42 protein-coding genes and 1 pseudogene (1 of these 43 running past the window's edge) are annotated in these 57,671 nt (G+C 33.2%); 20 read left to right on the top strand and 23 right to left on the bottom strand.

Annotation, left to right across the window (positions count from 1 at the left end; translation table 11 throughout):
- Positions 1–213: 213 nt before the first annotated feature.
- The 5 genes from hisS to rpsF all read right to left on the bottom strand — a co-directional run bounded on the left by hisS (position 214) and on the right by rpsF (position 3,411).
- The gene (gene hisS / locus J8H85_RS08125; RefSeq protein ID WP_209654409.1) at positions 214–1,584 is read right to left on the bottom strand and encodes a histidine--tRNA ligase; all 1,371 of its coding nucleotides are present in this window, start codon (positions 1,582–1,584) and stop codon (positions 214–216) included.
- Between the two features lie 107 nt (positions 1,585–1,691).
- The gene (locus tag J8H85_RS08130) at positions 1,692–2,162 is read right to left on the bottom strand and encodes a DUF6495 family protein (protein ID WP_209654410.1); all 471 of its coding nucleotides are present in this window, start codon (positions 2,160–2,162) and stop codon (positions 1,692–1,694) included.
- Between the two features lie 148 nt (positions 2,163–2,310).
- Positions 2,311–2,760 carry a 50S ribosomal protein L9 gene (gene rplI / locus J8H85_RS08135; protein WP_209654412.1) on the bottom strand — a complete coding sequence of 150 codons (450 nt, stop codon included), beginning with the start codon at positions 2,758–2,760 and terminating at the stop codon, positions 2,311–2,313.
- 13 nt (positions 2,761–2,773) lie between these two features.
- Positions 2,774–3,070 (bottom strand): 30S ribosomal protein S18, encoded by a 297-nt coding sequence (gene rpsR / locus J8H85_RS08140; protein WP_209654415.1) that lies wholly within the window; start codon positions 3,068–3,070, stop codon positions 2,774–2,776.
- A gap of 2 nt (positions 3,071–3,072) precedes the next feature.
- On the bottom strand, positions 3,073–3,411 hold the full coding sequence (gene rpsF / locus J8H85_RS08145) for a 30S ribosomal protein S6 (RefSeq protein ID WP_209654417.1): 339 nt from the start codon (positions 3,409–3,411) through the stop codon (positions 3,073–3,075).
- A 209-nt stretch (positions 3,412–3,620) separates the two neighbouring features.
- Between rpsF and J8H85_RS08150 the strand changes: the two genes are divergently transcribed.
- On the top strand, positions 3,621–4,316 hold the full coding sequence (locus tag J8H85_RS08150; RefSeq protein ID WP_132218826.1) for a LytR/AlgR family response regulator transcription factor: 696 nt from the start codon (positions 3,621–3,623) through the stop codon (positions 4,314–4,316).
- Positions 4,317–4,332: 16 nt separating this feature from the next.
- Here the strand turns inward: J8H85_RS08150 and priA are convergent, their stop codons facing one another.
- The 3 genes from priA to nadC form a co-directional block, all read right to left on the bottom strand.
- Complete coding sequence (gene priA, locus J8H85_RS08155; RefSeq protein WP_209654419.1) at positions 4,333–6,783, bottom strand: replication restart helicase PriA; 2,451 nt, start codon at positions 6,781–6,783, stop codon at positions 4,333–4,335.
- A 165-nt stretch (positions 6,784–6,948) separates the two neighbouring features.
- Entirely contained in the window at positions 6,949–7,902 is a 954-nt protein-coding gene (locus tag J8H85_RS08160; RefSeq protein WP_209654421.1) for a YihY/virulence factor BrkB family protein, read from the bottom strand.
- A gap of 99 nt (positions 7,903–8,001) precedes the next feature.
- Complete coding sequence (gene nadC / locus J8H85_RS08165) at positions 8,002–8,862, bottom strand: carboxylating nicotinate-nucleotide diphosphorylase (protein ID WP_209654423.1); 861 nt, start codon at positions 8,860–8,862, stop codon at positions 8,002–8,004.
- 127 nt (positions 8,863–8,989) lie between these two features.
- Here nadC and rlmH point away from each other — a divergent pair, with 127 nt between their 5' ends.
- The gene (gene rlmH, locus J8H85_RS08170) at positions 8,990–9,463 is read left to right on the top strand and encodes a 23S rRNA (pseudouridine(1915)-N(3))-methyltransferase RlmH (protein WP_209654425.1); all 474 of its coding nucleotides are present in this window, start codon (positions 8,990–8,992) and stop codon (positions 9,461–9,463) included.
- Between the two features lie 32 nt (positions 9,464–9,495).
- On the opposite strand, the gene hpf is transcribed toward rlmH, so the two are convergent.
- Positions 9,496–9,795 (bottom strand): ribosome hibernation-promoting factor, HPF/YfiA family, encoded by a 300-nt coding sequence (hpf, locus tag J8H85_RS08175; RefSeq protein WP_209654427.1) that lies wholly within the window; start codon positions 9,793–9,795, stop codon positions 9,496–9,498.
- A gap of 159 nt (positions 9,796–9,954) precedes the next feature.
- Here hpf and J8H85_RS08180 point away from each other — a divergent pair, with 159 nt between their 5' ends.
- From J8H85_RS08180 to J8H85_RS08250, 15 genes are all read left to right on the top strand, one after another.
- On the top strand, positions 9,955–10,533 hold the full coding sequence (locus J8H85_RS08180) for a non-canonical purine NTP diphosphatase (RefSeq protein WP_209654429.1): 579 nt from the start codon (positions 9,955–9,957) through the stop codon (positions 10,531–10,533).
- 63 nt (positions 10,534–10,596) lie between these two features.
- Positions 10,597–12,816: a RelA/SpoT family protein gene (locus J8H85_RS08185; RefSeq protein ID WP_209654431.1), complete on the top strand. Its 2,220-nt coding sequence runs from the start codon at positions 10,597–10,599 to the stop codon at positions 12,814–12,816.
- A gap of 26 nt (positions 12,817–12,842) precedes the next feature.
- The gene (locus J8H85_RS08190) at positions 12,843–13,295 is read left to right on the top strand and encodes a Fur family transcriptional regulator (RefSeq protein ID WP_209654433.1); all 453 of its coding nucleotides are present in this window, start codon (positions 12,843–12,845) and stop codon (positions 13,293–13,295) included.
- 13 nt (positions 13,296–13,308) lie between these two features.
- Positions 13,309–14,586 carry an adenylosuccinate synthase gene (locus J8H85_RS08195; protein WP_209654435.1) on the top strand — a complete coding sequence of 426 codons (1,278 nt, stop codon included), beginning with the start codon at positions 13,309–13,311 and terminating at the stop codon, positions 14,584–14,586.
- 68 nt (positions 14,587–14,654) lie between these two features.
- Positions 14,655–15,758, top strand: coding sequence for a helix-turn-helix domain-containing protein (locus tag J8H85_RS08200; protein ID WP_209654437.1), 1,104 nt, complete (start codon positions 14,655–14,657; stop codon positions 15,756–15,758).
- 75 nt (positions 15,759–15,833) lie between these two features.
- Positions 15,834–17,201: a hypothetical protein gene (locus J8H85_RS08205; protein ID WP_209654439.1), complete on the top strand. Its 1,368-nt coding sequence runs from the start codon at positions 15,834–15,836 to the stop codon at positions 17,199–17,201.
- A 32-nt stretch (positions 17,202–17,233) separates the two neighbouring features.
- On the top strand, positions 17,234–17,734 hold the full coding sequence (locus J8H85_RS08210; RefSeq protein WP_209654441.1) for a hypothetical protein: 501 nt from the start codon (positions 17,234–17,236) through the stop codon (positions 17,732–17,734).
- A gap of 88 nt (positions 17,735–17,822) precedes the next feature.
- Positions 17,823–18,761 (top strand): M23 family metallopeptidase, encoded by a 939-nt coding sequence (locus J8H85_RS08215; RefSeq protein WP_209654443.1) that lies wholly within the window; start codon positions 17,823–17,825, stop codon positions 18,759–18,761.
- A gap of 112 nt (positions 18,762–18,873) precedes the next feature.
- Complete coding sequence (locus tag J8H85_RS08220; protein ID WP_209654445.1) at positions 18,874–21,030, top strand: OstA-like protein; 2,157 nt, start codon at positions 18,874–18,876, stop codon at positions 21,028–21,030.
- A 3-nt stretch (positions 21,031–21,033) separates the two neighbouring features.
- Positions 21,034–22,215: an aspartate aminotransferase family protein gene (locus tag J8H85_RS08225; RefSeq protein WP_209654446.1), complete on the top strand. Its 1,182-nt coding sequence runs from the start codon at positions 21,034–21,036 to the stop codon at positions 22,213–22,215.
- Positions 22,216–22,374: 159 nt separating this feature from the next.
- Positions 22,375–23,763, top strand: a complete 1,389-nt coding sequence (locus J8H85_RS08230) for a tetratricopeptide repeat protein (protein ID WP_209654448.1) — start codon at positions 22,375–22,377, stop codon at positions 23,761–23,763.
- A gap of 50 nt (positions 23,764–23,813) precedes the next feature.
- Positions 23,814–24,734: a DUF368 domain-containing protein gene (locus J8H85_RS08235; RefSeq protein WP_209654449.1), complete on the top strand. Its 921-nt coding sequence runs from the start codon at positions 23,814–23,816 to the stop codon at positions 24,732–24,734.
- Positions 24,734–25,753 (top strand): DUF368 domain-containing protein, encoded by a 1,020-nt coding sequence (locus tag J8H85_RS08240; protein ID WP_209654451.1) that lies wholly within the window; start codon positions 24,734–24,736, stop codon positions 25,751–25,753. Before J8H85_RS08235 ends, J8H85_RS08240 begins: the two co-directional genes overlap by 1 nt.
- Positions 25,746–26,486, top strand: coding sequence for a shikimate dehydrogenase family protein (locus J8H85_RS08245; RefSeq protein ID WP_209654454.1), 741 nt, complete (start codon positions 25,746–25,748; stop codon positions 26,484–26,486). Before J8H85_RS08240 ends, J8H85_RS08245 begins: the two co-directional genes overlap by 8 nt.
- A gap of 105 nt (positions 26,487–26,591) precedes the next feature.
- Positions 26,592–28,592 (top strand): DUF349 domain-containing protein, encoded by a 2,001-nt coding sequence (locus J8H85_RS08250; RefSeq protein WP_209654456.1) that lies wholly within the window; start codon positions 26,592–26,594, stop codon positions 28,590–28,592.
- Positions 28,593–28,955: 363 nt separating this feature from the next.
- Here J8H85_RS08250 and J8H85_RS08255 read toward each other — a convergent pair whose 3' ends face one another.
- From J8H85_RS08255 to J8H85_RS08270, 4 genes are all read right to left on the bottom strand, one after another.
- Entirely contained in the window at positions 28,956–30,368 is a 1,413-nt protein-coding gene (locus J8H85_RS08255) for a purine-cytosine permease family protein (RefSeq protein ID WP_209654463.1), read from the bottom strand.
- Between the two features lie 30 nt (positions 30,369–30,398).
- Entirely contained in the window at positions 30,399–31,769 is a 1,371-nt protein-coding gene (locus tag J8H85_RS08260; RefSeq protein WP_209654465.1) for an FGGY-family carbohydrate kinase, read from the bottom strand.
- 9 nt (positions 31,770–31,778) lie between these two features.
- The gene (locus J8H85_RS08265; RefSeq protein ID WP_209654467.1) at positions 31,779–33,059 is read right to left on the bottom strand and encodes a sugar isomerase; all 1,281 of its coding nucleotides are present in this window, start codon (positions 33,057–33,059) and stop codon (positions 31,779–31,781) included.
- A 147-nt stretch (positions 33,060–33,206) separates the two neighbouring features.
- On the bottom strand, positions 33,207–35,312 hold the full coding sequence (locus J8H85_RS08270; protein WP_209654469.1) for a bifunctional aldolase/short-chain dehydrogenase: 2,106 nt from the start codon (positions 35,310–35,312) through the stop codon (positions 33,207–33,209).
- 236 nt (positions 35,313–35,548) lie between these two features.
- On the opposite strand from J8H85_RS08270, the gene J8H85_RS08275 reads away from it, so the two are divergent.
- The 3 genes and pseudogenes from J8H85_RS08275 to J8H85_RS19160 all read left to right on the top strand — a co-directional run bounded on the left by J8H85_RS08275 (position 35,549) and on the right by J8H85_RS19160 (position 38,102).
- Positions 35,549–36,592 (top strand): GntR family transcriptional regulator, encoded by a 1,044-nt coding sequence (locus tag J8H85_RS08275; protein ID WP_209654471.1) that lies wholly within the window; start codon positions 35,549–35,551, stop codon positions 36,590–36,592.
- An 872-nt stretch (positions 36,593–37,464) separates the two neighbouring features.
- Positions 37,465–37,683, top strand: a pseudogene (locus J8H85_RS19155) (IS3 family transposase); the annotation flags it as partial.
- Positions 37,684–37,850: 167 nt separating this feature from the next.
- Complete coding sequence (locus tag J8H85_RS19160) at positions 37,851–38,102, top strand: IS3 family transposase (protein WP_209654717.1); 252 nt, start codon at positions 37,851–37,853, stop codon at positions 38,100–38,102.
- A gap of 207 nt (positions 38,103–38,309) precedes the next feature.
- On the opposite strand, the gene J8H85_RS08290 is transcribed toward J8H85_RS19160, so the two are convergent.
- From J8H85_RS08290 to J8H85_RS08335, 10 genes are all read right to left on the bottom strand, one after another.
- The gene (locus J8H85_RS08290; RefSeq protein ID WP_209654473.1) at positions 38,310–40,850 is read right to left on the bottom strand and encodes a galactose-binding domain-containing protein; all 2,541 of its coding nucleotides are present in this window, start codon (positions 40,848–40,850) and stop codon (positions 38,310–38,312) included.
- 482 nt (positions 40,851–41,332) lie between these two features.
- The gene (locus J8H85_RS08295; RefSeq protein WP_209654475.1) at positions 41,333–43,624 is read right to left on the bottom strand and encodes a leucine-rich repeat domain-containing protein; all 2,292 of its coding nucleotides are present in this window, start codon (positions 43,622–43,624) and stop codon (positions 41,333–41,335) included.
- Positions 43,625–43,922: 298 nt separating this feature from the next.
- A complete protein-coding gene (locus J8H85_RS08300; RefSeq protein ID WP_209654477.1) occupies positions 43,923–44,153 on the bottom strand; it encodes a hypothetical protein in 231 nt (76 codons plus the stop codon).
- Positions 44,154–44,304: 151 nt separating this feature from the next.
- The gene (locus tag J8H85_RS08305) at positions 44,305–46,086 is read right to left on the bottom strand and encodes a DUF5060 domain-containing protein (RefSeq protein ID WP_209654479.1); all 1,782 of its coding nucleotides are present in this window, start codon (positions 46,084–46,086) and stop codon (positions 44,305–44,307) included.
- A gap of 586 nt (positions 46,087–46,672) precedes the next feature.
- Positions 46,673–48,679: an SGNH/GDSL hydrolase family protein gene (locus J8H85_RS08310; protein ID WP_209654480.1), complete on the bottom strand. Its 2,007-nt coding sequence runs from the start codon at positions 48,677–48,679 to the stop codon at positions 46,673–46,675.
- Positions 48,680–48,717: 38 nt separating this feature from the next.
- Positions 48,718–51,207, bottom strand: coding sequence for a glycoside hydrolase family 95 protein (locus J8H85_RS08315; protein ID WP_209654485.1), 2,490 nt, complete (start codon positions 51,205–51,207; stop codon positions 48,718–48,720).
- Positions 51,208–53,502, bottom strand: a complete 2,295-nt coding sequence (locus tag J8H85_RS08320) for a glycosyl hydrolase family 95 catalytic domain-containing protein (protein ID WP_209654487.1) — start codon at positions 53,500–53,502, stop codon at positions 51,208–51,210.
- Positions 53,503–53,603: 101 nt separating this feature from the next.
- On the bottom strand, positions 53,604–55,589 hold the full coding sequence (locus J8H85_RS08325) for a glycoside hydrolase family 97 protein (RefSeq protein WP_209654490.1): 1,986 nt from the start codon (positions 55,587–55,589) through the stop codon (positions 53,604–53,606).
- Positions 55,590–55,656: 67 nt separating this feature from the next.
- The gene (locus tag J8H85_RS08330) at positions 55,657–57,042 is read right to left on the bottom strand and encodes an FAD-dependent oxidoreductase (RefSeq protein ID WP_209654492.1); all 1,386 of its coding nucleotides are present in this window, start codon (positions 57,040–57,042) and stop codon (positions 55,657–55,659) included.
- 23 nt (positions 57,043–57,065) lie between these two features.
- A protein-coding gene (locus J8H85_RS08335) for a sodium:solute symporter family transporter (protein ID WP_209654494.1) crosses the window boundary here: on the bottom strand, positions 57,066–57,671 show its final stretch. 945 nt of this gene lie beyond the right edge of the window; 606 of the gene's 1,551 nt are visible here — the last part of the coding sequence; its start codon lies off the right edge, out of view; it ends in the stop codon at positions 57,066–57,068.

Genomic DNA, 57,671 nt, shown 5'->3' on the forward strand with positions numbered 1-57,671 from the left:
GAGTTCTTGATGAAAGGGAAGTAAAGTCTAAATCACATATTGAACATTAAAATTCAGAGCCTGTCTTAGTTCACTTTATTTCCTTTCTCTTTCTTAAATTTATAAAAACAAATCTAAAGGAGCTTGTCGAAACCGATATTGATTATCGGTAAATTGAAATATTTCGACAAGCTCAATATGACATAGAACCACACTTTTCAGGCAGCTTTTTCTTTATTTCAAATGATTTACCAATTCAGAAAGTGATACTTTAAACTGCTCTCCCGAAACCATATTTTTTAAAGTATAGGTGTTTGAAGCAACTTCCTCCTCGCCTACCAAAACCACAAACGGAATGTTACGTTTATTGGCATGATCCATTTGCTTTCGCATTTTAGCGGCATCGGGGTACAATTCAGTATGAATACCTGCCGAACGTAATTCTTTAATGGCTTTTAAACAATACAACGCTTCTCTATCTCCAAAATTAATAAATAAAACTTCTACGTTTTTAGTTACCGTTTCTGGGAACAAACCTAATTCTTCCAACACCAAATAAATACGGTCCAAACCAAAACTGATGCCTACACCACTTGTGTCTGGTTTTCCAAAAATACTGGTAAGGTCGTCATAGCGTCCGCCACCACCAATAGAACCCATTTGCACGGTTTTGGGTGCAGCAACTTCAAAAATAGCACCGGTGTAGTAGTTTAAGCCACGTGCCAACGTAACATCTAATTGTAATGTAGCTGTTTTTAAACCTAACTCTGAAATGGCTTCATTTATAAAAGCCAATTCTTCAATACCTTTTGTACCTTCTGCTGAAGAAGATAAAATGGTTTTTAAACTTTCAATTTGCGATTCAAACGAACCTGACAAGGTAAATAAGGGCTGTAATTTAGAAATCCCTTCTTCTGAAATCCCTTTGGAAAGCATTTCTTCTTTCACCTTCTCCTCACCTATTTTATCAAGCTTATCTAAAGCGACCGTAAAATCGATGAGTTTATCAGAAGCACCAATAACTTCAGCAATACCCGAAAGTATTTTACGATTATTGATTTTAATGGTGACACCTTCCAATTTTAAAGTTGAAAAAACGGTGTCGTATAATTGAATAAATTCTACTTCTTGCCAAAGCGATTTACTACCAACCACATCGGCATCGCATTGGTAAAACTCTCTAAAACGCCCTTTTTGCGGTCTGTCGGCACGCCAAACAGGTTGAATTTGGTAACGCTTAAACGGAAATTCAATCTCGTTTTGGTGTTGTACTACGTAACGTGCGAAGGGTACGGTTAGGTCGTAGCGCAGGGCTTTTTCAGAGATATTTGAAGTTAACTTTAACGAGTCCCTATTTGCATAGGCTTGCTCGTCTACCTTTGCCAAATAATCCCCAGAATTCAAAATCTTAAAAATCAAACGATCCCCTTCGTCACCATATTTTCCCATTAAGGTTTCAGAGTTTTCAAAACTTGGTGTTTCAATAGGTTGAAATCCGAACGTTTCAAAAGCACCACGAATGGTATTAAAAATATAATGGCGTTTTGCTACTTGTTCAGGATTAAAATCTCGGGTTCCTTTTGGGATGCTTGGTTTTTGAGCCATATTCAATTACGAATTACGAATTACGAATTACGAATTGGTTGTTACAACTAAACAATTCAACGTATAAACATTTAAACATTTTTTATTAGCTGCGAATTTACAAAAGACTAATTGATTAATTCATCAAAATACTTAAACAAATCGCCTTTGGTTATTACGGCACCCTGTTCAATCATTTTAAATTTATCTAGGTTTTTATCTTCGGTATAATCTTTATCGGCTTGTAAAAACTCAACACGTTCATCCATTAAATTTTCACGTAACCAATTATAGCCTTCTTTGGTGGTAATATCTACCTCTTTATTTTTTACGTTTACCACAATGGCTTTCATTTTTTTCTTTCCTAAGCGGAATAAATACATGTGTTGCGCCGAAAAATGTTCTAAATATTCTGCTTTGTTTAAAACGCCTTCCCAAATTAAATCGCTAAAAACATCCAACTCGGTTTCTGCCAATTCTGGTTTATTTACTTTTAAATTGGCCCATTCATCAGCTGTAATAGATTGGGTTGCCAAAAAATTTATAAACTCTTGGTGCAGTTCTTCAAATTGCTCTTTTGTAAGTCTTGAATATTTCATGTTTCTTCTTAATCTCCCCAAAAGTGAGGGTTTATTTAAATTAAATATCGTTCTTAAGAAACCTTAAAGGTTTTAAAAACCTGTGAGGTTTAAAAAACAACAAAAAAGCCCCAACTAGGTTGAGGCTTTTATATAAATCTATGTGAAATTACTCAGCAGCTTGTGCGATAACTTCAAAATCTAAATCTACGGTTACAGCTCTGTGTAAACGTACTACAGCAGTATATTTGCCTGTACGTTTTACAGTGGTAACTGAAATGAATTTTTTATCGATAGATTGACCTTCTTTTTCTAAAGCAGCAGCAACATCAATGTTGTTTACAGAACCGAATAATTTATCGCCTGTTCCAACTTTTGCTGGAATTTTAATTTCTAAAGCTTTGATAGCTTCAGCAATTACGTTAGCTTCATCAATTTCTTTCTTCTCTTTATAAGCACGTTGCTTTAAGTTTTCTGCCAATACTTTTTTAGCAGAAGCCGTAGCCATAACAGCATGCCCTTGTGGGATTAAAAAATTTCTACCATAACCGTTCTTAACTGTTACAACATCGTCTTTAAATCCTAAATTTTCAACGTCTTGTTTTAATATAAGTTCCATTGTTATCGGTATTTTATTTTAATAAATCTGCTACATAAGGCATTAAAGCTAAATGACGTGCTCTTTTTACAGCAACAGCCACTTTTCTTTGATACTTTAATGAAGTTCCTGTTAAACGTCTTGGTAAAATTTTACCTTGTTCGTTTATAAACTTTAATAAGAAATCTGGATCTTTGTAATCAACATACTTGATTCCAGATTTTTGAAACATACAGTACTTTTTCTTCTTGTTTGTGTCAATATTAAGAGGAGTTAAATATCTAATTTCTCCGTCTTTTTTTCCTTTAGATTGTTGTTCTATAGATGACATAATTAAGCTTTTTGTTTAAGTTTAACTCTTCTTCTCTCTGCCCATGAAATAGCGTGCTTGTCTAACGCTACTGTTAAATAACGCATAAAACGTTCGTCACGTCTAAACTCTACTTCTAAAGTGTTAATAACGTCACCTGCAACAGTGTACTCGAATAAGTGATAAAAACCACTTTTTTTGTTTTGAATAGGGTAAGCTAATTTTTTAAGCCCCCAATCTTCTTTTGATACCATCTTAGCGCCGTTAGAAACAAGAAAATCTTCGTATTTCTTTACTGTTTCCTTTATCTGGTCTTCAGATAAAACGGGATTTAAGATGAAAACAGTTTCATAATGATTCATAAAAATCGTGTTTATTGTTAAAAATGGGTGCAAAAATAGTTAATAAAAACATATTAAACAACTATATTGATACTATATTTTACCCTATATTTGCTTTTGGAAACAAATGTTAAAATTATGTTAATTTAAACTGTTTAACGATGTTTTTTGGTTTTTAGCCGAATTTTTTGTACTATTGTCGATATCTTAACCGAAATAATATAAATGTTATGACTTTAAACTGTGTAGTAGTAGACGATTCAGCAATACAGCGTCTCTCCATTGTTAAGTTAGTAGAGAATCACCCAGCTCTAAACTTAATAGCAGAGTACAGTAGTGCTTTAGAAACCAAAAATGGTTTAAACACACACCAAGTAGACTTAATCTTTTTAGACATTGAAATGCCAGTGCTAAACGGATTTGAACTTTTAGATGTTTTAAACAACAAACCTCAAATTATTTTTGTAACCGGTAAAACTGAATATGCTTTTAAAGCATTTAATTATGATGCTACCGATTATTTACACAAACCAATTACGAGAGAACGTTTTAATGTAGCCGTAGAGAAAGCTCTAGAGCAACACAAATTGACTCAAGATTTTAACGAAGAAGAAGGTGAACACATCTTTGTTAAAAGTAATTTGAAAAAACGTAAAGTTTACATCAAAGATATTAAGTGGATTGAAGCACTTGGTGATTATGTAAAACTTGTTACAGAAGAAAACAGCTTAGTAGTACTTTCTACTATGAAATCTTTTGAAAAAGAATTACCTGAGAATAAATTTTTAAGAATTCACAAATCCTACATTGTGAATTTAGATAAAATTGACAGGTTTAACAGTAAAAATGTTGAAGTTGGTGCTTACGAGATTCCTTTAAGTAGAAATAAGAAGACCCAATTGGTTGATGCTTTAAATAATATTTAGTTTTAACCAGCTAAATTTAAAAGTTATCGACATTTAAAATTACTTTAACCGACCGAAAATCTTTTACATTCAAGAAGCTATTATTTATTTTAATGATAGCTTCTTTTGTTTTTGATAAAGATTGCTTTTTAGGAATTTTTACCAATATGTTTTTATAAAACTGATTTCTAATTCTAGCAATAGGTGGCGATTCTGGTCCTAAAACATTATCTCCAAACACATTACGAAGCGATTTGGCATACCAAACGGAAGCCGTATCTACCCTACTAAAATCTTTATGCTTTAAAGTTATTTTTATTTGCTTATAAACCGGGGGATATTTGTAATTATAACGATCATTCATTTGTTCGTTATACATATCTATATAATTATTGGTAGAAACTTGCTGTAATATATTATGGTGCGGATTATAGGTTTGAATTAATACTTTCCCGCGTTCTTCAGTACGTCCCGCCCTACCCGATACTTGCAACATGAGCTGAAAACTACGTTCGTGCGCTCTAAAATCGGGGAAGTTCAGCATGTTATCAGCATTCATAATACCAACCAACTTTACATTTCTAAAATCCAAGCCTTTAGTTAACATTTGGGTTCCTACCAAAATATCAATTTCTTGTTGTTCTAATGCCGTAATAATTTTTTCGTAACCATATTTTCCGCGCGTGGTGTCTAAATCCATCCTTGCAACTTTGTAATCTGGAAATAACAATGTAACCTCGGCCTCTATTTGTTCGGTTCCAAAACCTTTATTATCCAATTCCGGACTTCCGCAAGCTTTACAGGTTTTCGGCATCACTTCAACAAACCCACAATAATGACAGCGTAATTGGTCGCGATATTGATGGTAAGTTAAACTCACATCGCAATTAGGGCACTGCGGTGAATGCCCACAGGTATGACATTCTACAATGGGTGAAAACCCGCGTCGGTTTTGAAACAGTATAATTTGATGGCCGTCGCGCAAAGCCTCCGTCATTTCTTCAATAAGTCGGTCGCTAAAATGCCCTTTCATCTGTTTCTTTTTTAGCTTATCTTTAATATCGACCAATTCAATATCGGGCATTAAAACATCATTAAAGCGCTTGGTTATTTCAACAAAGCCGTATTTATTCTGTTTCGCATTAAAAAAACTTTCCAAACTGGGGGTTGCCGAACCTAAAAGCGTTTTCGCTTCGTGTATATGTGCCAAAACAACAGCGGTATCGCGTGCATGGTAACGCGGTGCTGGGTCGAATTGTTTGAAAGACTGTTCGTGCTCTTCGTCTACAATAATCAATCCTAAACTATGGAATGGCAAAAATATAGAAGAACGTGCGCCTAAAACTATTTGCGCTTTCGCGGAATTGTTTAACACATTATTCCAAACCTCAACACGTTCATGCGACGAATATTTAGAATGGAACACTGCCACCTGTTCGCCAAAATAATTTTGTAAACGGGTAATTAGTTGTGCTGTTAATGCTATTTCTGGTAATAAATACAACACTTGTTGCCCTTTATTTAAAACGTCTTCAATAAGTTTTACATATACTTCGGTTTTACCAGAAGATGTTACACCATGAAGCAACACCACAGATTGTTCTTTAAACGATTCCTTAATTTCGGTTAATGCTATGTTTTGATATTCGTTTAAGTTTTTAGAATCTTCATTCTCATCACCCGAATACTGAACTCGATCGGTTTGAATAAAATATTCCTCAAGAATGCCTTTATCTATTAATGATTTTATAATGGCTGGGGAAGCATCGCTTTCCTTTGATAAATCGGCTACTTTTACAGGTTTTTTCGTTGTTGCCGAAATAGAAAATAAGGTTAAAATAACTTGATGCTGTTTGGGTGCCCGACTTAAATCTTCCAACAGTTTTTGAAGCGATGATTCCGATGTAAAGTTTGTGTGCAGCTTTACATATCTAACTAATTTTGGTTTGTATTTTTCATACACTTCTTCTTCTACTGAAATAGCTTCTTTTTCAATCAACCGTTTAATAACGGGAAGCACATTTTTTTTATCGAGAATATTGGAAATATCATGGATTTTCAAAGACGATTGATGTTGCAAGGCTTCATAAACCAAAAACTCATCATCTTTCAATATAGATTCATCTATAATTTTACTGTGTTTGGTAATAACCGTTTCGCTCTCTAAAATAAATGCGTTTGGTAAGGCTGCTCGCATCACATCTCCTAAGGTACACATGTAATAATTCGCAATCCATTGCCATAATTGCAATTGCTTTTCGTTAACAATTGGACCCTCATCTAATATTTGATGAATTTCTTTAGCTTCATAGGTTGTTGGTGGACTATTATGAATTTTAGCCACAATACCCGTGTAAATTTTCGATTTTCCGAAAGGCACAGATACGCGCATACCCGGTTGTAAAAATTCAGATTCAGCTATTGTAATGCTATAAGTAAACAACTTTTGAAGTGGTACGGGTATAATGACGTCTATAAAATTTGGCATAACCAAAGATAATAGGTTTCCTTTAAAAACTATCTTAGAAAATAAAATTCGGGATTAAAATTTTAAAGGAAACCTACTTCAATTTACATTAAGTACTAAGAATAAATGAGTTGGATTCACTTTGGATATATATCCCAAAGTGTATAAAATTAAAAAATATCAGTATTAATTATTCTCTTTAGGATATTTTTTTAAAAATTGAATTGATGCATTTAACTCATAACCCAACAATAAAATATTGGCATTAAGCCATAAATAAATCATGAGAATTAAAAGTGCTCCAATGGAGCCGTATAGCTTGTTATACTGACCAAAGTTTTCAATATAAATACCAAATAAATAAGACAATATTATAATAAGGGACGTTGTAAAACCAGCACCCACAGAAAAGAATTTAGAATATTTTCCTTCTTTAGTTCCAAAATAATACATGGTTGCCGTAGCTATATATACAATGAAAACGAAAAACACATATTTGGCCATATTAAACCAAAATACACTTTGCGCCTCAACATTGTACCCTTTGTTATGCAAAGTATCTAACACCCTTTGCACCACATAAATTTGAAAATAACCCAATACCGCGATGGTAAATATTAGCAAAAAAGCTAAAATTAAAGCCACTCCCAATGCATATAGATATTGCTTAAATACGTTTCTAGATAACTGCTCGTGGTAAGAGTTTTCAAAACCAGAAAACAAGGCATTCACGCCATTTGCCATAAGTGCTATAGATAATATAAATACGGATGATAACAAACCTCCTCGTTGTGAATTATCGATACCATCAAAAATGCTATCAAAGAAAAAATCGGAAGTATTTGGAGGTAAAAATGATTCTAAAAACCGAAGAAATTCAATTTTAAAATCATCTATAGGCACATAAGGGATAACAATTAGAATAAACAGTAAAAAAGGAAACAATGCCATAAAAAAACTAAAGGCAATGGCACTTGCCCTAGTGGTTAAAGCTCCTTTTACAATACCGGTAATATAGAGTTCCAATAAATCGTAGAACGATAAACCTTCTAAACCTGGTAATTTGGCTCTTTTAAAAAAACGCACCAATACATTTAATACAGGAATTTTATCGAGTTTTTCGTCAAGGGGCTTTGTCATTAATGATGTACGTTAAAATTCACAACAAAGTTATTAAAATTAAAAATGTCAGTATAATAAAAGTAAATTATACTGACATTAAAAATATAGCAAGTAAAACTACTTTATAGCTTTTAAGCTTAAATCCATATTATGAACGGAATGCGTTAATGCGCCCGATGAAATATAATTAACACCACACTCGGCATAATGCCTAATGGTAGTTTCATTTATGTTACCAGAAGATTCCGTTAAACATCTATCCCCTATCATTTTTACCGCTTTTTTGGTATCTTCATAATCGAAATTATCGAGTAAAATTCTATAAATACCATCGTTTTGCAAAATTTCTTCAACTTCAATTAAGTTTCTGGCTTCAACCATAATTTTTAAATCTTTTCCAGTGTCTTTTAAATACTGCTTGCTCATTTCTACAGCTTTAGTAATGCCTCCTGCAAAATCAATATGGTTATCTTTTAGCATGATCATATCGTATAAAGCAAACCTGTGGTTTTCACCACCACCAATTTTCACAGCCCATTTTTCTAGTACACGAATACCTGGAGTGGTTTTTCTAGTATCTAAAATTTGGGTTTTGGTGCCTTCTAACAAATCTACAAACATGCGTGTTTTTGTTGCAATAGCACTCATGCGTTGCATAGCATTAAGCACAGTACGCTCCGCTTTTAATATAGATTGCGATGAACCTTCTACATACATAACCACATCGCCATAAGTTACTTCTGTACCATCTTCAATAAGCACTTCTAGCTTCAAGTTTTTATCAACATACGCAAAAACCTTTTTAGCAAAGTTAACACCTCCAATAATACCTTTGTCTTTTACTAAAAGCTTCGCTTTTCCTCGGGCATTCTCAGGAATACATGCTAATGAACTATGATCGCCATCTCCAACATCTTCTCTAATGGCATTAGAAATTATAGATTTGACTTCTTGATCAAATTGCTCTTGTGTTATCATATTAAGGGTTGATTTGGCACAAAAATAAGAAATAGATTTACTTTTTTAAATTTTACAATTATGAATTTTATAAAATTTTCATATTTAAATTCATTATTCATAAATAGTATGTAGTAATTTTGCCATTATGACCATCAAATTAATTGCCATAGGAAAAACGGATAACAACCATTTACAATCGTTAATGGATGACTACACCAAGCGTTTAGGTTTTTATATTAAGTTTTCGATTGATATTATTCCAGATATAAAAAAGGCCAAAAACCTAAGTGAAGAACAACAAAAACAAAAAGAAGGTGAACTTATTTTAAGTAAGTTAACGGCAACAGATGTCTTAATTTTACTGGATGAAAACGGAAAACAACACGATTCGGTAGCATTTTCGGAGTATTTACAAAAACACATGAATTCTGGCATTAAACAATTAGTTTTTGTTATTGGAGGCCCCTATGGGTTTGCACAGGATGTTTATAATAAAGCAAATGGGAAACTATCATTATCTAAAATGACATTTTCCCATCAAATGATTCGCTTATTTTTTATAGAACAACTATATAGAGGATTTACTATATTAAAAAATGAACCCTACCACCATAGATAATTCGCAATTGTTAATTGATAATTGTTAATTGACTAATGTGTTTTAAAAACCTCTTTTCGTTTAGATAATTGGCGCTCTAAATCACTAATTGTCTCTCTTACAGCTACTTCAAAATTGCGTTCGGTAGAAGTAGCAAAAATTCTAGGACCTGGTAAACTTAGTTCTATATTACATATTTTACCTGTTTCATGCTTATTTTCATCTTGTTTAAAGTACACGGTAGCACTTATTAAAAATTCATATTTATTGAATAATTTTTTTAATTTTTCTTCTGTGAAATTTGATAATGTGTCACTTACATCTACTCCTACGTATTGAAAATTTACTGTCATAATAATTACTTTTTATTAATTTAACGTCATGTAAATTACATTATTTTTAATAAAATCCTTCATACTTTAATCACAAAAAAAGTTAAAATATTTCCGTATATAGATTCATTTTGAAATTTTTATAATAGTATTTTTGAAATCAATTTACATCAAATTTATATGCAACTCGTTTTCGCTACCAATAATTTAAATAAGCTTAAAGAAGTACAAGCTTTAATTCCTAATCATATCAAACTACTCAGTTTAAAAGATATTGAATGTTTTGAAGACATTCCTGAAACCCAAAACAGTATTGAAGGTAACGCTGTTCAAAAAGCGACTTATATTAAAGAAAAATACGGATACGATTGTTTTGCAGATGATACAGGTTTAGAAGTTGAGGCTTTAAATGGAGAACCTGGTGTTTTTTCCGCACGTTACGCAGGCGAACAACGCAATGATAATGATAATATGAACAAACTATTAGCGTCATTAAAAAGCAGTCCCAACAGAAACGCCCAATTTAAAACCGTAATTGCCTTACAACTTAACAACAAACAACACATCTTTACAGGTATTTGCAAAGGAGAAATTACAAAAACAAAACAAGGCGAACATGGTTTTGGATACGACCCCATTTTTAAACCCCAAGGCCATGAGAAAACATTTGCCGAAATGGATTTAAGTTTAAAAAACAGCATTGGACACCGCGGAAAAGCCGTATCGCAACTCGTTGTTTTTTTAAATGCTCAAGCTTAAAAAATCATTATAAATTTTAACAATCCTATTGGTTGTTAATATTCTTTATGTTACTTTTAAATTATGACAGAGGAAGAAATTGAAAAAGAGAATGCAGCCATTACCAAAGCCTACAAAGAGTTATTAAAAGTTAGTTACACAACATTAACCGACGATGATAAAAAACTAATTCGTAAGGCTTTTGAGATTGCATTGGACGGACATAAAGATCAGCGTAGAAAATCGGGTGAAGCCTATATTTTCCACCCCATAGCTGTTGCCAAAATTGTAGCACAAGAAATTGGGCTTGACGCCACTTCCATTGCTGCGGCATTACTGCATGATGTGGTTGAAGATAGCCCTGATTATGAAATTGCAGATATTGAAAACCTATTCGGAAAAACCGTTGCAACCATTGTAGATGGGCTTACCAAAATATCTTCATTAAGTAAAGAAAAAGACATGGATGTGTCTTTGCAAGCTGAAAATTTCAGAAAAATGCTGCTTACACTTAATGATGATGTGCGTGTAATCATTATAAAAATAGCAGACCGTTTGCACAATATGCAGACCATGGATTCAATGCGCTCAGACAAACAAGAGAAAATAGCGTCTGAAACCTTATATATTTATGCACCCTTAGCGCATCGTATAGGACTATATAATATTAAAACCAAACTTGAAGATTTAGGATTAAAATATACCGACCCCGATGTTTATAATGATATTTTATTCAAAATAAAAGAAAGCAAGGAAGAACAAGACCTTTATATAGCGCAATTTAGTGAGGTTATAAAAAAATCATTAGATAAAGAAAATTTAGCCTACACTATTAAAGGACGTCCGAAATCTATTTTTTCCATCAGAAGAAAAATGCTTAAACAAGGGGTTTCCTTTGATGAAGTATATGATAAATTCGCCATTAGAATTATTTATGCAAGCGATCCTTCCACTGAAAAATTTCTCGCTTGGAAAATTTACTCTATAGTCACTGACCATTTTAGACCGAATCCCATTCGTTTGCGCGATTGGATTTCTTCTCCAAAATCAACAGGTTACGAAGCATTGCATATAACCGTAATGGGACCAAAAGGACGCTGGGTTGAAGTACAGATACGCAGCGAACGTATGAATGAAATTGCTGAAAAAGGATATGCTGCACATTATAAATATAAACAAGAAGGCGAAAAAGAAGATAGTTTAGAAGACTGGATAAACAAACTGCAAGAAGCATTGGAAAACCCAGAAACCAACGCCGTGGATTTTGTTGAACAATTCAAACTCAATTTATACTCCAAAGAAATTTTTGTTTTCACACCTGCCGGAGAACTAAAATCGCTTCCTAAAGGTGCAACCTCATTAGATTTTGCCTTTAATATACATACCGAAGTTGGTATGAAAACCCGAGGTGCTAAAGTAAATGGCAAGTTAGTACCCTTAAATCATGTTCTACAAAGTGGAGACCAGGTAGATATTTTAACTTCTGAAACCGCAAAACCAAACCCTAACTGGTTAGACTACGCTACGACGGCCAGAGCCAGAAGTAAAATAAAATCGGCTTTACGTGAAGATAAAAAACGCATTGCCGAAGAAGGAAAAGAAATACTTCGCAGAAAATTAAAGCAGTTAAAAATAACTGTTAACGAGGCGTCTATTAACGAATTGGTAAGCTTTTTTAAACTAAAAACCAGTCTAGATTTATTTTACAGAGTTGGTATTGGCACCATAGACAATAACATGCTTAAAGACTATGCCTCTTCTAGAAGCAATGCTTTAATGAGTTACATCAAAAGTAAAATCTCTAGAAAAACAACCATCAAGAAAGAAGATATTGAGAAAGATGAAATCACTACCAATTATGATTCTTTAGTTTTTGGAAAAGAAGAAGAAAAGTTAGATTATAAATTATCTAGTTGCTGTAATCCTATTCCTGGTGATGATGTTTTTGGCTTTTTAACGGTTTCCGAAGGTATTAAAGTCCATAAAAAAACTTGTCCAAACGCATTAAGTTTACAATCCAATTATGCATATAGAATTATGCAAGCAAAATGGATAGACTCGTTACAACAAGAGTTTTCAGCACAAATACTAATTACGGGTATAGACCATATAGGCTTGGTAAACGATGTAACCAAAGTAATTTCCGAAAACATGCACGTCAATATGAAAAGTATCAGTTTTGAAAGTGATGGTGGTTTATTTTCTGGAAAAATTAATGTGGTGGTAAAAAATAATACCCTTTTAAAAAAGCTGTTAGATAAACTTAAAAAAATTAATGGTATAGATAAGGTTACTAGACAGTAAAAAAAGTGTAAATTTGCCACGAAATTATGGATGATAACGCAGAAACTAAAAATCAAGAGATAGTAAAAAACGTTTTTACTAACTTTTTAGAGAATAACGGACACCGCAAAACGCCCGAACGATACGCTATACTGCAAGAAATTTATAACAATAAAGAACATTTCGATATAGAATCTCTATATCTTAATATGAAAAATAAAAAGTATCGCGTTTCTCGTGCGACGCTTTACAATACCATAGAATTGCTTCTTGAATGTAAGTTGGTTAGAAAACACCAATTTGGGCAAAACCAAGCACATTACGAAAAATCATATTTCGATAGACAACACGATCATGTTATTTTAACTGATACTGGTGAAGTTATAGAGTTTTGTGATCCAAGAATTCAATCCATCAAAAAAACCATCGAAGAAATTTTCGATATCGAAATTAATAATCATTCACTTTATTTCTACGGAAATAGAAAATCAACTAAATAAATTTTTTTTTACAATGGCAGTAGATTTACTACTAGGACTACAATGGGGAGACGAAGGCAAAGGGAAAATTGTTGACGTACTTACCTCTAACTACAATATTATTGCACGTTTTCAAGGAGGTCCAAATGCAGGACACACACTTGTTTTTAACGGAAAAAAACATGTATTGCATACCATTCCCTCTGGAATTTTTCATGATGATACTACCAATTTAGTTGGTAACGGCGTTGTAATAGACCCTGTAATTTTTAAAGGGGAATTAGACAAACTTGAAGCGCAGGATGTAGATTACAGAAAATCCTTGGTAATTTCTCGTAAAGCACACATCATTTTACCAACACATCGTTTATTAGATGCTGCTAGTGAAGCTTCAAAAGGAAAAGCTAAAATTGGCTCTACTCTAAAAGGCATTGGGCCCACTTACATGGATAAAACCGGTAGAAACGGACTTCGTGTGGGCGATTTGGAATTAAGCGATTGGAAAGAACGCTATAGAGCATTGGCTGATAAGCACGAAAGTATGATTGCTTTTTACAATGTAGATATTGAATACAACTTAGCTGAATTGGAAACCGAATTTTTTAAAGCTATTGAAGTTTTAAAAACATTAAAATTCATTGATTCGGAAGAATTTATATACCAAGCACAAAAATCTGGACAAACCATTCTTGCTGAAGGTGCGCAAGGTTCATTGTTGGATATCGATTTTGGAACCTATCCGTTTGTAACCTCAAGTAACACCACTGCTGCGGGTGCCTGTACTGGTTTAGGTGTGGCACCAAACCAAATAGGTGAAGTTTTTGGTATTTTTAAAGCATACACAACCCGTGTGGGTTCAGGTCCCTTCCCTACCGAATTGTTTGATGAAGATGGTGCTACCATGAGTAGAGTAGGTCAAGAATTTGGTGCTACCACAGGCAGACCAAGGCGTTGCGGTTGGCTGGATTTAGTGGCACTGAAATACGCATGTCAAGTTAATGGCGTCACCCAATTAATGATGATGAAAGGCGATGTACTTTCAGGCTTTAAAACCCTAAAAGTATGTACCGCTTACAAATATAAAGGCGACATCATACACCATTTCCCATATAATATTGACCCAGAAAATGTAGAACCTATTTACACAGAGGTTGATGGTTGGAAAGAAGATTTAACACAAATGTCCGAAGGTTCTCAAATGCCTAAAGCATTAAACGAATACATAGAATTTTTAGAAAAAGAATTAGAAATCCCTATCACGATTGTTTCTGTGGGACCGGATAGAAAACAGACTATTTTTAGGAAAAAATAAACTTTAACCGTTTTTTAAATTAGATAAAAGACTGCTTAAAAAAGCAGTCTTTTTTTTATATTTGTTTTATGGATGGTTTAAATTTTAATGTTTTTAATGTTTTAATTCTTGCAGGAATAATACATGGCTTGATTTTTAGCTTTATAATTTTTCTAAATAAAAATCTAAAATCTAGCACTAATTATCTTTTAGCATTTACTATTTTGTCTTTAGCGTTTAGTAATCTGCAATATTGGTTTATAGATACAGGCATTATACCAAGATATTTATATGACAAAAATCATTTATTATTCATTCCATTCGAATTTTTAATGCTTCCTTTCTTTTTTTTATTTGTTAAGAGTTATTTGAACAAAAAGATAGGTAAATATGAAAAAGTATATCTATTTATCCCTTTCACTTTAAGTATTTTATATTTATTTTTTAGAAGCTTTCTAAATATTGAATTGAAGATTGCTAAATTTTTCAATTTAATTATCGAATATATGTCGATGATTTTCTCAATTATTGTAATTGTTTTGGTATTTAGGATGCTCATAGTTTATGAAAAAAATAATTCTAGCTATGTAGCATCGAGTGTAATTATAAAAACAAAATGGCTAAAAAGAATTCTATACATAGGTTTACTTCTTTGTACATTATGGTTTGCATCATTAAATTTACTAGAAACCTTTTTTGACAAAGGCTACTATAAGTTTTACCCTCTTTGGATTGGAGTTGCAATTTTAATCTATTGGATAGGTTATTCTGCTATTCTACAAAAACAATTATTTAATGAAAGAAAAGAAATAAGAGATAAAAAACTAAAAACATTAAAAGATAATGAGATTTCATTTTCATACACTAAAATAGACTCATTGATAATTAATAATAAACTGCATTTAAATCCTAACTTATCTCTAAAAATCATATCTAGAGAGCTTAATTTAAGTGAGGGTTATATATCGCAACTTATAAACAAAAACTCTGGTTTAAATTTTAATGATTATATAAATTTACTCAGAGTTAATGATGCTAAAGATATGATTGTAAATGGCGAATATAATAGCTACACTATTTTAGCCATAGGTTTAGAAGCTGGTTTTAATTCTAAATCTAGTTTTTATACGGCATTTAAAAAATTTACAGAGAAAACCCCTGTTGAATACAAAAAAAGTGTCCGAAATCTTTAACTTTATATGAAATCAAGACTTCATACGACTATAACTAAACTAATATTGTTTCATTAATCAATAAATCTTAAAAACATGAAACAAAAAATTTTAAAAAGGGCTCTACTATTATTCACTGTAATTTTATTTACTAATTGCAACAAAGAAGATGACAATCAAGTCTCATCTAATGATATAGAAGAGATTAAAAGTGAATTTACACTTAATAATTTCGACAATATTGCTGTTAAAAATAATTTAAGTGTAGATTGGAACAATTTTAATAAGGTTGAAGAACTTGAAAATAAATCTATTTCTTATGAATTTAATACCATTTTAAATAGCAACTCTTTTATTGAAAATGCAAAACAAAAACTTTTTTTTAAATACAAATTGATTGTTACTAAAGATGGATCTGATAGGTGGAACTTACAACTTATTAAATTTCTAACAAGCGATGAAAACAAGCTCCAAGACATATCTTATTTTTCTCCGTATAACTTTACAGGCACATTATCACATTACAACTTAAAAGGAGAGACCTTAAGTATAAAAGGTTTTGAAAATGGCTATTTAATTAGTGAATTTAATGACAAAAAAACAAAAAATGATAATATTTTTTCAAGGCAAGAAGACACAGAAATAGCATGCTCTCATTGTTATGTTTTAGTGACCACAGAGCATTATACCGATTGGTACAAGTTAGGACCTGGTGGTATTTGGACATATACACATTCCAAATTAGACTATGTGTCGCATGATTATGTATATGTAGGAGGTGAAAGCTCTGTAGCTCCTGAAGAAATTAAATTTCATGAACATACAAACCCTCAATACGGTGGTGGAAATAATCATGAAAACGAATTAATATCAGAAGAGGATGAGGTGTACATAGATTTAACCAATACCTCAAAAATCGATCCAAATGAAGAATTAAAATGTTTTGATTTAACAAAAGACGCAAAACTTACCATTTACGTTCAACAACCAAGAGAAAACTCATCAGACATTATGGGACCAAATTCTGTTGGACATGCATTTATTGGTATTGAACAAAACGGAATAGTTAGGAATTTGGGTTTTTATCCAATATCAAGTGCTAATAGTGCTCTGGTTGCTGTCGGTGCTGATTATAATTCAGAATTAAGAAGCAACAATGATTATTTATATCATGTAAATATTTCAAAAAATATATCAAACTCCCAACTAACAACAATTACTAATTACATCAAAAATTTTCCCGACACTTACAATGTTAACAACTATGCATGTGTTGATTTTGCAATAAATATAGGGAATCTAGGGGGAATGGGACTACCTTCTACAACAGTAAACAGCATAACATTTTCTGGAAGGAGTCCAGGTCAATTAGGACAAGAGATTAGGGCAATGAATTCTGATGGAGTTAAAACTATTTCAAAAACCAAAAAAAATTCACCACAAAGTCAAGGTACTTGTAATTAAAGTTTCAAAAAAAAAAATCTAATAAATGTAATATGAAAAAATCAATTTTAATAATTTTGTTTTTCGGAATTAATTTAGTTTCATGTCAAGAAATCAAAAAGGAAAATATGATAGAGCAATTCATTTCTGATTTATTTAACGAAAAAATTCCAGCAGAAAAAATAATAGATAAATATCTAGAAATAAAGTTTGATAGTAAAAATAAATTATCCCTTACTGAAAGAAAAAATACTGCAATTGGTATTATAGAAAAAACTAGAAATGGTGAAGGTAATAAAGGTACATGGCTAATACCAAATAATGAAATAAGATATATTAAAAACCCAAGAATATATTCATATAATAAGTATAAGGATTTAAGTCAAATGGAAATTAGTGGAATAGAAACAATTAAAGAAAACACATACATCTTACTGGATCCAAAAAAGGAAGAAATCTTGCAATATTTTCTTTTAAACGAAGACAATGACAAAATTATATCCTTTAGCTTATTTGTTAAGCCTGAAAATCAGGCATGGTTTTTTTCATATTAAGAATAATCACTTAAAAAGTATACACGCTTAAGAATTGAGTCATTTTTATTTAAAAAAAAATACGAACCTTCAAAATCAAAATACCCAAATGAAAAAAACCTTATACTTAGTTATTTTTATCGCTTTAGGAGTTAATTATACACTTTTATCCCAAAACGAAAAAATCACAATAAATTTTAAAAGAAACTCTGATAATAGTATTGATTTCTATTATGATAAAAAAATACCAGGTAGTTTTTATTTAAATTTAGAGTTTACAGGTTTATCAAATGCGCACAGCAAAAACCATACTGCGATAATAAAAGATGCTTCTGGGAGTTTTTTCAATTTGAGGCCCATTAACAGTAAACAACCAATAAACTTTTCTTATAAATACTCTTATTTAAGAGGCATTCCTAATCCAAAAGTGGACAGTTTGTTTACATATACTCTACCATTAAAAAAAGGTAAAACCGTCACCATTATTGAAAGCACCAATTTAAGTGAAACCTATTTTGGAAGCGAAGCTCCTTCAAAATGGAAATCATATATCATTGACAGAACATCTTCTGATACAGTTTGCAATATGAGAAAAGGCATTGTAGTTGAAATTGTTAATGAATTCACTCGAAATCCAGAAATAAACTTAAACTACACCAGTAAAATGAACAGAATTGTTGTAGAACATGAAGATGGCACTTTTGCATCCTACTCAGGTTTAAAAAAAGATGCCATTTTTGTAAGTTTGGGGCAAACAATTTATCCCCAAACCCTTATAGGTACTTTAGAAGCAATTAATGATTATACCTACAGGTTATATTTTCATATTTACTATTTAATAGATGAAAGCTTAAAAAGCAAAGAATCTACAACGCATCAAAAAAGTCAAAATGAATTTTTAACCCCTTATTTTTTAACAAAAATTGGTTCAAAAAAACTCAATAACAAAACGAATTATATTGTCGAATTTAATGAATCAATTCTTTTTAAAGAATTATCAAAAAAAGAAAAAAAACAATATTTGAAAAACTCTGAAATGTTTAAATAATGTAATTAAGCTTTTTATTTTATAACGCTCCAAAAATATTTTCGGAGCGTTTTTTGTACCAAAACAATTAAACATCATTATAATCGTTATTTTTGCGACAAACTTTTACAATTTGAAAATACAATCTATATATATCATACTGCTTTTAAGCTTCATTTCAATAACGTCTTTATTTGCCCAGGAAAAAAAGAAAATTGAAATTGTATATGCAGGTAGGCTAAATGTTGAAGAAGAACAATATCCAGGAGCAAGGGTTTTAACCCGTGATGAATCGCAACAAGTACATATTATGCAAGGCAGCATTAATATGTGGAGCGATAAAGCCATTTATTACAGCGGTGAAAATTTTATTGAAGCCTACGGAAACGTGAAATTGATTGAAGGAGACACCATCCACATGACCTCAAAATACATTGAATATAGTGGTATTACACAACTAGCCTTTGCTAGTGGCGGCGTAATTTTGAAAGATCCAAACTCCACAATTTCATCAGACACTTTGTATTATGATCGTGTAAAGCAACAAGCCTTTTATAAAAATGGTGGCACCGTTGTAAAAGACACATCGGGCACCATTACCAGTAAAATAGGCAGGTATTACATGGAACAAAAAAAATATCAATTTGTTGACGATGTAGTTTTGGTTAATAAAGACGCGACTATTAACTCCAATTATTTCGATTTTTATTCCGATACGGGTTATGCATACCTTTATGGACCTTCAACCATAGTAACCACAGAAAGTAAAACATATACCGAAAAAGGGTTTTATGATACCAAAAACAGATCGGGATATACTGTAAAAAAATCTGAAATCCATTACAACAATCGTATTATAGAAGGCGATAGTATTTATTTTGATGACAACAAAAAATTTGCATCGGCAACCAATAATATTAAAGTAACCGATACCATTAACCATAGCATCGCAAAAGGGCATTACGCTGAAGTTTTTAAAGCCCAAGACTCCTTATTCATCACAAAACGCGCCTTAATTGCAACCAAACAAGAAAACGATTCTATTTACATGCATGCCGATAAAATAATGATGACAGGGAAACCTGAAAATCGTATTGTTAGGGCTTATTACAATGCTAAAATATTCAAATCGGATATAAGTGGTAAGGCAGATTCAATCCATTCCAATCAAAAAACAGGACTCACACAATTAATTAATTTACAAAGATTTTCTTCAGTAGATAAGTTTTCAAAAAAACGAAGACCCATTCTTTGGAATGTAGAAAACCAAATGACTGGTGATTCAATTCATTTGATTTCGAATCCTAAAACCGAAAAATTAGATTCCCTCCTTGTGTTCAATAACGCCTTTGTTATCAGTAAAGACACCATTAGTAAAGATGGATATAACCAAATTTTCGGCATTCGATTAACAGGGTTGTTCAATGATGAAAATAAACTACGAAAAGTAAATATTGATAAAAATGCTGAATCTATTTTTTACGCAAGAAACGAAAATCAAGAACTTATAGGTATAGATAAAGCACGATCTGGAAGCATATCCATTCTTTTTGCTGATGGCGATATTGAAGAATACACCAGATTCAACCAAGTTGATGGTAATTTATACCCAGAATCTAAATATCCAAAAAACGAAAAGCTCTTAAAAGGTTTTGATTGGCGTGAAGATGAACGCCCACTTAGTGTTGAAGATTTATTTAAAGATGATGAACCATTGCAACTACCCATTATAAAAGGCTTAGAAGATTACATTCCACAAGATGCTTTCTTTGATGAGGAATTGTTGGAACGCGTAAAATTGGCGGGACAAGGATATATTGTAAATAGAGCAGCACAAAACATACCCCAAGATGAGACTACTATTTTTAATTTATTAAAATCTTCTAGTGACTTAAGTAATTCTGTATGGGAAAAAAATGATGTAAGGCTTAAAATAAATTCAGAAATATCTCCGAACGGAAAAAAGCTAGCTACAACAATAACTGGATTAGCTTCAACTAACAACAACGGCTCTGTTGTTCAAATAATAGAAAAAAAAGTTGGTAATTTTATCTTCTCAGTTTGGTTAAAAGGTACAGGCTCAAAAAAAATCATCTTTCAAGAGCAAGGTGGAGATTTTACAGTTTACAACTTTTCAAACATAAATTTAACTAATGAATGGAAAAAATACTCCTTAATTGCCGAGAAAGTAAATGATGGCGGTAATTTGAGATGTATAATTAATGAGATAAAAGAAAATGAAACCATTAGCGTTTGGAATCCTATGGTATCCGAGCTAACAAAAAAATAAATTTTGAAATCTGATTTCCTCAAATACCAAGCCCAAACAACCCCACACCCGTTAGCCATGGAAGTTTCACATGCCAACGGAAGTTATATTTACGACACCAATAACAAAGCCTATCTAGATTTCGTTGCTGGTGTTTCAGCTACGCCTTTAGGGCATAATCACCCAAAAGTCATAAATGCTATCAAACAACAATTAGATAAGTATTTACATGTGATGGTTTATGGAGAATACATCCAAAAACCCGCTGTAGAACTTGCTAAATTATTGGCAAAAAATCTGCCTTCCGCTTTAGAAAGCACCTATTTGGTTAATTCAGGAACTGAGGCTATTGAAGGGGCATTAAAATTAGCTAAACGTGCTACAGGCCGAAGTGAAATTATATCCGCCAATAATGCTTATCATGGCAACACCATGGGTTCTATGAGCGTTATGGGTTATGAAGAACGCAAACAGGCATTTAGACCATTATTACCAGATGTTAGGTTTATTAATTTTAACAATGAAGACGATTTAGAACTTATCACCACAAAAACTGCTGGTGTTATTTTAGAAACCATACAAGGTGGCGCTGGTTTTATTGAACCCCAAAATGGTTATTTAGAAAAAGTTAGAAAACGTTGTGATGCCGTTGGCGCTCTTTTAATTTTAGATGAAATTCAACCAGGTGTTGGTAGAACCGGAAAACTTTTTGGTTTTGAAAACTACAACTGTATTCCAGACATTTTAGTTATGGGCAAGGGCTTAGGTGGCGGTATGCCCATTGGTGCTTTTACAGCGTCCAGTAAATTGATGAACTTACTGCAAGACAAACCAAAACTGGGACATATAACTACCTTTGGCGGGCACCCCGTAATAGCGGCCTCAGCACTTGCTACCTTAAAAGAAATAACCGAAAGTAATTTAATGGCACAAGCGTTAGAAAAAGAACAGTTATTCCGTAAACTTTTGGTGCATCCATTAATTGAAGATGTTCGTGGAAAAGGCCTCATGCTTGCTATTATTACGCCTTCTGCAGATATAACAAATTCGGTTATTTTGCAGTGCCAAGATAACGGTTTGATACTCTTTTGGTTACTTTTTGAACCTAAAGCGATACGAATTACCCCGCCTTTAACCATCTCAAACGACGAAATCATTAAAGGATGTACTATTATTATTGATATTTTAAATAAAATTTACAAATAACATTTACAACATAACTTTTTGAAAACCAATAAATAAGACTGATTTATTTTTACAAAAAACAAAAGTGTTCATTACTTTGTTAAAAACATTTGAGTTTTACGACTAATAAAAAGGAATAGAAGCTTAAATTTATTCAAGTAGAACTTTACAAATGTGCTTATGGAGTTTAGTCATGATGACAATAACGATTTACCATTAACCAAGTTTGAATCGATGCTAAAAACAAATCATGTTTTGTTCTTCGATTCCGAAGAATTTGAAAACATCATTCACCACTATCTTAATCAAGGTAAAATAGCTTTAGCTAAAAAGGCCATAAAATTGGGCTTAGATCAGCATCCTACATCTATCAATTTAAGGCTTTTCAAAGTTGAAATTTATGTCTTTGAAGATAAACTTATTCAAGCGGATACCTTGTTGAACGAGCTCTACAATTTAGACCCAATGAATGAAGAAATTTTCATTCAAAAGGCTAATATTTTCTCTAAAAAAGATGACCACGAGCAAGCCATTCAAGTATTGAAAAAAGCTTTGGAATTAACTGATGATGTGGTAGATCTGTATTCCCTTATAGGAATGGAGTACTTATTCTTAGACCAATTTGAAGAAGCCAAAGAATTCTTTATGAAATGTTTAGAAGAAGACATTGAGGATTATTCGGCACTTTACAACATTATCTATTGTTTTGAATTTTTAAATCAAACCGAAGAAGCCATCGAATATTTGAATGTCTTCTTGGATAAAAATCCATACTGCGAAGTCGCATGGCACCAATTAGGAAAACAGTATTACACGCTTAAAAATTACAAAAAAGCATTAGCTGCCTTTGATTTTGCCATCATTTCAGACGATACTTTTGTGGGCGCCTATATTGAACGTGGTAAAGTACTGGAAAAACTAAAACGTTTTGAAGAAGCTATTGAAAATTACACCATTACCCTTCAGTTAGATGAACCAACATCATTCGCACTTTTACGCATTGGTTTTTGCTATGAAAAATTGAGAAATGATGATTTAGCGGTTCAATATTACTATAAAACAGTGCATGAAGACCCATTATTGGATAAAGGTTGGATTGCTATTACAAGATATTATAACCGAAAACGTAACTACCAAAAAGCACTATATTACATTAACAAAGCCATCAATATTGATTCTGAAAATGTAACCTATTGGAAATTATATTCTCAAATAAACCATCGTTTAAACCATTTTGAAGAAGCCGAACGCGGATTTAAAAAAACATTAGAGCTAGGTAATTACGAATTAAGCACTTGGTTGTCCCGTGGCGATTTATTAATTAAATTGGGAGAACCCGAAGCAGCTATTTTAAATTTTGAACAAGCTGTGGAATTTTATCCAGAAAACGCCGAATTGGAATACCGATTGGCCGGTTGTTATTTTTCTTTAAATGAAAATGAAAAAGGTTTATTCCACTTAAAAAATGGCTTACGCTATAATGAGGACTACACTTTTATAATCGATGAACTTTTCCCGGAAGTTGCCAATAAAATGCTTGTTAAAAATTTCCTAAAAGAAAATCAATAGCCAAACGTCAAGCTAAAATCCATACCTTTGGTTCGCTTAAAAATCAACCTATGCAACGACGTTTTAAAGACTATTTAACTATTTCACTTAAAGGATTGGCCATGGGTGCTGCCGATGCAGTTCCTGGAGTTTCTGGCGGTACCATTGCTTTTATTTCTGGTATTTACGAAGAATTGGTTTCAACCATCAGCAACATTAACGCTTCTCTTTTTAAAACTTTATTTAACAAAGGCATCAAACCGTTTTGGGAACAGGCCAATGCCAACTTTGTATTGGCACTTTTAAGCGGCATCATTATTAGCTATGTTTCCTTTATGAAACTTGCAAAATTCCTTTTAGAAAACCACCCCGTTTTAATTTGGTCGTTCTTTTTTGGATTGATTATAGCCAGTATTTATTTTGTTGGCAAGCAAATAACAAAATGGAATCTACCAGTAATCATTGCGTTTCTAATAGGTACAGGTATAGCATTTTATATTACCATGCTTCCTGCTCAAGCAAATAATGACAGTAATTCATTTTTGTTCATTGCTGGTGCCATTGCTATTTGTGCTATGATTTTACCTGGTATTTCAGGTTCTTTCATTTTAATAATTCTTGGGGCATACAAAACACTAAGCGATGCCATTCATGATGTTGATATAAAAAAAATAATCATATTCATTGCCGGAGCTGTTATTGGTTTGCTCAGTTTTAGCCATGTTTTAAAATGGCTTTTTAAAAACTATCACAATATAACTTTGGCATTACTTACAGGATTTATTTTAGGGTCCCTAAACAAAGTGTGGCCTTGGAAAGAAACATTAACATGGCACACAGATTCTAAAGGAATAAAAAGTCCGTTGTTACAAGAAAGCGTGTCCCCTTTTTCGTTTCAAGGCGATAATCAATTAGTATTTGCAATTATTTTAGTGGTTCTTGGATTTTTGACTATTTTTATTCTAGAAAAAGTAGGTTCAAAAAAACAATAATGGAAAGCACCCGATCACTAAAAGATAAACTATTTCTAATTCTGAAAGGATTGGGTATGGGTGCTGCCAATAAAGTACCTGGTGTTTCTGGAGGTGTTGTTGCATTTGTTGCTGGTTTTTACGAAGAGTTTATATATTCCTTAAAAAAAGTAAACCGAAAAGCCTTTTTATTACTCATAAACGGACGCTTCAAAAGTTTTTACAATTACATAAACGGCCGTTTTTTATTCTTGCTTTTCTTCGGAATGGTGGTAAGCTATTTTAGCATTTCCAAAGTATTGGATTACTTTATTAAGCACTACGAATTGTATATTTGGAGTGTTTTCTTCGGAATGATTATAGGCTCCATTTATTATATCAACAAAGATTTTAAAGATTGGAATTACAAAACCTACACATCTTTAGCTTTAGGCATTTTAGTAGGTTTAAGTATTAGTTTTTTAAATCCTGCCAAGGAAAACGACAATCTGTGGTTCGTGTTTTTTTGTGGTATTATAAGTGTTTCAGGTATGACGCTTCCGGGATTTTCAGGCTCTTTTATACTTATTCTTTTAGGAAATTATGTATTACTTTTAGTAGATTCAGTTAATGCATTATTCGATACGTTTTATGAGGTTTTCGGAGGTGATTTCAGTTTTATAAATAGTTCTGAACGTATTAGAATGTTAAAAGTACTAGCTGTTTTTACACTAGGTTCTGTAACTGGGTTGGTTACCTTTTCACATATGTTAAGCTACATTTTAAAACATTATAAAAGTATTACACTTTCGGCTATCATAGGTTTTATAGTAGGTTCTTTGGGAGTTGTATGGCCTTGGAAAAATACTATTTACAAATTAGACCTAGATGGTTCCAATATATTAGATTCTACAGGAACAAAAGTGGTATTAAACTACGAGCGTTACATTCCTAAACTTAATACCGACACTTATTACGCTATCGCTTTTATTTTCCTTGGAATTACCATAGTTTTGGCACTTGAATATTACGGACAAAAAACCAAGAAAATTAATGAATAGATTAGGGCTTTTAGGCAAAAATATATCTTACTCTTTTTCTAGAGCATATTTTAAAGAAAAGTTTGAAAATGAGCAAATTAGCGATACTACTTATGAAAATTTTGATATTGAAAGTATTGATTTATTTCCTTCAATAATAAAAAACACCAAAAACTTAAAAGGTTTAAATGTTACCATTCCTTATAAAGAAGTGGTTATCCCATTTCTAGATAAAGTAAACAAAAAAGCCAAAGCCATTGGAGCCGTAAACACCATAAAAATTACAAAAAAAGGCAAATTAGTTGGCTATAATACAGATTGTTACGGGTTTAAAAAAACACTAAAACCTTTTTTAAAACCACATCACACAAGTGCATTGATCTTAGGTACGGGTGGTGCCAGTAAAGCTATTGCATATACTTTTAAAGAGTTAGGCATCCCATACCATTATGTTTCTAGAAAACGATCAGAAACCGTTAGTTTTACTTATGATTCACTTACGGAAGCCGATATTAAAAACCATCAAATCATTATAAATAGTACGCCGTTAGGTACTTTTCCTAATGTGGAAGAATACCCAAACATTCCTTACAAGGGCATTACAGCTAATCATATTTTATTCGACTTGATTTACAATCCAGAAGAAACCAAATTTTTAAGATTGGGCAAAGAGCGACAAGCTACTACCATAAACGGTCTAAATATGCTAAAATTACAGGCAGAAAAAGCTTGGTCTATCTGGAAATTATATTAAAAACAACCACCAAACCATTAAAACCACATATAGTACTTTGTAAATAATAGACTTGTTAGTATCTTTAAACTCAAAACGAACTTAAAGAACCCTAACATTTTTAAAATGTCTGATATAAATAACCTGCCAAACGCAGAAGGAGAAGAAGAAGTTAACAAGAATGTGAGCCATTCAGATAACGTCTCTGAAGAAAACAAATCGGTAGAAACCAATAATACTGAAGTAGAAGATACAACGCCTATTTCAGAAGAAAAATCTATTGACTCTGAAGAAAAGAATAACGAAGCCAGTAAAAATTCAGACGACCAAAACGACGAAGTCTTAAATGAAATTGAAGATTCTAACGCTGAAGATGCAGAAGATGAAGGTAATAAAGACAGGCATACTATTGAAGTAAAAGCATACGACACCATGTCGTTAGAAGCTCTTGCCATAGAACTGGAAAGACTGGTAAAAAATGAAAAAGTTCAGGCCATCAAATCACATATCGATAGCATCAATAGTGAGTTTAAAGACAAATTTCAAGCATTATTAGACGATAAAAAAGAAGAATTTTTAAATGATGGTGGTAATGAAATAGACTTTTATTACGTATCCCCAATTCAAAAACGATACAAAGAAGCTTACAACGAATATAGAAGAAAGCTAAACGAACACTACCAAAATTTAGAAAAGAACTTAAAACAAAATTTAGCTGATAAACTTGAAATTATTGAAGAGTTAAAAGGCTTAATTAATGTTGAAGAAAACATAAATACCACCTACAAACACTTTAAAGAATTACAGGAACGTTGGAGAACAACTGGCCCAATTCCAAGAGATAAATACAACAACGCTTGGAATAGTTACCACCACCATGTAGAAATATTTTACGACTTTTTACATTTAAACCGAGATCTACGCGATCTAGATTTCAAGCACAATTTAGAGCGTAAGTTATTGATAATTGAACGCGCCGAAGAATTAGCTGAAGATGATAACGTGATGCGTGCATTTAGAGAATTGCAAGAGCTTCATAAAATGTGGAAAGAGGAACTTGGACCCGTTGACAAAGAATATAGAGAGGTTATTTGGGAAAAATTTAAAGCCGCTACAAAAAAAATAAACGATAAACGTCAAGCTTACTATCAAGATATAGATAAAATTTACGAAAAAAACCTTGAGAAGAAACTTGAAGTTATTGAAAACATTGAAGCTATAAACGCTCAAAACACCAATTCGCATAACGCTTGGCAAAAGAAAATTAAAGAGATTGAAGATTTAAGGGAGCAATTTTTTAGTATTGGAAAAGTTCCTAGAGAAGTAAACGAAAGCACATGGGCAAAGTTTAAAGAGTCTGTAAGAACATTTAACAGACAAAAAAATGCTTTTTACAAAGACCTTAAAAAAGACCAATACACAAATCTTCAAAAGAAATTAGAATTAATTAAAATTGCTGAAGATAACAAAGACAGTGATGACTTTGAGGTAACCACTCCTTTGATGAAAAAAATTCAAAGCGATTGGAAAAAAATTGGACATGTACCCCGTAAAGACAGCGATAAAATTTGGAAACGTTTTAAAGCTGCTTGTAACGCTTATTTTGATAAACTACACGCTACGCGAAATGCTGTAAATAAAGAAAGTCTTGATGCTTTTAACAATAAAGTAACGCTTTTAGAAACCCTAAAAAATTTAAAACCAGTTGGTGATAAAGAAAAAGATATTGAAAGCGTAAAAGAGTTTATAAACAAATGGAAAGATTTAGGAAGGGTTCCAAACGATAAACGCTATATAGAAGACAAGTTCAACAAAGCTATTGAAGACTTCCTTACTAACCTTAAAATGGATAAAAACGAAGTGGAGATGATTAAGTTTGAAAACAAACTTGATGCCATTAGTGATTCAGATAATTCTAAAGATTTAGACAACGAACGTCACTTCATTAGAAAAAAGATTGACGAAGTTAGAAGTCAAATCAATCAATTGGAAAATAACCTTCAATTTTTCACGAATGTTGAAGATGATAACCCAGTTGTGAAAGAAGTTCATAAAAATATTAAAGCCCACAAAGACGCTTTAAAATTATGGAAAGAAAAACTTAGTAAAATCAAAGAACTTTATTAGGTATTAAAATACATCCAAAATAAAAACCTTACTAATTTAGATATTAGCATGTTTTTTTGTTTTAAGGAATTATTTAATACCCCCTGTTTAAAAATCCCTGTGTCGATTACTTAAGGTTTCTTAATAAGAATTTAAAATTGGATAAAAACCATAAACCACTGATAATAAATCTAAACGTCCATATTGTGCCCATAGATCCCCATTAGCGTCATTTATGAAGCATTTGGCGTTCCATATCCTAAATATCAATGAAATCCATCATTTTTATGGTAAAATTCATTCTAAAGTCTTAAAATAAATAAAATTGGTAAAGCATAAAATTCCAGTCGAAATACTGAAATCATATGCTTTGGTTAATTGGTCCTATTTTACTTTTTGATTTCTTTTGCTTAAAACCAAAAAAAGCAAACCACATAATAACCATGCAGGTAAGGTTACAAAAGACAAAAACACATCAAATTGTACCGATATAAAATAGAACAAGCCGAAACTAATGGCCCATGCAAATAACACCGATTTATTGAATTTAATGTTAGCATATTCAGCATAATTTTTAATGATGCCATATTTTTTATGGAAGAAATGCTCAAACACAATAACAGCACCAAATGGCGCCAATATAAATCCGTAAAGCGCAACAAAACCTAAAAGTTTCATTGCAAAAGCTGGAAACAAACCTGCTATTGTTGCCACTGTACCTGCTAAAATAGTCACTTTTGCAGTGGATAGTTTAGGTAAAACCGCCTGAAAGGCTAGACCTGCTCTGTAAATAGTTGGGTTAGCAGTTGTCCAACCTGCCAATACCACAGCAATAATGCCTAAAACACCAATAGCGTTATAAGCTAAAGGTCCTGGAGCTACCGGAGGTGCTTCTCCATTGGATAAAAAGGCTTGTGCTTCGGGAGAATTTAAATATACCGCATATAATAAACAGGCAGCAATCCACGCCATATAATGCCCTAAATACATGCCCGCAGCGGTAGTCCACCCTGAACTTGCCTTTTTAGCAAAACGGAATACCGATAAATCGGACATACCAATATGCATGGCAGCATTAGCAAACCACGACCATATAACTACATGCCAAAACGTATATTTTATTTGTCCGGGAAAAGGATCTCTACCCTCTCCCCAAATATCCCAAAATTGAGAAAAACTAGACACGCCTAGTTGTTTTAAGGCCACAATACCACATGCAACAAAAGCCAAAACAATAATAGGAGACATCCAGTTGGCTGCTTTAGAAACCGTATCGTAACCACGTGCTGCAATTATGGAAATTACCGCTCCAATAGCTATTACAATAATGACCCAAGTAGCGCCATTTGGAAGTGTATCTTCTAGTTTAGGCATGGGCATATCAAACGGAATACCTACAGCAGTTGCAGAAACCGTTATCATGGAGCCCGCTAAAAAGCAGAATAGCACACCATTAGCCAAGTTATAACCCGTTACCAAGTTTTTACCACATATTTTTTCTAATTGAAAATAGAGTGTTAATCTGTTCTTAACAGCAATTTCAGCTGTTAAAAAACGCCAAGACAAAACAGCCAATAAATTTCCTAATAATAAACCAACAATCAAATCAAAGGCACTTACACCCGCTGTTAAAAATAAGGGACCAATCATAAATTCGGTTCCAGCAGCATGTTCACCTGCATACATCCCTAAAAAACTTTTCCAGCTTTTTAATTTTGACTGAGGAACAGGGGTTCTTTCAAATTCGCCGCCAGCAATTTGTTCAATTGCATCTTCTTCTTGGTGGTATTGTGTCATTGGTAATTAGTTTAGTTGGTTAATACTGTATTATTTAATTATAAAAGGCACATGTTTTTTTAATGAATAATTCTTTTTTAGGAATTTAGAATTCAACTCGGTATCTGAAATTGCAATGGCTGCTCCTAATGCAGACCCCAACGACGAATCGGTTGTTCTTAATTTCATGTTTCTAAAATGGTGCGATAGTAATTTTACAAAAAGATCGTTATCACTAAATCCTCCGTCTATATATAATCTTTTTATAGAATCGCTACCAATAACTTCTTTGATGCTTTTTATTTGAAGCAAAACCAATTCCGTCATTAATTGATGGTAGGCATCTTCAAATTTGGTATAAGGTATTTCAATTTCAGAAGGCATGTTGCTATCTGTTAAACTTTCCCATTTAAACATATGTTTGAAATTCTTATTAATTTCAACATAGGTGTCATAATCAAATTTTACATGGCGATGGTAATCTTCAGAAACTCCAAAATGTTTATCTAATTTTTTAACCTGAATTTTATATTCATTCCCTAAAAACAAACGGGTTGCTTTTACAGGTTTTCCATTGATTCGCATGTAATTTATAGAATCCTTATCATGCGTATCTTCAATAATAGGATGGTCTGTAAAAGGGTTTAAAGTGATACTCCAAGTACCCGTAGAAACCAACACAAACTTTTTCTTTACGCTTCTAACATAAGGCAATAATGCCGATGAACTATCGTGAATGCCCACACCTATTTTAATGCGTTTCCCATTATAGTTCATGTTGATACTCGTTTCGGTTGAAACAATTTTGGGTAGAATTTTATTCAATTCTTCTTTATAAACCCACTCGTGGTAATCTTTTATTGTATAATCCCAAAGCGCGGTATGGCAGCCAATACTGGTGTATTCACTCAACGGAATGCCCGTAAAAACATAACTAAGGTATTGAGGTAGGTGTAACGAATATTTGATTTTTTTAAAAACCTCTGGCTTGCTGTATTTTAACCAATAGAGTTGCAAACCTGAGTTTAGCAAACTCAAATCGAAACACCCCGTTGTTTTAAGGAACTCCTCTTTTGGTCCATATTTTTGTAAAAACGAATCTACAATGCTTTTGTCAATAGGTTTTGTGTAGTTGTAAAGAGGCGTAAGTACATCGCCATTTTCATCTAAATGCACAAAACTAGCGCCATAGGTTGAAAAATTAATGGCTTTTACATTAAACTCTGAAGCTTTAAGAATGTTTTCGAATACATTTTTTAACCATGTTTGAAGCGCTTCTAGGTTTTCGGTAGGAAAACCATCTTCATCTTCAATCTCATCAAAGTGTATGTATTCTTTATAAACTTCCTTATAGTTTTTATCAAAAAGAAAGAATTTTTTATTGGTTTTCCCAATATCAAAAACAGCTGTTACGTCTATCATGCCAAACTATTATAAACCTGTTGCTACGGTATTCTTGCCTCTTTCTTGAATTAATGAGTTTCTAACATCCAACGAGCGATATGCTTGAATTGGGCTTAACGCACCACCTTTTTCCAATCGTGCTTTTGCCAATAACGGACGCACATCGGTCCTGTAGGCGTCTTGCAAAATTTCTTGACATTTAACCACATCATTATCCAATTGTGCTGCTTTTAATAAAGCTTGATCTACTAAAAGTGCTTTGGCGTAAGCTTCTTGAATGGCTTCTAAGGATTGTATTAAATCTTCTAACGGATCTTTTACATTGTGACTTGCATCAATCATCCACGCTAAATCTGGATTTTGAGGATTGTTTTCCATGCCATAAACCAATTCATTGAAAATTAAGAATAAGGCATAGGGCTTGATGCTTCCAACGGTTAAATCGTCGTCACCATATTTACTATCGTTAAAGTGGAAACCACCTAGTTTTCCTTTTAATTGTAAAATTGAAACAATCTGTTCGATGTTTGAATTTGGAAGGTGATGACCTAAATCTACCAAAGTATATGCTTTATTACCACATTCGTTAGCAAGCATTAATGAAGCGCCCCAATCTTGAATAACCGTACTATAAAAGTTTGGTTCGTAAGGTTTGTATTCTATTAATAATTTCCAATCGTCCGGTATACTTTTATAGATGGCTTTTAAACTATCTTGTGTGTTTTGAAAAGCAGTTTGAAAGTTATTCTGACCAGGAAAACAAGACCCATCGGCCAACCAAACGGTTAAAGCTTTGGAACCTAATTTGTTTCCAATATTGATTACATCTATGTTATGCTGAATGGCCTGTTGCCTTACTGCTTCGCTTGTATTGCTTAAAGAACCGTACTTATAGCTTTCTTTTGCGTTTTTTTGATCTTGAAAGGTGTTTGAATTTACCGCATCAAACTTAATATCCAAACTACTTGCTAATTCTTTAATGGCATTATAATCTTGAGGAATATCCCAAGGAATGTGAAGTGATACAGCCCCAGCCGTTTGTGTTAAAGCGTGTAAAACACCTACGTCTTCAATTTTTTGTTCTAAACTTGAAGGCTCTCCAAAAAACGAAAAGCGTCCAAAGCGTGTTCCGCCAGCACCTAATGCCCAACTTGGTATAGCTACTTGAAAGTCTTGTAGTTTTTTAATAATAGTAGCAACATCTACTCCTTTTTTTGATAAGCTGTTACCTAAAAAATCAAAATGTTCTTGATGTATTTTTAAATCTTTACTATTAGTATCTTGTATGTGGTTTTGTCCTATTTTCATGAGTTGGTAATTTTATTCTTTAATGTGGGATAGCTTTAGAGTTGAAGCACGAAACATAACAACTGATTAAAAAAAAACTCCCATATATATTTATTTTAATATGCTATGGAAGTTTTTTTAAACAAACTAAAACTAACTCAAAATTTCTTATCTAACAAATGCGTTAGCCATTCCACCATCAACATTAATGATGTTTCCTGTAGATTTATCTAGAACTCCTACAAAAGCAAAAACGCCATTAGCAATATCAGCAGGTGTTATAATTTCGTTCAATAAATTTCTTTTTGCGTAAAAAGCAGGTAGTTCTTCAACAGTAATACCATTTGCTTTGGCTCTTCCTTCAGCCCACGCACCTTCCCAAATTTTGCTACCTACTATAACGCCATCTGGATTAACGGTGTTTACACGAACTTTATCTTTAGCCAATTCAGCAGCCAATAATCGAACCATATGTTGTTGTGCTGCTTTTGCAGTTCCATACGCTACGTTGTTAGGACCAGCTACTAATCCGTTCTTACTGGCGATGGAAATAAAATCGCCCCCTAAATTTTGCTTGCGTGTAATGGCAGAGAATTGTTTTGCCAAATCAAACTGACCTTTTACTAAAATGTTTTGTAAAATATTCCAATCTTTATCGGTGGTATCTTCTAAAGCTTTAGATATGGCTAAACCAGCACTGTGAACCACAATGTCTACACCTCCAAATTCCAAACATGCTTTTTTGTAAGCAGAAGCAATAGATTCTGTATCTGTTACATCGCAAATGGCGTATGTAGACACGTCTCTTTTATAAGTGGCATTTGCTTCAATTAAACTTTGCTCGTTAATATCGGTTAAAACAACAACGGCACCTTCAGCAGCTAATTTATCGGCAATTGCTTTTCCAATACCACCATCAGCACCAGTAACCAAGGCTACTTTACGAGATAATGGTTTTTCTTTTGGCATACGTTGCAATTTTGCTTCTTCCAATAACCAGTATTCAATATCAAAAGCTTCCTGTCTTGGTAATGACGTGTAAGATGTTATAGCTTCTGCCCCACGCATTACGTTGATGGCGTTGATATAAAACTCACTTGCTACACGTGTTGTTTGTTTATCTTTTGAGAAACTGAACATACCAACACCTGGGTAAATAATAATTACCGGGTTTGGATCGCGCATGGCTGGACTATTGGACTTTTTACAAGTATTATAATAGTCAGCATACTCTTTTCTATATTGTTCAAACGCTGGTTCTAATTTTGCTAAAACAGCTTCAGAATCGGATAGATCCTCATTAGCATCTAAAGTTAAAACCAGTGGCTGGATTTTTGTTCTTAAGAAATGGTCTGGACAAGAAGTTCCCATAGGAGCTAAACGTTCTAAATCATTACTATTGATAAATTCCAATACCACATCGCTATCAGAAAAATGCCCTATCATTTGGTTTTCAGAAGAACATAACCCTCTTAATAGTGGCATTAATTGTGCTGCCTTTTCTGTACGCGCTTCTTTCGCTAAGCTCTGTACTTTTTGTCCGTCAAAAACAGAACCTTTTTCTTTTATTTTGTTTTCAATATACTCAGAAGCCATTTCAATAACTTCTAAACTATTCATATAACATTCGTAAGAGGTATCGCCCCAAGTGAACAATCCGTGGCTACCTAAAACAATACCTCTAATACCAGGGTTATCGTTTAAACACTTCTCTAATTGAAGCCCTAAATCGAAACCAGGACGTTGCCAAGGCACCCAACCCATAGAATCTCCCCAAATTTCCTTGGTTACTTTTTCGCTATCTTTTGCAGCCGCTACCGCTATTAAAGCATCTGGATGCAAGTGATCGATATGTGCAAAAGGCAATAAACCGTGAAGTGGCGTATCAATAGAAGGTGCTTTACTATCTAAATCATAAATACAGTGATTGAAAAGACCAACCATGCGGTCTTCATCTTCCAAACCTCCATAAACATTTTTTAAATCGCGCAATCTATTGGTGTATAAACCGGCAATTCCAGAACGAGTTAAAGTACCAATATCGCCACCAGAACCTTTTACCCACATCACCTCAACTTCAGCATTCGTTAAAGGGTCTTTTTCAATGGTTTTACAACTTGTGTTTCCACCTCCGTAATTAGTAATTCTTAAATCGGCTCCTAAGATGTTTGATCGGTATAAGAACAAAGCTACTTGGTCATCGCCTAAACTTTCTGCCTTTTCATTATCCCAAAGATAATCTACGTATTTAAATTTTTTTGCAAGTGTATTCATTAGAAATATTATAGTATTACAAAGCGAAAATAATTTATCATTAGCATGTTTCTATCCTGTACTGTACTGTTTTAATAAAAAAACCACTATTTTAAATACATTATTATGGAACAATTGTTTTTATTAAATATCAGAAGTCTTTTTTTTTAATGCTTTTCTTTCATGTATATTTAAGCTCATTTTAAATTGACTTTAAAAAACACAACCTCCTTAATTACTAAATTAAATTTAAGATAATGAAAACTTCATTCATTACCATTGATGAGAACTCTAGAATTCCTAAATACCAACAAATTGTAGATTCCATTATTAATAATATTTCAACGGAACATTTAAAAATAGACCAAAAGATCCCTTCAATAAATATGTTAAGCGAAGAATTTTACTTATCGAGGGACACGGTTGAAAAGGCCTATAATATTTTAAAAGAAAGGAACATTATTTCTTCCGTTAGGGGAAAAGGCTACTATATAGCGCGCACCAAGTTAATTTCGAAAATAAATATTCTCTTTTTTATTAATAAGCTCAGTTCTTATAAAATGAAAACCTACAATCATTTTATTAATGCCATTGGGCCCAATACAACTACAGACTTGCATATTTACCATTGCGATGAATCGTTATTCTTGAATTTATTGGATAAACATAAGGCTGCTTACGATTATTATATAATCATGCCCCATTTTAAAACAGACGATTTAAAACATGTTAGTTTTACCGAAAACGTTAAAAAGGCCATTAAAAAAATACCCAATGAAAAGCTTGTAATTTTAGACAACATGAGTCCGGAGCTAACTGGTGATATTATTGGAATTTATCAAGATTTTGAAAACGATATTTATTCTGCCCTAAAAAAGGGGTTGCCCAAAATCAAGAAATACAACAAGCTGGTTTTGGTATATCCGGAAAAAACAGTGTATCCATACCCCAGACGAATTTTACATGGCTTTAGAAAATTTTGTGTTGAAAACACTCTTGATTTTGAAATACTTGATAATGTTTATGATGATATCATCCTTAAAAATGGCGATTTATTCATTACTATTGAAGAATCGGATTTGGTTAATTTGGTAAAACAGATTAGAGAAGACGAATTTGTTTTAGGAAAAGATATTGGCGTTATCTCTTATAACGATACCGCACTAAAAGAATTATTGGGTATCACCGTAATATCAACGGATTTTAAAATAATGGCCGAAAAAGCCGCTTACATGATTTTAAACAAAGAAAAAGGAAACTTTAAAGTACCCTTTCATTTTATTGATAGAGAATCGTTGTAATACGGAACAAAGAAGCTCTATGGGAACATTTGATAATCATATGTGAATTTCCTTGAAGTTTTGTTTCAGTAACCCCAAAAAGAAAGTTAGAATTCCCATCAAACGGTTGGGAATAAAAAATTGTAGATTTAATAATATTCTATACCATAATTGCGAATTCATTTTCTAATTCTAGAATAATTCCTTGTACATAATGTGCGTGTTACACAACCCACCAAAAAAAATAAAAAGCCCAATATTAATAACTAAATTCTTATTTTTAGCAATGTAAGGCAAAATACAATATCAAGAGAAACTATTCAACAATTTTCAGTTAAGTGTCCGAGTCCCAGAACACAAGTGCTACTGGAGTTATTACTTTTACTCGGACACAAAATTTAAGACAGTTTGCTATAAAACAAATATCTTAGAAACATGAAAAACGATATTACAGTCCAGAGCTAAAAGAATAAGCTGTTCGATCGAGTTACCAGGGAGAGAACATAAATGAATTAGTAGAGAAACTAGGCATAGAGGTACAAAGGGATTTGCAAATGGCTCAGAGCGGGCAAATCACCTACCAATGCTAAGGCAGAAAAGTCAATAGTCTATGACACCTTAGAAGTTCAAAGGCTACGTAAAGCCCTTTAGTAAAAGAACTTGGGCTGAAAATATTAAAAAAGGCCGTGCACATCTTCTCCATGAGCGATGGGTATTGAAAATCAGCTTAAGCTAAATCTATGGGTTTATAGCCAGCTATGAACATTTATATCCCATCGAGAAGACGTGCAGGGTTTTAAAGTAAGCAGGAGCAATTTTTACAGGTGGTGCACAGCAGGTTCATCCAAACGAACACTGGACATAGATTGTTTGCAGATTAGGTTAAAAAGGAATTTGATTTAAGCAAGCAGCGTTATGGATCTACTAGAATAGCAGAACAGTTAAAACGCAAAGGTTACCTTATTTCCAGGCGTAGGGCGGCTAAAATTATGAGAAAGAACAATTGGTTTAGTAAACATAAAAGGAAATTTAAGGCAACCAGAAATTCCAATCACAGCTATCCTGTCTGTAGACACTTATTAAACAGAACTTTAACCCCGTATATTAATTAAAACTTGGGGAAGCCACATCACTTATATTATATCCAAACCAAACTATCGTACGTGCATGGAAAATGGCCATAAGTAAGCGTAAGGCAAACATGGATTTAACTTTTCATTCATATAAAGGCATACAATATGCCTCAAAAACATTTAGAGCAATTATTTAATTCAATACTCTGGTTACGCAATCGACGATCAGAAGAACTAATTGTTGGGATTACGCCGTAGCTGAATCTTTCTTTAAAACTTTAAAAGTAGAACTTATTTACGGGCATGATTTTAAAACTATAAATCAAGCTAAAACTTGCATCTTTGAATACATTGAGATATGGTACAATAGAAAACGATTACACTCTTCCCTCAGCACAAAACTCCCTATGAAGTGGAACAAGAATTTTATTAATTTAAAAATGAGGCATAGGGCTTAAAAAAATTGTTCAACTTTTGGTTGCAAGTTCAATTTGTTACTGTAAACTTTTACGTTTTTTTCTATTAATACTCATCTTTTTCTATGCTTCATCAAAAGAAAACGGAATAATCCTAAAAAAGGTAGTGATTTAAAACCACTACCTTTAAATTATTAATTATAAATCTATATTTTAGGACGTTACATAAATATTATAAAAATATAAAAATCATCTCTTTATTATTTTTTTTACAAACGATGTTCCCTTTGTCGATTTTACTTTTACAAAATAAACGCCTTTCTTAAAATTATTTATATTAATTGATTGATTATTACTTTCTATACTATATTTTACACTTAATTTACCAAGCATGTCGTATATTTCTATTTTTGATCCCTTGCTGTTGGAAATTATAAAATTATCATCTACAGGGTTTGGAAATATCCTGACATTGTTAGCTTTTATTTCTAAGGTAGATAATAGTTCTTCTTTAGCATACACTTCCACCTCTGCTAAAGATAAAAAACCTGATCCATTTAGTTGAATTTTTACAACTTGCCCAACTTTATTTCCAGTATTTAAAGATATTGATGGGTTGGGGTACGAATCTATTATTTTAGAATATGTTATATTGCCTTGCGAATCTATAATATAAACTGTAAAATTTTTCAATCTATCGGAACAACAATCTGTTCTATTAAATATACTAATTTCTGATATTGTTTTATCCTTACCTAAATCAACTTGCCACCATGCGTTTAAATCATTATTGGTATGTGTCACAGATTCTGTCAAGCTATGATCTCCATCTCTATTACCATCAATAGCATTACGAGCATGCCCGCGGTCTCTATACGAAGATTGAGTAGCTACACCGTCTACAGCAACATTTGTAGGTTCTGGATCTGCTTCCACTAGGCTTAAAACAATATTATTAAGATCAAAAGAATTATCTTCACCACTAAATATAATTTTCATAGGGTAAACCCCTTTTGATAATCTTACACTATTTGCCACTTTTAAATCTTTCCAATCTGTTAATCCTGTGGAATTACTACCACCAAACGGTACTGAAACTTCTGAAGTTAAATCATCACCCGAAACATTAATTCTTATTTTGCCATTGGCGTTCACTGAAGCGTACCGAATGCTTATGTCATAAAGCCCCCCTGTAGAAACATTCAAAGTATAGATGAGCCACTCCCCGTTTTGAATATTTGTTACAGCATACCCACCTTCGGAACACGTTTTGATATCAACATCTTCGTCAGACCTATATTCACCTATAACATTAGAACTACTGAGATCATTGTATGTTTTTCCTTGACCATTTGTTGTAAAATAATCAAAATTCTCTGCCTCAATGATATTTGAAGTGTCGTGTATTTTAAATACAGGCAAGCCATTGGAATCAAATCCACTTATAGGATCACCAGGACTAACTCTTCTAAATTTTAATCCCCCATAACCTGGGTGGTCTGAAGGATCAGACCCGTTTTCAACTCCAATTCCCTGTTCTAACAATGCAAAACCTCGCTCTAACCATTTGGTCTTAGAGGTTTCAACATTCATTCTATTTTTATAATGCGCTAAACTTATTTCATATACAGGAGCTAAATTTTTACCTCCTCTAGATAAACGAGTTAAATCACTACCAGTCCAAGGATTAATCTTTAGAGAATGCCAACGCCCTGAACGGTCACGTCTTTGAATAAATTCTCCATTTTCAGCTGTTGGTTCCCAAGGTGTGGTCTGATCAGGAAAAGAATGGTTTAAACTTAAATTATAACGAAAGTAATGTTCATAACCTAAAAGCAAGCGATTATCTAAATGACTATAGATATCATCACCTTGATTCCATGCCATTTCGCATATGGTATTAATAATTGAAGGACCTAACAAAGCATGTGATTGATCTCTGGAACTTTCTTGATTTTGTCCATTCTCCCATATATTATTAGCAATTACTTCATTATAGCCATAATCTTGAATTGTATTTTGATGCCCATTTCTTGAATATTCAAGATAATACTCATTAGACGTAGCATTAGGCCCTGAATTTATTGGTGGTCCAGGATGGTAAGGCAAATCTTCAGACAAATGAGGTAATCCTTGTAGATAGCGCAATGCTCTTTGGTACATTAATTCATTATCCATAAATATTCCCATGGCCATAACTCCTCTAAATGCAAACAAACCTTGATTACCATGTCTTGCGGAATCACCGTTATACATGGACCAATAAAAAGTTACATCATTGGATGCTATCGCTGATGTTGGTTCTGTTGTAGAAGAATATCCTGGGTATACTAACATATCCTCTAATTTTTGGATATCAGAATTAGCCCATCCAGAATAAGTATGTTTTATAATTTCCGCACCCTCTAAAAATTTCCAAATCACTCTACCACTTTCTAGAGGAAGGGTAGAACCGACCCTTTTTAAATTAACCCATGCATTAAAGATTTCCACACACTTTTCGGCATGTCTTACATCCTCGGTAATATACCACATTAACGCATTATGATAGGCAGCATAGCCATCATTCCTGAAAAGCGCAAAATTAGATAACTCTGTCATACTTGTGTTACCCTGAACCACATAGTTATAACTTGAAAAAGCATCTGCTTGTAACAAAGCAAAGGAAGACCCCCATGGTTCCATACCGGTTTTAGCCATATGTTTCATCCTTTCCAAATCTGACTTTTTATGGGACAGACCAGGATGCACAAAATTTTGAGCACTCATAGATATTCCTACAAATACCATTAAAAAGAATAATTTTTTTTTCATTTTTTTAATTTAGATTAGTTACTTATTAATTTTAGCTAACGTATTAAATAAACATGTTATAAATTATAAACTATTGCCCAAAAACTATAACTTATGATGTAATAAAAGTTATTTAAATCATTTCTATTTACAAAAACAAGTATTGAGTTGCATATTGAAATCTAAGGCCAACTTTCTATTTAAAAACGATATGACAAGAATTGAAATATTCTATATTTCACAACACATAAAAATGTCATGAAATACGAACTATATGCCGTTCACTGCGATTGAATTCATAGTCAATAGATATTCACTTTGCTATTGTTTTTGTATTTTGAAGGATATCCAAAATAGCAGCTAAAAAAAGTGCCCTTAATTGGTTAATAAAAGACACTTTTAATGTAAAACAAACTTGTATTAAGTTTTTATAGCTCCTTACTTGTTATCAATTTTATATTTTAATCGAAGAATAAATCTTATTTCTTTATTACTCTTTTTACTGAGGATCCATTTGCTGTTTTAACTTTCATAAAATACATACCCGAAGCCAAACTAGACAAATCTATTTGAGTAGTAAATTTGCTATTTAATAAAACACTTCCTGTAATATTAAATACTGTAATATCAATAATATCTTCTAAACCACTAAAAGAAACTAAACCACTTGTTGGGTTAGGATAAATACTAAAACCTAATTTTTTTTCTAAACTATTGGTGCTTAATGTTGCACGATCTAAAATTGTCATATCACTCCAAATTGGTGCTGCCTTGTAAGCAGGTATATTAGCAACATCTGTATATACTGTCATATTTGATGCAGTTCCGGCCCACCCTGAATTAATAACTGGAGGCACAGCCCCGTCCATAATAAGGGTTCTTACACTAGATGTAAGCCATGAATTTGCTAAAAAATCTGTAAGGGATGCTGGAACTGTTAATGTTGTCATAGCAGGACAATTTGTAAAGATACGATCAGGAATTTGAAGAAGATTCTGTGAAAGCGTAACAGATTGTAATGTTGAACAACCATTGAAGACACTACCACCCAATGTTGTTACTGTATTAGGAATAACTATAGAGGTTAAAGACTTATTATCGTAAAATGCTTGACCTCCTATTGTTACTAAACCATCTGAAAGCGTATAACTTTCAACTTTCTCAGCGGCACGAAAGGTACGAAATCCAATGTCAGTTACAGAAGCAGGAATACTGATACTAGTTACATCATTTTTCATCTCAGGAAGATAAATTCCATTAAAAGAACTTTCACCTGTACCTACTACCGTGAATTGTGTAGAAAAGCCATTTGCTGTACCAGGAAGCACCAAATCTCCAGAAACTGCTAAACTTCCTGCTTTGTTTCTTGCTGCAATCATAACTGTTTTTGTTACTGGGTCAATTATTTGAAATGTATAAAGGCCATCATCAAATTGGTCTCCTGCAAAATAACCAACTCCTTCTCTCAGCTTATAATAAAACATATTAGACCAATTTTGCAGACCATAGGGTTGACCATATATACTCCCTCCATCTTGTAATGTTGGAGTATATGATTCTTGTAATGAGTCTGCTGTATCATCAAAATAAGTATACATAGACATGGTGGCATCACTATCTCTTAAATTTCCACTCCCATTAACCGTACTGCCTGAGTATACAATTTCAACTTTATCTGTTAAATCTGTATTACATGTTATTTGCACCTGATTACCACCTATAATTTCAACCGAATTAATAGTAACTATTGAATTATTGTTATAGACTACAAATCCATAATTAGTTTGCATAGGCGTAGTCCATGTATCTAAAACCAAAGGAGGAACTGGTACATCATAATCTATGGTAATCTTATTTCCACTAATATCAAAATTTATTGGTTTTAATGTTTTCGCAGGGCTATCGTTTACCAATTCTGATATTAATGATTTTGACATTAATTCACCAAACCACCTATATCCGTTTGTTGACAAATGTCCATAACCATAGTCGGACATAGCGTAATGTGGATTTAGAAGTACAACATCACTATTCTCTTCTGCAAATTCAATTTGAGCCATAACAATGGGGAGTTCCTTAATTCTAACGTAACTTCCACTTGTTTGATAAATGAAGAATAATGGTTTCTCTGTCTGTCCATATTTCGACATAATATCAGCCTGCATATTGTTTTTAAGTTTTAATAATAACTCTTTATATACCCCTTTATCTTGAGTTCCATTTGTACCAGGAGTTAATCCTTGACCATAAGCAGCACTTGGCACAGCGTTATACTCTCCTTGCATATATATAATTGCTGGACAAGAGACTGTTTGACCATTTATTGCTGCTAACGTATTATCTAATGATTCAATAAAAGTTGAGTCATAATAACCATCATTCGTACATTCTTTAGAAAGTCTTTCAATAGTTCTACCTCCTTCACCTGCTGATACTGCTATGAATTTCTGATTTGCATTAATCTTATCTCTATAGGCTTCAGAATAAGCATTTAAACAACTAACAATAGGCTGCTCCCCACCTTTTGACCACTTTTTAGCAACTAATGGATTTAAAGTAGTATTTTCAGTACTATACAATGTATTTACGTTGGTGCCCATCATATAATTATTATCCAAAGCAATATCTGTAATCGCTCGAGGTGCTTGCCATCCTAAGCCCAAAGATTGTCCGTACAATACTACTTGAATATAATCAGTACTCTGTGCAAATAAACTGGTAAATTGATAGCTTAGTAAATAAAATGCTATTAATAAATAAATTTTTCTCATAAGTTGGTTTTAAGTGTTAGTTTTATTAATCTTATTTTTTTTTGATTAAATGATTTACATTATATTATTTAGCTAAAGCGTTTGTAATTGCTTTTCTTTCTGGTTGAAAACATATAAATCAATTACTTTTTATGACCTTGATGCTACCTTTAAATAGAAAACCAAAATACAGATATGAAAATGTTAATACCTCGCTTTAACCTAACATCTACATTATTATCATCTAGATATGACATTAATTCTTTCATAGAATTCACTACGTTTTGTTTCTTTTCCTACTCCGTGGGTGATAGAATCTTCAAAACAAATATTTTTTTGATTTAGTTTTAAAAGTTGATGTTCTTTTAAAAACAAAACACATATTGGCTATAAAACGATATCCTAAAGCCGTTGGATGCAAACCATCTTTCTTTCCAATATTATCTCCTTTCCTAAAAAAGATATCTTGATTGTGCAGCGATAAGTTTAATACTTTTAATACGTTATATAAATCGTAAAAATGTACTTTGTTTTCAGAAATTAAAACCATTGCAATTTTATGAAGGTCTTCTTTTTTTGTTTATTATCTCTCTAAATAAACTTTTATTAAACCGTGAAAATAAAAACACACTATCTTTAGTAATGATTAGAGCAATCAACAAACATAACATGTTAATGATTATATATTTCATCATTTAACATCAAAATTTCTTAATTATTACCACCCAATCTTCTAATTGCTCAGAAGGAGGGTCCCCGACAATCAATTTACCAGTTCCTTCTAACTTAATTAAAGAGCCATTTTGTAATTTCCCTGCTGTTCTAGGATTAAACCACTTTACTTCTAAAGATATTTTATTTGAACCAACATCAAGGTAAGTGCTACCTCCATTCTCCAAATATATAACATATGCGTCCCCTGGATTTGCTAAACACAAACCGTGAGATACTAAGTTGTTGGCTGATTCCATTTCCCAAAAAGGCACGTAATCCTCAAAAAAGCGAATAGCGTTGCCTGCTTCTCTCCATGCTTGTTCATATTTCCGAAAATTATTAACAGTGAAACCTTCTCGTCCAAAATAATATTCAACCCCCCAGCCACCTGCCATTAAGGTGCCCCAAAGAACTTTTTTACGGTATTCGGTCATCCTTTCTTCATTTGGATCGATACCAGTTGCTGCTCCACCTTGTTCATCATTAGAGACCAACCACGGATGCTTAGATTTTTTTGATTTATCTATCCATTCTTTTACCTGCTTGTTTATATTATCAAGCGTATCACTTGTTTGGAGTGTGGCTGCATGAAAAGTTTTATGTCCTAATAGTGGCTGATATAAGTTTTGTGTTTTTGGCGGATAAGTATGAACACCAATTGGATGGTTATAGCAATCGAGTTTACTTATATAATCAGCCCAGGACTTAATTTGTTTAGTGCTTGGATCTTTTCCTCCTTGAAAATCCAATCCACGATTAATTTCTTCTCCCATATTCCAAGTAAGGGCATTATGATGACCAAAGCGAGCAATCATCTCCCTGAAATAAATCCTCGTTTCAAGTCCCAAATTACCACTATTCATTATCATATCAATCTCTTCTTCATGAAAAAACAGATGTAAATGAATTCCAAGTTTAGTCATATGAGAAAATAGAATCTCCCATTGCTCTAATTTACTTACATCATAATGTAAATAATCGGTGGGATTGATCCATGGCCAAACCATTTTATCATCCCCTCCGGTCCAAAGCAAAAAATACTGTGTATTACATCCTTGATCAGCAAGGTAATTCATTAGACCTATAATACTTTTTCCTTTGTTTCCATTCCATATTGGATCACCCTTTTTCCAGTCTTTTTCATGTTCAAGGTAAGTATGTTTGGCATTTGGCGTGTTGTCAAAATCAGCTATACTTAATAAATTTTCTGGATCCCCAGGTCCGGCTTTTATAAATCTACTGCCATTATCAAATAAGGGATATCGCTCTCCTTTATATTGAAGAATTCCTTTTCCTCTAAAGTCCCGTCCTAATTTATCGGTATTTTCTACATTAAAACTTCCATTAAATATTTCAATAGGATGAGTTGGATTATTTGAAGCTGCAACATTTTTACCAGAATAGAATTTTCCAGAGTAGCTCCAATTACCAATTTCATTTGGAGTAAAATGAATTTTCCATATATTGCCACTAGTTGCACCTGTATTTGCAGCATCTCCATCGGCTGCGAAATACCCTGATACAGTATAGCTTTTTTGACCGTTGGTAAAGATAACATCCAATCTACAATCTGTATATGGATTAATTTTTCCTGTTTCACTGTATGAATTTTGTGAAGTATAGTTTACTGTTATTTTATGCCATAATTTAAGTTCACCGCTAACATTTGCAGCAAAGCTACTATTGACCAACCAGCTTAACATGGCTGTTAAGATTAATTTTGTTTTCAACACTTTCCTATAATTAAGGTTCATCATTTTCTTTTTCAAAATTTACTTAGATTCAGTCTCAATTTCATTAATATTTGGGTTTCAGACATAAAAATGTTAACATGGCTAATATTTGATATTGCTTTATTGGCTTGAAGTTTTATTTTATTATTCAATTTTTAAGTTTTACTGTTTTGAAGTCCCCACATCCAAGCGTTATTTACAATTATATTAACAATTGATAAATCTTTGATAACTTGAAAGTACCACCTCTAGATATTAATTTCTCTTTTAAATTTCAATACAAACAATTTTATAGCAATTCTAGTAGAAATCATATAAATCATAATTCATTTTATATAAATTATAATCCATTATTAATTAATAGTCCAATCAATTAATATATTTATAAAAACATTAACAGACTTGCCAGGTGGTATTGGATAAAAATTGTAAAATTATTTTTTCATGTGGCAAGATTATAGGATTTTAAAATAGTACGTTACAATATCAGTGGTCGCTAATATCACATTCTCAACATTTTTATTTTATTAGAATGTCTGTTTTTTTTTCATTTCACGACGTCTAGCTATATACACAACATACCGTGTTTTCTAAGGTCTTAATATCACACACTTAATACTGTCTATATGATAATTAACTCATCCAAATATGTTGGGTAATTTGCTCCTTCTCCACCACCTCGGGTAATAGAATCTCCAAAACAAATAATTTTTTGATTGGGCTTTAATAGTTGATGAGCTTTTAAAAAGTAATGTACATTTTGGGCAATAAACCTATATCCTAGCGCTGTTGGATGCACACCATCTTTCTTGCCACTATTCTTTTCATTCCTAATAAGCATATCCTGATTGTGTAAAGGCAAGTTTAGTGCTTTAAATTCTGCATTCAAATCGTAAAAATGTACGTTGTTTTCAGCCGCTAAGGTTTTAACAATTTTACCAACGGCATCTATTTTTTTATTTGGTGTTTCTGAAAACAAGTTTTTATCATGTCTTGCAAACAAGTAGGCACTATCAGCAGGAATGGGACTCATTAAAACCAACTCGCTACCATTGGCTTTAATTTTTTTAATTAAGGTTTCTAAATTGGAAGTATAAGTTTTATAATCAATCATTTTATTGGAATTCAACATATCGTTGGTACCCACCATCATGATGACTAAATCTGGTTTCTTTGCTATAACATCTTTATCAACTCGTTTCAGCAAATCGTTGGTGGAATTCCCTCCAACACCTGCATTTATAACTTTCTTATCTTCCTTCTTATTAGTAACTGTACAATTCACAGTCAAATCGTTTAACCTAACAGGCATTCCTGTATAGTTAAAAAGCTGAATATTTTTAGCCCCAGCATAAGTACCACTAGGTTTATCTGGATTTCTATAGCGATGTACATCATCCCAAAACGATTCCCCAAACACTATGGGAGATTCTACACTACGTTTCTTGTTTTGATAATTACGAATGGTAATGTGATGCCCCGAACCATTAATTTCTGCTAAGCGTGATACTTCGTACTCGCTAACGGTATCCACCAATTCTAAATCGATTTTACAGTTTTTCACATTATTTACAACAAATGTTATTAATGGTCCATATAAAGCATCGCCTTTAGAATTCTCAATAACTCCATCTGTCCCTATGGAATACCCTTTTTCCTGACACCCTATTGCTGTAGACCCAACAATTTTAGTTGGAGGTAAATTGGCACTTAAATCGAAACCGGAGCGCATATTTTTTACCGTACAATTAATAACGGTTACACCTTGTGTTCGTCTACCGTTCAAACCACCTGACGGATAGGTTCTAATACCATCTTCAGACAATGATTTAATTTCATTGGGTAGAATTTTCCCCGGAGGGTAATCACTTTTAAAACCTACACTAAATGCTGGTCCGGATGTTTCCGCTAACATCTCGTTAGTAGCTTTCATTTTTCCTTCTACATAACAATCTTTCAACAAAGTATTTACTGCGCCTTGCATAAAAATTCCATGTCCAAATGCATGACTTACCACTTTGCACCCTAATAATTTTGTGTTGGTTCCTTCCACCAACAAAACGGAATGCTTTTGAGTTTTCACCAAGGCATTTCCTCCTTTTCCCAATAAATGCCCATAACCATAAGGATAAGAACCATGTACAAACAAATCGGCATTCTTAATGGTGTTATCATCGCCCATAACGCGCAACATTTGTACGCGGTTGGCGGGTACATGATTTCCAAGGTCTTTTCCTTTTAAACCTTCAATGTAATTGCCATTACCACTTACCAAAAATTCGCTAAACTCACTTTTCGGATAGTTATTATGCAAGGCGCCATCAATATTTAAAGTCACTCCTGTTAAAAAATATTGACTGTTATTTCCTAAAAAATGAATGAGAGACCCAATGCTAAAATCGCCTTTCTTCTCATTATTTTCACCATATTTAAAAACACTTAATTTGCCTATTTTAATGGAATTAATATTGTATTCACCTGGTTTCATTTTAACCAACACATTACTCTTTTTGGCGTATTCAGCTAATTTTTCGACAGAATTTATAAAAATAGTATCACGAGAATTTTCTTTAGCGTGTACTAAAAATACAGCCATCATTAAACATATTAGACTAATAGTTTTTTTCATTTTTTAAAACTTTTTTTTAAATATTCGTTTTCTGGGTTTTAATGAAAAGCAGCTAAATCAAAAACATAGTCTTCCCCTGCTTTTACCATCACCTTCTTTTTTAAATCTCCGTATCTTAATATGAGTGTTTGATCTTTTAATGATTTCAAACCGACTTTAACAAGTTTGGTGTCTTTCCAATCTATATCAACAGTTATATTACCTCTTGCTTTTAAACCTTTTATAGACCCGGTAGACCAAGCGTTTGGAAGCGCAGGTAAAACATGAATAGTTCCGGTATGACTTTGAAGCAACATTTCTGCTACCCCTGCCGTATAACCAAAATTTCCATCAATTTGAAACGGTGGATGCGCATCTAACAAATTAGCATACAAACCGCCATGTTTATCATTTTCATCAACAAACGAAAAAAGGTTATTTATAATTTTATACGCATGATTCCCATCGTGCATTCGTGCCCAAAAATTAATTTTCCAGCCCATACTCCAACCTGTTGCGTGGTCTCCTCGTAATTCCAATGTCTTTTTTACAGCTTTGAACAAATCAGGTGTTTTATCTTCTGAAATTTGATTACTCGGATGAAAACCATACAAATGAGATAAATGCCTGTGATGCACATCAGGTTCTTTAAAATCATATTGCCATTCTTGCAATTGTCCTTTTGAACCGATTTTATATGGTAGAAGTTCAGATACCATAGCTTCTAGTTTATTTCTAAAATCGTGATCTATTCCTAATACTTTTGATGCATTAATGACACTTTCAAAATTTTCTCTAACAATAGCCATGTCCATAGTACCTCCTGCACTTACATATGCCGTTTCATCATCTTTAAAATAAAACATATTTTCTGGCGATGTACCTACTGGAGTTACCCAATAACCCTCCTCATTTTTAACCAACCAACTAGAAAAAAATTGAGCCGCTCCTTTAAGCAAAGGATAAGCTTCTTCTTTTAAAAATGTTATATCTTCTGTAAACTGATAATGCTCCCATAAATGATTCGTTAACCAACCTGCACCCATAGGCCAATAAGAGTACATAACTGCATTATCAGCGGGATAAGTTGGCCTCCAAATATCGGTGTTATGATGTGCCACCCATCCCGGGTTTCCATACATATTTTGGGCAGTTTCCTTTCCTGTAATAGCCAATTCTTTTACCAACCTAAAAAATGGTTCGTGACATTCTGGTAAATTGGTAACCTCTGCTGGCCAGTAATTCATTTGAGCATTAATGTTCATGGTGTAAGCCGAGTTCCATGATGGAATTACTTTATCGTTCCATATCCCTTGTAAATTTAAAGGTTGACCTCCTTTTCTGGAACCCGAAATCATCAAATATCTACCGTATTGAAACAATAAGGTGTTTAAGCCTATATCGGGTTTAGTAGCATAATTTCTAAGGCGTTCATCGGTAAAAAGGTCTTTTATCCTATTTCCTTGTGCTGTTTCTAATGTCAATTGAACACGATTAAAAAGCGACTCGTAATCTTTTTGATGCGCTGTTTTTATTTCTTTAAAATTTTTATTGTTAATTTTTGAAAGTATTGTCTTATTGATAATAGAAGGGTCTTTTCCTTCCTTACTGGGGCTTTTATCAAAACCATTAAAACTAGTGGCCATTGATAACAGCATCACAACTTCGTTAGCATTTGAAATAGAAACGCCATTTTTAGTTTCTTTTAGTTGGCCACCATCATTTCTTATTTCTAATCTGGCTTCAAAAAACATACCTTTTCCATCAACCTCATCTCCATAAAGTACTTGTTTAGCAAAAGGTTTGCGGGTGCCATCTTTGGCATAAAGCTCCGGATACTTATATTGATCGCCATTGGATTCAATATTTTCAAGCGTTCTTCTTACTACAAAACCTGGTGCCTGACCTTTTAAGACTAAAGTATTTCCCTCTAAGAATGTTTCTATAGGATGGGGCGATTGAAAAAAAGCACGAAATGACAATTCACCTATTTTATCTGCTGAAATTTTTAAAGCTATAACATCATCTGGATAGCTAGCTAAAACGTCTCGCTTATAGTTCACATTTTTTGAACGATAACTTACTGTTGAAATGGATTTTTGAATATCTAAACACCGTTGAAAATTGGTAACTGAATCTCCTTGAAATTCCAAAAACAAATCTCCAAAAGGCTGAAAACTTTGATGCAATCTACCCAACCAGTTTTTCGCCATAATATCTTGGGCTTCAGCATATTTTTCCTCATTAATAAGTCCAGTGACTTTATTATAAGTTGGTTGAATATTTGTGCCCTTATAGGTTGAAGTTGGTTCTCCGGAATACAACGTGTTTTCATTTAACTGAATATGTTCGTTAAGCGGATTACCATAAATCATTGCTCCCAACCTGCCATTTCCAATAGGCAGAGCTTCTGTCCAAGCCTTAGCTGGTTCATCATATATCAAAACTAAATCACTGGACAGTAAATTTTCTTCTACTTTATTGGATTTACAACTTATAAAAGAAGCAACAATACTTATTGATAAAAGACCTCTTAAAAATAGTCTCATTTATTTACTTTTTTCATATTCAAGAATTGGATCTTCTAAAAGCGGCTTGCGCTCTGCTCCTTTTTTCACTCCAAAATAATTTTTATCATTATCCGGATGACTTATCAGGTTTAAAGTTGGTGTATCAACATAATCATCAGACGCCAAAATTATTTTTTCACCCTTTTTCAAATCGATAGTAAATTCACCATCCGCTATTTTTGTAATCTTTAATTTTCGGCCTTTGCTTACTTGCTTTACTTGGCTCCAACCGGGAACTTTTATAGTACATGGTTGACCTGCCTGACTTTCAATAGCTACCCAATCTACCTTTTTATCTTTTAAAGATGCACTTACTAAAAAGCCACCTTGAGCAAGCAAATCTGCAAACGAAGCATTTTCCCAATGAGCAGGAATCGCTGGGAATATTCTAATCTTATCTCCCCAACTTTGTAAATTGTATTCCATTATAGCTGCTGCTGCACTTAAAGGTGTTTCAATTACGGGGTTATTCCCTTCCATATAAAACGTATTGGTAAGAAAATGAGCTCTACCAATATTCCCATCTAAAAAATCCTGCATAACGGCCACGGCTTCATTTCCCATGCCTAATGCGGCATAAAGCGAGGAAGCTCCTGTAAACGAATATCCAGCTAAGGCATTTCCGTTTTCAATATTATGCCAGTGTAATACAGATTTAACCACCAAATCTCTATCCTTAGGAGCATTGGGATCGAGTTGAAACAAGGGATACAAAGCTAAAAGATGCGAATAATGACGGTGCGATATATCTACAGACTGATCGCTACCTATCATCAACCCATTCTCATCAACCGGATAGGGTATTAAATCTGCCAACACCTGTTTCCAATGTTTCACTTTATCCTGATTCTGATTGGCTTTTTCATTGGTATCAATTAATTCTGTTAGCAACCAACGGTAAATAGCTAAGTTATAATTTGTATTTTTAAAGGCTTTAAAACCCATGTATTCTGGCGATCCCATGGGGGTAAGCTCTAATACACCAGCTGCATTGCGCTCTAGTTTGGTTTCATAAACTTTGGCTATTCGCATTGCTTTAGGCGCCCATTTTTCTAAAATAGATATTTCATCACCTTGATAATTAAAATACAACCAATAATTATGAAGTGCCCAAGCATAGTCGCCCAAACTTTTTCCTGTTTTACTGGTCATAATCCATTCAAAATAGTCGTCTATTAATTGAATATAATTGATGGCAATATCTTGGTGATTGCTGGTATTAAAGGGCCAATACGTTAATTGTACATTCAAGTTCCACCACAAGCCTGGCCAACCTGTATTTTTAAAGAAAGGTCCCATTAAATCTAAAGCTGGGCCATCTGCACGAGAGCAAGCCGCCATTTTATATAGCTGAATCCAATAAAATGATTCCATTCGAGTATCGGGAATATTCAAAAATGACTTTTGAAAATAGGTATGCCACCAAACTCTATGATTCTTTTCCAACTGATTTACACCTAAACCTTTTGCTTCTCTAACATCTTTTAAAGCAACTGTAGCCGACACATTTGAAGCTGGTATTTCATTAGCGGTAGCTATGTACAAGGTGCTTTTTTTACCATTTTCAGATTTCACATCAGCCCAAGCCGTAGCATAATCTCCTCCTGCCTCTAGTTTTTGTACACATACAACGGCATCACCATTTTTACTAATTTCTGGCTCATAAGGATTGAATTTATACTCATCTTTATATTGTTCATATTTTGTATATGCTCTTGGGCTGGATGCTTTTCCTGGCATCCATTTCCATGTAAATGGGACATATTCACCATCTTTTTTCTCGGTAGAAGTCGCTTCTATCACTTGTACCATTTTATCATAAGGAGTAAAAGCCCTAAAGGTAATTTCTCCCAAATCTGTAATAATAGTTCCTCTAATTTCGGCATTATACAAATCTTGACGAATATTTGCCGATTGTATTTTACCAGCTGGATGGAGTGTCATTTTTCCAATATCTAAACGAGAAAAATCCATTAAATTAGTCCCTTTCACACCCATGGATGTTTTTTTATTAGGAGCTTGTCTGTGATCGGTTACATCTTGACGCCCCACATGAAAATTAAATCTATTTTCATCCATTTTAGCGTAAAGCATCATCCCTAACTGACCATTACCTACAAAAGCACCTTCTGCCCATTGTAATGGAATTTCCTCCCAAACTAAATCGTGTTGCGCCATAAAATCTGGCCAAACTATATCTGACTTTGCTTGACACCATGTTGGTAAACACGAAAACAATATTATAATTATAAATATTTTTTTTATATAATACATTGTAATAAAATTTAGTAGTTTATTGATTTATTTTCTAAAAACAAAACGATTAATTTTTATTAAGATCCTATTTGTTGTTTGCGATGTTAGCATATTTATTATTATTTTGGTGTAAGTATCATCACAAAGCCATTGTTTGATTTAAGTGTAACCTCATAAATTGACTGATTATCAACTTCCAATTCATCTATACGCACTTGTGTACGTGTCTTAATTTCAGGGTCATCAGTATAAATCTTTAGATTGTATTTTTTATCGGCATCAAGAAAGAAAAAATCGAGAGGTAACAATCTATGTTTCTCTCCATTAATTCCTCCTACAAACCAATTTTCATCTTTTTTACGAGCAAGCACAGCAATTTCACCTATATCAGCCTTTAAAACTTTTGTTTCATCCCATGTTGTGGGTACTGCATCAAAAAACTCTAATTCTGGCTCATTACCAATGGTTTTAGTATCTCCCCAGAGTCCATCATCTTTTACTGGAGCAGATGGTACTCTATCATACCAGTATAAAAACTGAAGCGGACTAAACAAACAGACTGTCTTAGCCATTTGTGAGGCATGAGACCCCATTTTTTTCACTCTTGAATTATAGTAGCATACCGTATTATCACCAGCTCCCGCTAGCATACGTGTAAACAGAGTTGTAAGCGTTTGTTGATTGGTTGTAGAATGCTCGTCCCCCATAATACCTTCTTGTGTAAGCAAATTAGGGTATGTACGTGAAAATCCTGTAGGTCTATAATGATCGTGAACGTCTACAACCATTTGGTACTTAGCACATTTTTCAATAGTTTCATGAAGCCATGCTGTAGCATCTTGTGTCCCTATTCTAACAAATCCAAATTTAATTCCTGAAACGCCCCACTTTTTAAAAAGAGGTAACAACTCATCTAATTGTTTTTCCAAGGCACGACGATTTACATATAACATCACCTTAATCCCTTTTTCTTTAGCATACTTACAAACAGTTTCTAAATCAAATGGCCCTTTAGAACGCTTAGGATCTAAAGTAATGGTAGTAGCATCGGAACTATTTTTCATTTCATCTCCATACCATCCAGCATCAAAATGAACATACTGCATGTTATGACTAGCCAAAAAATCAATGGTAGCCATAGCTCCTTGTGTTGTTAATGTTGTTTCTCTTATAGCTTTTCCCGGTGTAATCCAAGATTGGTCTTCTATTTTACTTGGAGGATTTAGATTTGATATTAGATAATTATTTTCTAATAGAACCCCTTCGTTTTCTGCCACCATCACAACTCTCCAAGGAGATTGAAATGGTAATTTCATTTCCACTTTACTTTTATCAGAAAGCTTCCCTACTATATTTCCTTTTATAATATCCTGACTTATGTTCTCCAACCTAGCTTCCAATTTAGATTGAATACTAAATTTTAGTTCAGGATTTTGTTCAAAACTCATTCTCGAATAATCAACCAAACGTGCTTCTGCTAAAGCGACCTTATATGCTCCGCAATCTACCAGTAGTGGTCGTTCACAGCCAGGTTTCAATTCACTCATTGGTGTTTTAGTATAAATACTTTTTGAAGTTGTTACACCAGGTTTGCGCTCAGGAGTAGCCCACACACTATAATCATCCTGAAAATTATATGTAACTACTTCGTCTTCTATTTGTAGTGTTTCCAAACCACTTTGCTTTGGAACTTCATAAGAAAAAACAACCCCTTCGTTATAAGCGCGACAGATTAGATTGAGTTTTGCTGTGGAACTTTCTAAATAAACTTTTACTTCATTATAGTTATCAGGAATTATACTACGTTCTCCCAAATGTGTTTTCCATTGGTTTTCAACTGATGACTCTTCAACTTTAGCAATTGAAAAAGGATTCGAAAAATCAATATCTTTTGACTGGAGAACAACCACTGAAGGTAAAATTACCTGTTTATCCAAATATTGTACAGAATACGTAATTTGCCCCTTATCCGTTTCTTTAGATTGAGGAAAAACAGTTAATATATTTTCTCCATTAGGCGATTTTATAATAATCTCCTTTTGATTTTTACAAGATAAAATCAAAAATAAAACTACTAACAGATAATAATGTCTTTTAAGCATCATATTTACTTTTTTAATTCATTGTTAATTTGATAATACAAGAAAAAATAATTTTACGACAATTACCTTTTTACTCTCCTAAATAAGCACCGTTATCCAATAATTCTTTTTTTAATTTGGTGTATTCCAAATTATTGGGCACTACATTTTCAACAGCAGACAATCCTGCTAGCGTACCTGCTCCTTGACCAATGGCCATGGCAATAGGCGTTACCCTTAACCCTGCACTGGCATAATGATCTGCACCAATAGCGCGACCCGAAAGTATCAAGTTCTCCACCTCGTTAACCAAAAGAGAATCGGTAGGGATGTAGTAAGCGCCATCGTCTTTTAAGTGTACCGTATCTGTTGTACCTCCATCTGGCGAATGGATGTCCAACGGATAACCGCCAACAGCAATCGGGTTTTTAAATCGTACTTCATTTACTAAATCTTCAGAAGTTAACACATATTTGGCGTGTGGATGACGCGACTCGCGAACACCAATATGCGGTGCTGTACTTACAAAAGTGGCATTTTCAAAACCTGGTGCATATTTTCTAAGGAAATTGAAAATTTCAACACATTGTCTGCGTCCCATGGTTTCGGCCTTACTTAAATCGAATGGGTTCATGGGGTTGAAACCAAGTACACGTGAAGTATTGAAAATAAATTCCCCTTCGGTATTGGTTTCAAAAAACAACACGTTATCTCTAGGTACCGTTACTTCACCTTTGGCTTTAGCTTCGTTCCATAAATCGTAAAAGCCCCAAGTTGAAATACGCTTGGTTTTTTTCAAAATTTCAGCTTTGTCTGCAGATCTTTCTTCGGCATCAAACTGATCCCAGTTGTTAATCATGTATTCGCGAAGTTTATCCGTATTCACATTACCCACTTTAATATTCGTAGTCATGGGTTGCGATTTGTTATCTTCAGGACGCCCTTCGGTAAAAGGCACACCCGATAGTTTTACTATTTCGCTATCGCCACTGGCATCAACAAACACTTTTGCTGGAATTTCTTGAATGCCTCCGCGGTTATGAATGAACACCGACTTGATTTTATTGTCTTCTTTCGAAATATCAATCAATCGGGTATGGTATAAAATTTCGGCACCCGCTTCAAAAACCATATCTTCCAACACGACTTTAAGCATTTCAGCATCAAACGGCGTTACCGTTGAACAATAACCCGTTCCATCTAAAATATGTCCTGGGCTTGCGCCTCTTTCAACCAATCTGTTTACCATTTCATTTGGTGTACCAAAAACCAATTGTTTACCCGCCTTATTATGAAAGGTCATCATAGGACCTACACCCATAGCTGTAAGTGTTCCTCCTAAGAATCCAAATTGTTCAATTAGTAATGTTTTTGCCCCTGTTTTTGCTGCTGCAATGGCTGCATGACTACCAGAGACTCCTCCTCCTACAACTATGACATCGTATCCTTCTATTAATGTTGTTTTAAATGTTTTCATTTATCTTTTTTCAATTTCTATTTTTAAACTACTGATACTTTTTTATTATTTAATTTTGAATGCATTAATGCTACTATTATTACTACTAAAGCCCCAACTGGGAACCACCAAAAGAAACTGATGCCATCATAATGCATCCATGCAATAACTAAAATAGCTATAAATGCCCCCATTAGTATACCTATAAACTCCCCTTTTCGCATCAATGCTAAAAATGCAATTCCTATTAAAACGCCGTAGGCATAACCAGGAACCTTGAAGCCTAAAGCCAATAAGCCACCATCTTGGAAAAAGCTAAATCCGTATGCCAATAAAGCCAAAACTACACCCCAAACTACGATGGCTATTTTTGATATGGTGACCACTTTGCTTTCATCCATTGTTTTAAGTTTGGGTACGATTAATGTACCAACCCCCATAACACTTGTTTGTGACAGCGCCGTTAATGCAGAGTCTAATGTTGAAATCCCCGCTGCAAACATTGCGGCTATAATTAAACCGGAAACGCCGTCTGGTAATTCGTTTACCACATAATAAGGAAAAATTCTATCAGGCTCGGAAGCAATGGAACCACTTATTAAATCTGATAACGGATTGATATCATAATATGCTACCAAACCAATGCCTAC

This window comes from Mariniflexile gromovii (genome assembly GCF_017814435.1).
Lineage (GTDB): Bacteria > Bacteroidota > Bacteroidia > Flavobacteriales > Flavobacteriaceae > Mariniflexile > Mariniflexile gromovii.

Coding starts and splice junctions, on each gene's coding strand:
- hisS (WP_209654409.1), bottom strand. CDS start 1,584: ATGGCTCAAAAACCAAGCATCCCAAAAGGAACCCGAGATTTTAATCCT.
- J8H85_RS08130 (WP_209654410.1), bottom strand. CDS start 2,162: ATGAAATATTCAAGACTTACAAAAGAGCAATTTGAAGAACTGCACCAA.
- rplI (WP_209654412.1), bottom strand. CDS start 2,760: ATGGAACTTATATTAAAACAAGACGTTGAAAATTTAGGATTTAAAGAC.
- rpsR (WP_209654415.1), bottom strand. CDS start 3,070: ATGTCATCTATAGAACAACAATCTAAAGGAAAAAAAGACGGAGAAATT.
- rpsF (WP_209654417.1), bottom strand. CDS start 3,411: ATGAATCATTATGAAACTGTTTTCATCTTAAATCCCGTTTTATCTGAA.
- J8H85_RS08150 (WP_132218826.1), top strand. CDS start 3,621: ATGACTTTAAACTGTGTAGTAGTAGACGATTCAGCAATACAGCGTCTC.
- priA (WP_209654419.1), bottom strand. CDS start 6,783: ATGCCAAATTTTATAGACGTCATTATACCCGTACCACTTCAAAAGTTG.
- J8H85_RS08160 (WP_209654421.1), bottom strand. CDS start 7,902: ATGACAAAGCCCCTTGACGAAAAACTCGATAAAATTCCTGTATTAAAT.
- nadC (WP_209654423.1), bottom strand. CDS start 8,862: ATGATAACACAAGAGCAATTTGATCAAGAAGTCAAATCTATAATTTCT.
- rlmH (WP_209654425.1), top strand. CDS start 8,990: ATGACCATCAAATTAATTGCCATAGGAAAAACGGATAACAACCATTTA.
- hpf (WP_209654427.1), bottom strand. CDS start 9,795: ATGACAGTAAATTTTCAATACGTAGGAGTAGATGTAAGTGACACATTA.
- J8H85_RS08180 (WP_209654429.1), top strand. CDS start 9,955: ATGCAACTCGTTTTCGCTACCAATAATTTAAATAAGCTTAAAGAAGTA.
- J8H85_RS08185 (WP_209654431.1), top strand. CDS start 10,597: ATGACAGAGGAAGAAATTGAAAAAGAGAATGCAGCCATTACCAAAGCC.
- J8H85_RS08190 (WP_209654433.1), top strand. CDS start 12,843: ATGGATGATAACGCAGAAACTAAAAATCAAGAGATAGTAAAAAACGTT.
- J8H85_RS08195 (WP_209654435.1), top strand. CDS start 13,309: ATGGCAGTAGATTTACTACTAGGACTACAATGGGGAGACGAAGGCAAA.
- J8H85_RS08200 (WP_209654437.1), top strand. CDS start 14,655: ATGGATGGTTTAAATTTTAATGTTTTTAATGTTTTAATTCTTGCAGGA.
- J8H85_RS08205 (WP_209654439.1), top strand. CDS start 15,834: ATGAAACAAAAAATTTTAAAAAGGGCTCTACTATTATTCACTGTAATT.
- J8H85_RS08210 (WP_209654441.1), top strand. CDS start 17,234: ATGAAAAAATCAATTTTAATAATTTTGTTTTTCGGAATTAATTTAGTT.
- J8H85_RS08215 (WP_209654443.1), top strand. CDS start 17,823: ATGAAAAAAACCTTATACTTAGTTATTTTTATCGCTTTAGGAGTTAAT.
- J8H85_RS08230 (WP_209654448.1), top strand. CDS start 22,375: ATGGAGTTTAGTCATGATGACAATAACGATTTACCATTAACCAAGTTT.
- J8H85_RS08235 (WP_209654449.1), top strand. CDS start 23,814: ATGCAACGACGTTTTAAAGACTATTTAACTATTTCACTTAAAGGATTG.
- J8H85_RS08240 (WP_209654451.1), top strand. CDS start 24,734: ATGGAAAGCACCCGATCACTAAAAGATAAACTATTTCTAATTCTGAAA.
- J8H85_RS08245 (WP_209654454.1), top strand. CDS start 25,746: ATGAATAGATTAGGGCTTTTAGGCAAAAATATATCTTACTCTTTTTCT.
- J8H85_RS08250 (WP_209654456.1), top strand. CDS start 26,592: ATGTCTGATATAAATAACCTGCCAAACGCAGAAGGAGAAGAAGAAGTT.
- J8H85_RS08255 (WP_209654463.1), bottom strand. CDS start 30,368: ATGACACAATACCACCAAGAAGAAGATGCAATTGAACAAATTGCTGGC.
- J8H85_RS08260 (WP_209654465.1), bottom strand. CDS start 31,769: ATGATAGACGTAACAGCTGTTTTTGATATTGGGAAAACCAATAAAAAA.
- J8H85_RS08265 (WP_209654467.1), bottom strand. CDS start 33,059: ATGAAAATAGGACAAAACCACATACAAGATACTAATAGTAAAGATTTA.
- J8H85_RS08270 (WP_209654469.1), bottom strand. CDS start 35,312: ATGAATACACTTGCAAAAAAATTTAAATACGTAGATTATCTTTGGGAT.
- J8H85_RS08275 (WP_209654471.1), top strand. CDS start 35,549: ATGAAAACTTCATTCATTACCATTGATGAGAACTCTAGAATTCCTAAA.
- J8H85_RS08290 (WP_209654473.1), bottom strand. CDS start 40,850: ATGGTATTTGTAGGAATATCTATGAGTGCTCAAAATTTTGTGCATCCT.
- J8H85_RS08295 (WP_209654475.1), bottom strand. CDS start 43,624: ATGAGAAAAATTTATTTATTAATAGCATTTTATTTACTAAGCTATCAA.
- J8H85_RS08300 (WP_209654477.1), bottom strand. CDS start 44,153: ATGGTTTTAATTTCTGAAAACAAAGTACATTTTTACGATTTATATAAC.
- J8H85_RS08310 (WP_209654480.1), bottom strand. CDS start 48,679: ATGAAAAAAACTATTAGTCTAATATGTTTAATGATGGCTGTATTTTTA.
- J8H85_RS08315 (WP_209654485.1), bottom strand. CDS start 51,207: ATGAGACTATTTTTAAGAGGTCTTTTATCAATAAGTATTGTTGCTTCT.
- J8H85_RS08320 (WP_209654487.1), bottom strand. CDS start 53,502: ATGTATTATATAAAAAAAATATTTATAATTATAATATTGTTTTCGTGT.
- J8H85_RS08325 (WP_209654490.1), bottom strand. CDS start 55,589: ATGATGCTTAAAAGACATTATTATCTGTTAGTAGTTTTATTTTTGATT.
- J8H85_RS08330 (WP_209654492.1), bottom strand. CDS start 57,042: ATGAAAACATTTAAAACAACATTAATAGAAGGATACGATGTCATAGTT.